Genomic DNA, 48,750 nt, shown 5'->3' with positions numbered 1-48,750 from the left:
GTCTTATAGGGTATTAATCACCGTTTCCAGTGGCTATCCCTTTGTATGAGGCAGGTTACCCACGCGTTACTCACCCGTCCGCCGCTTTCCTTAAGCTTGCTTTGACCGAAGTCTCCACTCCCTTAATTCTCGCTCGACTTGCATGTGTTAGGCACGCCGCCAGCGTTCATCCTGAGCCAGGATCAAACTCTTAATTATAATCCTTTTTGTTTAACTTCGTTAAACAAATCCAATCTAACGTTTGTTAGCAAACGTAAACCGGACTCATAAATGAGCTAACTTCCATTTTCGACCCAAAGGTCTATTTGGCTTTTGTTTTTCCGTTTGTCTCCACTTCCACCTAAGCTTCCATTTTGACTTTATCACTTTGTTTCTATTAAGCAATTTCTTCTGCCAAGATTGCTCTTAGTAGTTTCCATAAGCTCAAAGAATTGCGTGTTTTAATTCATTTGCGCTATTCAATTTTCAAGGTCCTGTGTGTTGTCGTTTCACACGACAGCTTATTCAGTATATCAGCTCGTCTGTGCTAAGTCAACACTTTTTTTATTCTTTTTTTTTGAAGCTCTTTTGTGTTTGTTGCTTCGCTGTGAGGCAACTTATTCATAATACTAAATATCCAGACTGATGTCAACACTTTTTTTAATCTTTATTTATCGTGACAGATTTCTTAATACCCCACTCTATAATTTATAAACACATTAACCGTATTTTCTTTTGATATCAATTTGAGTCATCAACCACCACTTCAAGTGGTGGTTTGAAATTAGCCCTATAAGGGCTGTTTACTTGCACGCCTTAAAGGCGGGTGTCGCAAGCTTTACTACCAACAGCCTCTAAAAGAGGCTATCTTCTTTTTGTTTCTTCAATTTTTGCTTCCTCTTGTTGTTCTTGAATATAACGTTTTATGGCTTCTTCTGTAATATTTCCTACTGTTGATACATAGTAGCCTCTTGTCCAAAATTTCCCATCCCATTTGCTTCCATGCTCTGAATGTTTATCAAATATCATGAGCGCACTTTTACCTTTTAGGTATCCCACAAACTCTGATACAGATAGCTTAGGCGGGATACTAACACATAGATGCACATGGTCTGAACATACTGCTCCTTCTATTATTTCTACTTTTTTATATTCACATAACTTCTTCAATATTTCTCTTATATCTGCCTTTGTTTGTCCGAACATCACCTTTCTTCTATACTTAGGTATAAAAACTATGTGGTATTGGCATTTCCACTTACAGTGTGATAAACTTGAATTGTCCATTGGGACCGCCTCCTATGTTTTGATATGGCTTACGACACCATTATCATTGTAACATAGGAGGCTTTATTATAATCGACGTAACACTTCTGTTTACTCTATTCTCCCCAGCATAGCTGGGGGATTAATATTGTCATTTATGTATCTATCTATAGACTTTTATTCTCCCCCACCATTTATATTTCAAATTTGGTTTTGCTTTTGCTTAAAAAAATGTATAATATATAAGTACCTTTAAGCGCAAAAATAATCATAGCAGTATTCAATAGGGGGGACACAATGGAACGATTAAGACACGGTCTCAAAAAAGGATTGAAACCTGCTCAAATCTTGGTATTGGGATTTGCTGGAACGATTCTTTTGGGAACGTTTTTACTTATGTTACCGATATCATCAGTAAATGGGCAATCTACATCTTTTATCAATTCTATATTTACATCTACTTCTGCTGTTTGTGTGACAGGACTTGTAGTTGTGGACACAGGAACGTATTGGAGCGTATTCGGCAAAACAGTTATATTGCTCTTAATTCAAATAGGTGGCCTTGGCTTTATGACAATGGCAACATCAATAGCGATTATATTAGGAAAGAAAATAAGTTTAAGAAATAGACTGATTATGCAAGAGGCACTTAATCAATTCTCCATATCTGGGGTTATTAGGCTCACTCTATATATCGTCTTGACAACGCTTGGCATAGAATTCATTGGCGCTTTATTTCTTTCAATAAGATTTATACCGCAATTTGGTCCTAAAAATGGTTTTTATTATGCTGTATTTCACTCTGTATCTGCTTTTTGTAACGCAGGATTTGACATTATGGGCAATGGTGTGAGTTTGACACAATACGTTAGTGATCCGCTGGTTTCTATTGTCATTATACTTTTAATCGTATTGGGTGGTCTCGGTTTTTCAGTTATTGTTGACATCGGAGGCGTAAAAAATGCAAAAAAACTTTCGTTGCACTCAAAGCTCGCTTTGACAATGACGGGGAGTCTCATTTTTTCAGGCTTTGTAATTGTCATGCTCTTCGAAATGAATAATCCTAATACAATTGGAAATTTGAGTTTTGGAGGGAAGATTCTAGGTGCGCTTTTTCACTCGATCACACCGAGAACAGCAGGTTTCAATACGCTTGATATGGCTCAATTGAAATTGCCAACATTGATCTTTACAATTCTATTCATGTTCGTTGGTGGGTCTCCAGGATCAACTGCTGGTGGGGTTAAGACCACAACTATAGGTGTGATATTTCTTAAAGTTAAATCGGTTATAAAAGGTGTTGACGATGTTGAATTTGCGCATAGAAGAATTTCTAAAGAGATCATCAACCGTGCGTTAGCAGTATTTTTCATTGCGAGTTTTGTATTTATATCGGTAACGATTCTACTGACGATAACAGAACGAGATGTTTCGCTTGAATATGTTTTGTTTGAAGCCATGAGTGCACTTGGAACTGTAGGTCTATCGCTAGGGTTGACACCTCATCTTTCATTTGCAGGCAAAATCATCATCGCAGCGACGATGTTTTTTGGAAGACTTGGACCGCTGACGATTGTTCTTGCACTTAGTAATAGAAATCTTTCAAAACGAAAAGCGATTCGTTATCCTGAAGGTAAAATAATTGTGGGATAATTGATAAATGAAATAAAAAAGTAAAAGCTAATGGAGGCAAAAGCATGAAAAAGCAATTTGTAGTAATCGGATGTGGTCGCTTTGGACAAAGCGTGGCGATAAAATTAGCCGAACTCGGCTGTGAGGTCATGGTGGTAGATGATAATGAAGAGATCATACAAAATATCTCTGATAAAGTCACTTATGCGGTTCAGGCAGATGCAACGGATGAAAATTCCATTAAGGCGTTGGGGATTCGAAATTTTGATGTTGCCATTGTGACGATTGGATCCGATATTCAATCCTCTATCCTCGTGACACTTATGATAAAAGAATTGGGTGTGAAGCACATTGTCGCTAAAGCTCAAAATTCTTCTCATGCGAAAGTGCTTTATAAAATTGGAGCGAACAGAGTTGTATTTCCGGAAAAAGAAATGGGCATCAAGATTGCCAAAAATTTAGTTTCTGGGAATGTGCTTGATTTTATTGATCTAGCACCAGATTACAGCATTCTTGAAATTAGCATGAATGATGAGTGGATTGGGAAAAACTTAGTCCAAATTGATATGAGAAGAAAATATCAGATTTCTGTAATTGCCGTTAGAAGAGGCGATGAATTCGACATCAACGCTGGACCAGACAAAACACTTTTAAAAGATGATGTTCTTATTGTAATCGGTAACAATGAAGATTTGAAAAAGATCGAAAAAAATTAAAAGAGGTTAATGGTGCAAGAAATTAATATGGTGCAAGAAATTAATTCTAATCAAAATAAGGTGTTTAAGCAAATAAGGTCCTTACTCAATAAAAAGTATAGGCAGAAGTGGGATCAGTTTATTATAGAAGGGGAAAGATTTGTAGACTATGCAGTGACACATCATTATGCGATTGCATATATCTGTATCAGACAGGATCTGATGGATCACTTTGTAAGCGTTGAAAAATTGCATCTCTATCAAGAAGTCGCAAAGGTAATTGTATTGCCTCAAAATTTATTCAGTGAATTAACGGATACTGAACATTCTCAAGGGGTAATAGGTGTACTCGCGTTGCCAAAACCAGTAGCACTTGAAACCCTTTTTAGTGAAGAGGTGTTGCCACAAGTCGTTTTTTTAGACCGTCTTCAAGATCCAGGTAATGTTGGGACGATTATCAGAACGGCAGATGCATGCGGTATAGAATATATTGTTTTGAGTAAGGGCACAGTGGATCCTTATAACAATAAAGTCGTTAGAAGTACTGCGGGGTCGATATTAAATGTTAAACTGATAGAAATTGAAGATGCACAAATGTGTTTGAACTTGTTAAAGGATCATGGGTATACATTACTGGTAACAGCGCTTGAAGCGGCGTTTGTCTATAACGATCAGAAGGCATATGGTGCTTTCAATTGCCTTGTAATTGGGAATGAAGCCAATGGTGTTTCAGACCAAATTATGAGTCTTGATAGCCACAAGATCACGATTCCTATATACGGGAAGGCGGAATCTTTAAACGCTTCTGTGGCTGCAGGCATTATGATGTATAAGATCAATGAATATTGTATACAAAACAAATAAAAAGGTTGTTAGATATCTTGAATTATGTTATGATAACCATATCAAAAATCTGAAAAAATCTATGATGGAGAGAGTAGATGTTTGCGGAAATTAGAGAGGAAAACGGCTGGTGAAAGTTTTCATTCCAATACATTGAAGTTCACTCTGGAGATGCACTTTTGAATTAAGTAGAAAGTGACGTTTGCTGCGTTAAGGCCATAAGTGAATTACTTATGTAATTAATTTGGGTGGTACCGCGGAATAACCTTCGTCCCATGATTGGGAGAGGGTTTTTTTTATTGTCATTTTTACGGAAATAGCAGATGGCAGTATGCAGAATAATAGGAGGTAGAAAAGTGAAAAAATTACTTGAGCAATTATTAGAACATGCAAAATCAGAAATTAAACAAGCGCCAAACCTTAAAGCATTGGAAGATATTAGAATTAAATTTTTAGGGAAAAAGGGCGAAGTTACCACTATTCTCAAAGATATGAAAAATCTTTCAGCAGAGGAGAGGCCGTTAGTGGGCAAAATAGCAAATGAGGTTAGAGCCTCTATCGAAGAATTTCTAGAGGATGTCAAAGAAGATAAAAAGAGACTTGAAATAGAAGCAAAACTTAAAAGCGAAACGATTGATGTAACGATGCCTTCTAAAAAGACTTTAAGAGGCCATAAACATCCGTTAAATACAGCGCTTGATGAGGTTAAAGAAATCTTTTTAGGGATGGGATTTAAGATTGCAGAAGGTCCAGAAGTAGAGTCTGTCTACCACAACTTTGATGCTTTAAATGCGCCAATTGATCATCCCTCAAGAAGTTTGTCAGATACGTTTTACATTACTGAAGACTTGCTTTTAAGAACGCAGACATCGCCGATTCAGGTTAGAACAATGAAAAATTCATCACCACCCATTAAAATTATCGCACCGGGGAGATGTTTTAGAAACGATGAAATCGATGCGACGCATTCACCCATGTTTCACCAATTAGAGGGCCTTGTGATTGATAAAGATATCACTATGGCCGATTTGAAAGGGACACTGGATATATTTGCCAAAAGGCTCTTTGGAAGCCAAACTCGAACTAAATTCAGACCACATTATTTCCCGTTTACTGAACCTAGTGGCGAAGTGGATGTCTCATGCTTTAAATGTGGTGGAGAAGGCTGTAGATTCTGTGGCGGCAGTGGTTGGATTGAAATTTTAGGTTGTGGCATGGTCCATCCCAATGTCTTAAAAGAATGTGGTATTGATCCAGAAGTTTATAATGGTTTTGCATTTGGTATGGGACTTGATCGCATTACGATGATGAAGTATGAAATTGACGATATCCGTACACTTTTTGAAAATGATGTGAGATTTATTAAACAGTTTTAAGATGACTTGAGGAGGGCATTATGAGAGTACCTGTAAAATGGTTAAAAGAATACGTTAATATAGAGGGCATTTTAGAAAAAGAACTCGTTGAGAAATTGGTTTTAACAGGTTCCAATAATGAAGGCAGTTATGAGATTGGAGAAGGCGTTGACAAGGTTGTGGTTGGTAAAATCACAAAGATTATTCAACACCCTAATGCGGATAAGTTATTTGTCTGTACAATTGATGTGGGTGAAGAAATCTTGCAAATTGTCACTGGTGCGACGAATATCCGTGAACAGGATTATATTCCCGTGGCTGTACATGGTGCCACAATTGCGGGTGGCATTAAGATTAAGAAGGGGAAATTACGGGGTGAAGTTTCAAATGGCATGCTTTGCTCGCTTGAAGAGATGGGTTTTGATAAAGCCTGTATCCCTAAAGAATTTGACGATGGAATCTTTATCTTAGATAAGGCATATCCGCTTGGAATGGACATTTTAGAAGCTTTGGATATCAAAGACACTGTTATTGAATTTGAAATCACACCGAATCGTTCTGATTGTCTCAGTATGATTGGAATGGCACGTGAAACTGCTGCTAGCTTTGAAAGAGCATTAACTTTGCCTATGGGAAAAATAAACACTCAAGTAGATGATATAAATGATTATGCAAGCGTAACCATAGAAGCACCTGATTTATGTCCACGTTATGTGGCAAAAGTGGTCAAAGAAATAAAAATCGAAAAGTCTCCAGTATGGTTACAAATGAGATTGATGAATGCTGGCATGAGACCTATAAATAACATTGTAGATATAACAAATTATGTGATGCTAGAGTACGGTCAGCCCATACATGCGTTTGATCTTGATACTGTAACGGACCATAAAATCATTGTAAGACGTGCTGAAAATGGTGAAAAATTCACAACACTTGATGATAAAGTAAGAGCACTTACGGGTGAAATGCTTGTGATTGCAGATGCTAAACGGACGGTTGGCATTGCAGGTGTCATGGGTGGTGAAAACACAGAAATTTCAAAAACAACTCAGAACATACTCATAGAGGTTGCAAGTTTTGATAAGTCGAGTATTCGTAAAACTTCTAAAGATTTAGGCCTTAGGACAGAGGCCTCATCTCGATTCGAAAAGGGCGTGAGTACAGGCTTGCCTATGATTGTAGTGAATCGAGTGTGTGAGCTGATTGAAACATTGGGTGCTGGAACTGTTATTGACGGCGTAATTGATGTGCATCCCGATCCAGCAGAACCTGTTTTAATACCATATCGAGTTGAGAAAATTTCAAAAGTGATTGGCGAAACATTAACTTTAGATGAAATTAAAAATTACCTTGAACTTTTGGACATTCAAACGATAGAAAAAGAAGGCCAGTACTTTGCGGTGGCGCCTTACTATAGACTAGATCTTCAGAAGGAAATTGATTTGGTTGAAGAAGTCGCAAGAATTTTTGGCTACGATAAGATTGGCATGACATTACCTAAAACAGACACTTGGGGCGCTAGAACCAATGCGCAATTGATAGAAGAACAAGCAAAACTCGAGCTTTTATCAAGTGGTATTGATGAAATTTTAACCTATTCATTTGTGTCAAAAAAGGATCTTGATAAAATTAATTTATCTGCAAATAGTATGTTAAGACAGCAAGTTGAACTTATTAATCCCTTAGGCGAAGAGTACAGTGTTATGAGAACTTCTTTAATACCAAATGTTTTAGATGTTCTAGCGCGCAATAATAATCGCAAAGTAAAACAAGCTCGAATCTTTGAAATGGGCAGTGTATTTTTACCTAAAGAAGTCCCTGTGGTGAATTTGCCAATTGAAAAGAAAATGCTCACCATAGGCATGTACGGTGAATCAGAAGATTTCTTTACACTGAAAGGTGCTTGTGAAAATATTCTTAACGGCTTGGGTATTTGTGATTACTATTTTGAAAAGGAAGAAAATCATCCAACATTCCATACAGGAAGATGTGCCAATATCATTTGGGGCACTCATATTGTAGGGACGCTAGGGGAATTACATCCTCATGTTCAAGAAAACTATGACCTACAGGTTCGGGGTTATGTGGCGGACCTCGATTTCAATTTGATGATTCAATTGGCAAAAGCAGATCAAAAGTTTACGCCAATTCCAAAGTATCCTGCAATTGAAAGAGATATCGCCATTTTAGTGAAGGATGAAATTACTGCGTTACAAATTGAGCAAATTGTACTTTCAAATGGTGGAGATTTATTGGAATCGGCAAAAATGTTTGATATGTACAAAGGCAAACAAATTCCGCCAGGGTATAAATCTGTAGCTTATGAGCTTGTTTTTAGGGCTGAAGATAGAACTCTAGTGGATGAAGATGTAAATTCTATTTTTGCTCATATTTTAAAAGCATTAGAAAATGAATTAGAAGCACAATTGAGATAGTACAGTTTTAAATGAGCATTTAAAATTGACAATAGAAGAGGCACCAAACTAAAATTCCCAGCTGAGTACTCAATTGGGAATTTTGTGTTGTAAGTTGGAAAGTATTTTTATCCACTAAGACTGAATCCTTAGACTGAATAGGAATTGAGTTTATTCTTTTATAGAATAATATGCATTTAATGGGTATAATGATAGGGTGAGCATGGTGGCTCCGTATAAAAAAGATTTTTTAACTGCAAGAAGAAGGTGAAATTGTGATTTATGAAGGTAATATTTCTGAGTATTATATAGATGCAAGGAATAAAGGCAAGAAAGAGTACAATCGATTAAAAGCCAGAGGCGCTTCTGGTCATTTAACCAGTTTAGATGGTCTTTTAAAAGATGTAGAAATTGTGGCAACTGTTGATCTTGGAATAAGAGAAATTCCGCTAAAAAAAGTGGTCGGTACTTATTTTAACTCAAGACGTATGATTTTTTCTAAAAATTTTATGCCACTGGAATCACTGAGTACCGAATTTGGGAGCAAGTGGACAAATTTATGTCAATCTCACCTTGAAGAAGGGATAAGAGATCCTATTAAGGTTTACGAGTATTTAAATTATTACTATGTCATGGAGGGCAATAAAAGAGTCAGTGTTCTCAAATATTTTGATGCGGTGAAGGTATCCGCTCATATCTACAGAATGATTCCGAGATACGATGAACACGATGAAGATATTAAACTCTATTATGCATTTTTAGAATTTTTTAAAGAGACTGGGTTAGTTGAAATATGGCTCTCCAAAACAACGCGATACAAAAGAATGCTTGGCTATCTAAAGGCATATGATCCAGGGGATTCTATTTACGATTCAAAGTATCAGCATTTTCTAAGCTATGTCTATGAACCTTTTAGAAGGCTTTATAAGCAATTTGGAGGAGACCAACTTAATATAACCACCTCTGATGCCTTTTTACTCTATGCGAAACTTTACGAAATTCCAAAAGCATTAGATGAAGTTTCTGCAGAGAAGGTCATGCCACTTCTTATTCGAGAACTTCAAAATTATGGTGACGATGAAGAAATTGATATTTTTACGAATACAGAAGATATTGGGAAAAGCACTCTACTGAATACAATTACCAATCTGATCAGTCATAAAAAAATCAAGGTTGGCTTTGTCTATGCGAGAGATATTGAAAAATCGGGTTGGACCTATTCTCACGAATTGGGTAGGCAATATGTTGAAACGCATTTTAGTGATCAGATTGAAACAGACTTCATTGATAATGTCCCAGAGGATAAATCGGCATTTGCCGTCATTGAAGCGTTTGCAACCAGAGGTTATGACATTGTCTTTACGACAAGTGAAATTTACAGAAGAGCAACTTTAAGGTGTGCACTTGAACATCCAGAAATTAAGTTCTTTAATTGCTCAGGCAATAGACCTTATGTCCATATGACCAATTATTTTGGACGGACCTATGAACCGAGGTTTTTAACAGGCATTATAGCAGGTGCGTTGACAAAGACTAATATTATAGGCTATACAGCTACAGAACCCAATCCAGAGGTCATTTCTTGTATCAATGCTTTTGCGATGGGCATAAAAATGGTTAACCCAAATGCAAAGTTATTGGTTGTGTGGACCGGCGAATGGAATAATCCCAAAGTGAGCACTGATCTCAGCGAAAAACTCATAGAGCGTGGCGCTGATATTGTCAGTAATAAAAATCTAATTGTTCCGAGAGGGGTCACATGGGATTATGGTGTATACTCAATGCTCTGCGATATCAATGCTGAAACAAAGCTCCCCGAACATTATCTTGCTTCGCCAATTTGGAACTGGGGTATATTTTATGAAAAGATCATCAGCAGTGTTTTAAATGGCACTTATCAAAGAGTGACCTCACAGTATTTTGAAGAAAGCAGATTGATCAACTTTTGGTGGGGAATTGCATCGGGTGTTATCGATATATATTATTCAAAGGTGCATGTGCCCAGTGATACGTCGAAACTTTTAGAGATTATGAAAAAGATGATTGTATCAGATCAGTATCATCCTTTTAGTGGTCCCATATATGATCAGAACCGAATGTTGAGAGTACAAAACAACAAAATTTTAACACCTGAAGAGATACTAGAAATGGATTGGTATGTAGATAATGTTCAAATCATTTTGTAGTGTATTGAATCGATTAAGGGCCTTTTACAGTTATTGTAGAGGGCTTTTTTGTATAGATCATTCGTTTTAGTCCAGATTAGAGATGCGATATTCAACTGGCTCTGATCGTTTAGGCGAGAACGGGTCAGGCAAAACGAAAAATAATCATAAATAAACGATTGTTTACTATTGCAAAAAAAATAAAAATCTCGTATACTATTAAAAGTAAACAAGAGTTTATTATTATAGACAACAAGATTTGAACCGAAAGGTTTTCTCCGAGGCTTCCACTGAGAAAATATCGGTTTGAGGCATCAAGAGATGGCTTGGTGTTGCTAAAGGAGTGTACTATGGCACAAGTGCAAAAACAAGAAGTGAGAGATCGCATCATTCAATCGGCTAAAATAGAATTTTATAGAGCGGGCTATGAAGGCGCTAATATGCGCAATATTGCCAGCGGTGCAGATATTACAGTGGGTAATCTGTATCGTTATTTTGAAAATAAAGATGAGCTATATAACGAAGTCATTAGTACGGTTTATACATTGGTAAACGGTGCAATTGAGCGGATCACAGAGATGAATCTTTCTATGAGTCGAGAAATTGATCCATCCTATGTTCAAAATTTGAAAGAGGATAAAGAACACAACTATATTCGAATGATTGTAGATGAGATCGTCAGCCTTTTTTCAGAGGATCGGATTAGGCTGTTAATTCTTTTAAAAGATGAACGCGGCAACCAGACCACTGATATTAAATACAGTTTTATTGAGTGGGTACATTTGGCACTTAAAAAGAATGAATCTACACACAAAATATCGATCTATTTAACGTATGCTTTTGTAGAAGGGCTCATTAGAATTGCTGAGGATTTTGATGATGACAACGAGATTAACGATCGAATAGAAGACTATATTAAATTTTACTTTATGAGAGCATGTTAATGAATAAGGAGATGTCGAAGAGATGAAAATCAAAATTAGAAAATCAAAAATAGCTTATAGCGTGGTATTCGCATTGTTTTTTTTATGGATAATGACAGGCTGTAAAAGTCAAGTCTCCGATATGGTGGAGAAGGAAAAAATTGTGAAAGTAAGAACGATTGAAGCTGTTAAGTATCCTATAATAATAAAGTATTATGGTCAATTGGAACCTGAGGAAATTAAGAACTACGCTTTCAAATCAGGTGGTAAACTTGAACAAGTTAATGTCGAAGTTGGCGATGTTGTTTCTAAAGGCGCATTGTTGGCAACATTGGATTCCTTTGAAGTTGATCTTGGATTAGACGCGTCAATAGAACAATTAAAGATGGCCAAGCTTGATGCTGAAAAGGCGCAAGAGACCTTTAATTTTTATAGCGATACTTATGAAGATATGCTTTCACTTTATAGCGCAGGTGCTGTTGCTTTAAATCAATTGAATGAAGCTGAACTTCAGAAAGAGATTAAGTCTAAGGATCTTGAACAAGCTCAAAAGAAAAAACAACAGGCTGAAATAGATTTAGGCTATAAATCAAAAACAGTTGAAGATACGGGATTGATATCTGAAATAGAGGGCTATGTGGCTGAAATTCACTATAAAGTGGGAGAGCTTGTGCCACAAGGATACCCAACGATAACGGTTAGGAGTTTAAGTCAAATTGCTAAGATCAGTGTTACGCTTGAAGATATTAAAAAAATAGAACTTGGAGATAAGACTCAAGTCAAAATTGATGCCAATAGCTATGAAGGTCAAATAGCACATATTGATCTTATACCCAATCAAGCCACAAGAACCTATGGGGTAGAAGTTAAAATGGATACAAGTGAATCTTTTATATTGGGACAAGATTGTCATGTGGAAATTGAGGACGAAAGTCAGGAAGGCCTTTGGCTTAATATCAATGAAATTATGAATGATGGTGCAGATTATGTCTATGTGGTTAAGGACAGTCGTGCCTTTAGAAAAACGATAGAAACGCATGAAATATACAAAGATAAAGTGAGAGTCACAGGTCTTGAGTCTGGAGATCAAGTTATTGTGGAAGGTAAAAATGCGTTAATAGAAGGCTATAAGGTCATTGTAGAAGGTGAATCGAATGAATAAAATTATTCAAATTGCTATAAAAGAGAGGAAAGTGACGATTCTTTTATCCTTTTTTATTTTAATATTCGGGTTATATGCCTATCATTTTATTCCCAAGCAAGAAAATCCAGATACCACGGGACCAGCAGCACAAGTTATTTATACTTTTCTAGGGGCATCGGCAAAGGACGTCGAAGAACTTGTAACAAAGCCAGTGGAGGATGCAATTGCGAAATTGGAGGGCATTGATTTTATAGAATCATATTCATATGATAATGTTTCAATTGTGACTGTTATGCTGGATTACCATGTGGATTACAAAGAGCAATGGTCAAAACTGAGTACGGAACTGGATCGTATTAAAACGGATTTGCCTGATGGGATAAATGAGCCTACTATAAACACCGAACTTACAAAGACGGCTGGGATTATATTGGCTTTAACGGGTAGTGAGTATAATTATGAGCAGCTTGCTGGATTTGCAAAACTTTATAAGGAATCACTCCTTAAAGTGGCGGGTATAAAAGAAGTCAATATTGATGGAGAACTCGATAAAAAGATCATCATAGAAATTGATAATGAGAAACTGGGTGCAATCGCACTTTCAAACAGTGATTTATTCGACCTAATCAGAGCCCAAAATGTGATCATACCGTCTGGTGCAATTCAAACGGAACAAGGTAAGATTAATGTGAAAGTGCCAAAATCATTTGAATCCTTAGAGGATTTAAATAAAATGATTATCTATAGATCTGAAAAAGAGGGGAGCATTGTCAGATTAGGAGATGTAGCACATATTTATTTTGAATATGATGAAGATAGCATTAAATATAGATTTAATCAAGAAAATGCGGTGTTGATTACAGCTTATTTTCAAGAAAATCAAAATATCATTTTAGTAGGAGATGAAGTTAGACAAGTCATTGATCGAGAAAACAAAATGCTCCCTGATGGACTAAACATAAATGAAGTCTTATATTTACCCAAAGATGTGGCAGTTTCAGTGGGTAATTTTATTAACAATTTAATTCAAGGGATTATCTTAGTTGTTATTGTCGTTCTATTTGGAATGGGTGCTCGGAATGCAGTCATTGTATCTATGACAATACCACTTTGTATAGCGACCACCTTTATCAGTATGAGTCTATTAGGAATAGACATCCAACAGGTATCGATCGCGGCTCTGATCATTGCCCTTGGTATTTTAGTGGATAATTCGATTGTCATAAGTGATGCGATACAAGTCAAAATTAACGCAGGGATTGATCCGATAAAGGCTTCTTATCTTGGTGCTAAAGAACAATCCATTCCAGTGCTTTCATCGACGCTTACGACGATCGCTGCTTTTGCGCCATTGATGGTCTTGCCAGGTGAAGCTGGCGAGTTTGCAAAATCATTACCTGAAGTTGTTATTATTGCACTTTCAGCATCTTTTATTGTAGCGATGACCGTAACGCCTGCACTTGCAAGTCGATTTTTCAAGCCAAAGCAGACCCAAAAAGACTATTTAGAGGGCATCACAAATGTATATAGAAAACTTGTGAGAAGAAATATTGAGTATCCAATAAGATCAATGCTGATTATCTTTTCAATTCTTATCGTTTCATTGGGACTATTTAAAGTTATAGATGTGAAGATGTTCCCGTTTGTAGATAAAAATGTGATCTACTTCAACATTCAATCTGAAGTCTCTGGAGATTCTGAATATACACAAAAATTGGTCGAGCAGGCTGAAGCCATACTTTTGAAGGAACCTGAAATCATCAATACGACGAGTTCAGTTGCTGGCGGAATTCCAAGATTCTACATGACGGCAGGTCTTGTGCCACCTTCTAGTGATAAGGGGCAATTGTTTTGTGAGTTTGATCTAACGCAAGGAGAGCGCTTTAGGAGTAGAGAGGAATTGGGACAATATTTACAAGAAAAAATGGATCGAATATTTATAGGTGGAGATTGCACTGTAAATCTTCTTGAAATCAATATTCCAGGGCCAACAATAGACATCAAAATTTCAGGTGCAAATTTAGAGGACATTAATGCAGTTGCCAATCAGATTTATAATGAACTTGCAAAATATCCCGGAACTATGAATGTTAAGAACAATCAATCCAATTACAAATATCAATATATTGTTGAAGTTGATGACGAAAAGGCGAGTAGCTTTGGTCTTTCTAAATTTGATATTCAGTATCAAATCAATTTAGCGCTAAATGGTTCAAAGGCAAGTGTTCTAAAATCTGAGGGCAAAGAATATGACTTGATGTTAAAATCCAATATTGATCAAATCGACGATATTGAAAACTTAACCATTAAATCGAGTTACACAAATGCGAAGATCTTAGTGAAACAATTTGCAAAAGTGAAAATTAAGGAAGAACTGACTTCGATCAAGCGTTATGATAGAGAATCGCTTGTAAGTGTTACAGCGAAGGTGAAAGCAGGGTTCGGTTCCGGCTCCATACAAAATGAGATACAAGCTTTTATTGAAAATGAGGTGGACACCTCTTCCGTAAACATCAGCTATGGCGGGGATAAAGAAACCATTTCAAAATACCTTTCGGGTCTTGCTGTAGCCTCTGCTTTTGCGCTTGTGATCGTTTATATCATTTTGCTTATTCAGTTTAATTCACTTAAACAGCCCTTTATTATTCTGGCAACGATCCCTCTATCTGCAATTGGTATTTTACTCAGTTTAGTACTCACAGGAACGCATTTTACCTTCACAGTTGGTCTTGGAGGGGCAAGTTTGATCGGTATAGTGGTCAACAATGCGATACTGCTTATTGAATATATCAATCGTGCTCGATCAGAGGGGATGGCAGTAAAAGAGGCTTGCTTTGATTCGGTCGAAAAGCGCATGAGACCCATTTTGTTGAGTTCTGTAACCACTATTTTTGGATTGCTACCCCTTGTTTTTGCAAACAGCTCCTTTTTCACACCAATGGCGATTGCATTAGTGGGTGGCTTGTTGATCTCCACGGTTTTGACATTGACGGTTATACCGACCATTTATTATTTGTTAGAGCGATAATCACTGGTTTTTGACACTCAAACGATCACCGTGGAAAGTAAAAGTGATTTACTGAGAAAAAAGGACCCAATCTACAATGATTTATCAATCAAATTGAGAGGGTCCTTTTAAATTTAGATTTCAAAAACCGTATAGCCATAAGCATTAATGATTTTAACATCATTATGCTGATGATATCTTTGACCTTTTCCGTAGTTCAAATGCTGATGTCCATGAACCATAATCTTTGGACGATACTGGTCGAGTAATTTCAGAAAGCATTTAAAGCCAATATGAGCTTGATCGCCACCATCGCCTAATCCATATGCAGGAGAATGAGTCAATAAGATATCAAAGCCCTTTCTGAATTTAAAGCGATGTTTAAAAAGGCGCCAAGCCATCTCCTTTTCGGAGTACTGAAAAGGACCACCCGTATAGGTCATACAGCCACCTATCCCAGCAATTCGAATACCTTTATAGGTATAAATGCTATCGTCTATGCAGATGCAACCTTCAGGGGGCTCTTTGATGAGACGTTTATCATGATTGCCATGGATATAGAGCACTGGACAAGTAAAGACCGTTGCTACGAAGGATAGATAATTTGCATTTAAGTCACCTGCTGCGAGAACGAGTGCAATATCTGTAAAATTTTTAGGATCAAAATAGTCGTATATATATTTACTTTCAGTATCGGAAATTGCTAAAATCTTCATATATCTCTTAACCTCTAGATAGTTTATCATATTATGAATTGTTTGAATATGTCTTATAGGATGTATTCATTAAAAAAACATAGAAATTTACTTGCTTTTCTGTTTATTATGACAGTTTAGTCGTATAATATAATTATAAATAAGTTTATGAAGATGGAAAAGAAAAATTACTTAAATTTTGGAGGGCTTATGAGTGAAAAATACAGATTAATAACAAGAAGCGATTTCGATGGTCTTGTATGTGCAGTCTTATTAAAGGAAATGGATTTGATTGATGATATTAAATTTGTGCACCCAAAAGATATGCAAGATGGTTTGATTGAAGTTACAGATAAAGATATTACGACGAATCTACCTTATGTAGAAGGTGTGCATTTGGCCTTTGATCATCATCTTAGTGAAACGATTAGAAATAAAGGTCTTAAACCAAACCATATTATTGATAAAGATGCGCCATCAGCGGCTAGAGTTGTGTATGAATATTATGGCGGGAGCGATTTTTTTAAAAACGTGCCTTATGAGATGATTTTAGCAGTGGATAAAGCGGATTCAGCTCAATTCACAAAAGAGGACGTTCTGAATCCTAAAGGCTGGGAGCTTCTAAGCTTTATGATGGATGCGAGAACAGGACTTGGCCGTTTCAAAGATTTTACAGTGTCAAACTATCAACTTATGATGGATTTAATCGATTATTGTAAAACACATTCTATTGAAGAAATTCTTGAATTACCGGATGTAAAGGAACGTGTGGATTTATACAATAAATATCAAATTGAATTCAAAGCACAAATTCAAAACAATACGAAAGTATATGATCATGTTATCGTTGTGGACTTAAGAAATGAAGCAATAATCTATCCAGGAAATCGTTTTTATAAATATGCTTTATATCCAGCCTGTAATATATCCATTCAAGTTATTTGGGGCCTCAAGCAACAAAATACAGTTTTCACAGTGGGAAAATCTATTTTTAACAGAACAAACCAAACAAACATTGGAGATGTGATGTTATCCTATGGTGGTGGAGGCCATTTGAATGCTGGAACCTGTCAGATTCCAAATGAAGACGCAGAGAGACTTTTACTGGAAGTGATTGAAAAAGTAAAATAAGCCAAAAATAAAGGCAGGACTCTTATCCCTCTATCGAGAAAAGGATAGATAATTAGAGAAATGTCTTTAAAATTGTTAAATTTGAGCTGTTTTCTGATTAAATCTTATAAATGGGATTGTACTTCACTGAAAAAATGATATAATTTATATTTGGATAAAGGAACGGCATATTATGAATTTTGAAAGGTGGCAAAACTTTGATACAGGTAACGAACGTTGGTTTAAGATTTAGTGATAAAAAATTATTTGACGAAGTTAATGTAAAATTTACACCAGGGAACTGTTATGGCGTGATCGGAGCAAACGGCGCTGGGAAATCAACTTTTCTTAGGATTCTCTCGGGTGAAATAGAACCAAACGAGGGTGATGTTTTTATTACACCTGGGGAAAGATTGGCTGTGTTAAGACAGGATCATTATCAGTTTGATGATTTTAGCGTACTAGATACAGTAATCATGGGTCACAAAAGACTCTATGAGATCATGAAAGAAAAAGATGAACTCTATATGAAACCAGAGTTTACAGAAGCAGATGGAATGAAGGCTGCAGAGCTTGAAGGCGAGTTCGCAGAGTTAAATGGATGGGATGCGGAATCTAACGCAGAAAAACTATTAAATGGCTTGGGGGTTAGATCTGAAAACTTTGCTAAAACCATGGCGGACATTCCAGCAGATGATAAAGTCAAAGTACTTTTGGCGCAATCTCTATTTGGCACGCCAGATATTTTACTCATGGATGAGCCAACAAACCACCTTGACTTCAAAGCAATCAATTGGCTAGAAGAATTTTTAATCAACTATGATAAAATTGTCATTGTTGTATCGCATGATAGACATTTTTTAAACAAAGTATGTACACATATGTTGGATATCGATTTTAGTAAGGCAAGACTTTACGTTGGAAACTATGATTTTTGGTACGAATCAAGTCAATTGATGCTTAGACTTATGCGTGAACAAAACAAGAAAAAAGAAGAAAAAGTTAAAGAACTTCAAGATTTTATCGCTAGATTTAGTTCGAATGCTTCTAAAGCAAAGCAAGCGACTTCAAGAAAGAAAATGCTTGATAAAATCAATATTGAAGATATTCAACCTTCCTCTAGAAAATATCCTTTTGTTGGGTTTACACCAGAAAGAGAAGCGGGTAAGGATATCTTGCAAGTCGAAGGTTTGACGAAGATCATCGATGGTGTAAAGGTGCTTGACAACGTTTCGTTTACGGTGAATAAGGGCGATAAAATTGTTGTATTGAGTAGAAACGATATGACAAGAACAGTCCTCTTTAAGATTCTTATGGGAGATATGGAACCCGATTCAGGTACTTTTAAATGGGGTGTTACAACATCACAATCTTATCTGCCAAAAGATAATTCAGAATATTTTGAGGGCGTTGAAATGAATCTGATCGATTGGTTAAGACAGTATTCAGAAGAAAAAACAGAAACTTTTATCAGAGGATTTCTAGGTAAAATGTTGTTTTCAGGAGATGAGTCACTTAAAAAGTCAAGTGTTCTATCTGGTGGAGAAAAAGTCAGATGTATGTTCTCAAAATTAATGCTTTCAAAAGCGAATGTTATTCTTTTGGATGAACCTACAAATCACCTTGACTTAGAGTCCATAGAGGCCGTTAATAATGGTCTTATCGCCTTTAAGGGCACACTTTTATTCACGTCGCATGACCACAAATTCATCGAGACAATTGCCAATCGTGTGATAGAGATCACGCCAAATGGTACTTTTGATAAAGAAGTTGATTTTGATGATTTCCTTGATGATGATGTATTGCAAAAACAAATTGATTCAATGTATGCGTAATTTAGCGATGCATGCATAATTAAAAGGCTTGCATTTTTTTCTAAATCAGTGTATCATAAAGTTGTACCTTGATATGCCAGTAAAAAAAATTAATCAAAAAGATCGGATGCAGTGAAGATATCTGTCTTAGGCTTCCAAAATTTTGTATGTTTTTTTTGCATTAGGTTTTAAGGAAAAAAATTTTGGAGGAACAAAACATGATTAACGGAACTGTAAAATGGTTTAACTCAGAAAAAGGATTTGGCTTTATCACTGCTGAAGATGGAAAAGATGTATTTGTACACTTTTCACAAATTAACAAAGATGGTTTTAAATCTTTAGAAGAAGGCGAAGCAGTAAGCTTTGAAATCGCTCAAGGCCCTAAAGGACCTCAAGCTGAAAACGTAACACCAATCAGATAGTTACTTAAAACCTCGGTTGATCCGAGGTTTTTTTTAGTTGTAGATCATTAGTTTTCGTCCCGCTTAGAGGCAGGAATGTTTAACCTGCTCTAAGCGGTTAGACGAGGACGGGTCAGGCAAAACAAGGTTTTGGCGGACAATGATCTTAACGCAGTGAAGACAGTGTTTTCCTCCAATTTCTAAGCCCTATATAAAATCGTTGTAATATGCTATAATGTTAAAAAAGTGGACGAAAAGATTTGCCCTGAATAATTTGGGTATTAAAATATAAAAAGTTATTATGAAAGAGGTAAAAATGTTTAATGTAGGTAAAGTTCAAAAGGCTTATGTCAACAGATTGTCAGAATATGGCGCTTATATGAGCGATGAAATCAATGGCGAATCCGAAATTTTATTGCCTAATAAATTTAAACCTGAAGGCATTGCAATTAATGATGAAATGACTGTTTTCATCTACCATGATTCTGAGCAAAGATTGACAGCAACGAATCAAAAGCCTATATTGCAAGTTGGTGAAATTGGATTTTTAAAGTGTGTGGGCAAGATCAAATCAGGATTTTTTTTAAATAATGGCATAGACAAAGATGTGTTTTTGCCATATGGCGAGGCAAAAGAAGATCTGATTGAAGGTAGAAAATACCTAGTGATGTTAATGCTCGATGATAACGGTCATATAGCTTCATCTATGAAAATATACAATCATTTAGAAGAACAAGGCCAATATGAGCTGAATCAACAGGTAAAAGGGATTGTTTATGAAATCAAAGCAGAGATGGGTGCTTTTGTAGCGGTTGAAAATAAACATCACGGGTTTATACCTAAACATGAACTGTACAATGAAATACGAGTTGGTGCTATGATTGATGCTAGAATCACAAAAGTACGTGAAGATGGTAAACTTAATCTCAGTATTAAGCAGAAATCAAGTGTTCAAATATTTGATGATGTTGAAATTGTAGAAAAGGCTTTAAATGAAAACAATGGTACATTGTTGCTCAATGATGCAAGTGATCCAGAATTGATTAAGCTGAAATTGAATTTGAGTAAACGTGCCTTTAAACGTGCTGTGGGAAAATTGCTTAAAGATAAAAAGATAGAACTATTTGAAGAGGGGATTAAAATTGTTCAGAAATGATAGGGTGATGTTATGGTAAAAGTAGTATTGATGTTGTGTACAGGGGGACTTTCAAGCCAAAGATTTTTAAAGAGTGTTTCAGATGCAGCAGAAGAAGAGGGGTTTAAGGTACAAATTGATTATGGTGCAGTGCTTTACAATCCAGATTCAATTCAACAATATGAAACTCTAGATTACTTGTTTTTGTACGCACCTGCAACTGAAATAACGAAAGACGCCTTAGAGAGTACTTTTTTAAAAATTAACACGATCATGATTTCGCCTCAAGTACGCTATATTTTTGCTAGTATCAAACAAATTTCTTTAGATGCAAAGATTAATTGCTTCGTTTTAGAACCTGAAACATTTGCAGAACTTGCGGGAAAAGCATGTTTTCAGATTATTAAATAAAAAGAGTGTATGAAAAAAAAGCAAATTTTAGTATAATGATAAAGTAGGTAACTTGCTTGGAGGTGTATTTGATGGATAAAAAGAATAAAGTCATTGTTAAGATTATGGATAGAGAATATACATTAGTAAGCGAAGATTCTAGAGAACATATGCAAAGTGTTGCGAATTATGTTGATGATAAAATGCGTGAAACTTTTGAAAGCAATAAAAAACTGAGTACATCAATGATTGGTGTATTAACAGCTTTAAATATTGCAGATGAATTTTATAAGGTAAACAGCGAGAAAATTGAACTCGAAAAACGCATTAATTCTCCGCAATATGAACTTAAAAATGCAAGAGATGAGCTCAATGCAGTGGTTGCTGAATTTGATAGAAGGAGTAAGGCTTACGAACAGATGGTCCAAGAATTTTTAAAATTGATTGATTCTTCTAGTATTTACGAAACAGGAATTTCCCAATTAAAGAAGAGAATGGATAAATTAGATCATCAGTTGAAAGATAAAGAAGTAGATTTAAACCGCTCTAAAGATGAAGTTGCTGAGCTTGAGAAAGAATTTTCTCATAGAGAAGGTCAATTAAGAGTGATTGATTTTGAAGATTAAACGAAGTGATCATTTAAGTACCTTACCTTGTGTTAGGGTGCTTTTTTTGTGGAGAATATGAAATGAAAAATATTGAATTATTGGCGTCAGCTGGATCAATTGAGAGCTTAAATGCTGCTATTAATGCAGGTGAATACTGTGTAGTGGGTGGCGTGTTAGAAGGCCACGATCACTGTGGTCATTGTTCAAATCAGACGTTTGCGCTTGAAGACGAAATGAAAGAAATCCAATAAGGAAGTGAATAGACATGTTAGAGAAGACATTGCGAGTACTTGAATACCCTAAAATAATTGAAATGTTATCAGAAAGTGCTTCCTCTGCTTTAGGGAAGGCAATTTGCCATGAACTCAAACCGCAAATCGATATTGAGACGATTAAACTTGGCTTAAGCGAAACCACAGAAGCTACTGGAATGTTGATTCAGTTTGGAAATATCCCCATGGGCCCCCTATTTGACTTAAAAGATCACATTAAATTGGCCCAAATCGGTGGATGCCTTTCACCAAAGCAATTGCTAGAAGTGTGTGATTCTTTGAGGACTTCTAGAGCTATGAAAAAATTTATATCAGGGTCGGATAGTTCTCGTGAGAAATATCCGATGCTAAACCATATTGCTGAATTAATTTCTGTCCACCAAGAAGTTGAAAAACATATTGAACTCTGTATAATTAGTGATCAAGAAATATCAGATCATGCATCACCAGAGCTGAAGAAGATCCGAAGGGGAATTGAAAGTAAGAACGCAGCCATTCGGAATAAATTAGAATCTATAATAACTTCTCCAAGTTATCAAAAGTACTTACAAGATCCAATTATTACCATTCGACAGGATCGCTTTGTTATCCCTGTAAAAAGTGAACATAAAAATCACATTAAGGGCATGGTACACGACCAGTCTTCAAAAGGGAGTACCTTCTATATTGAACCCATGGCGGTGGTGGAACTTAACAATGAGATGAGAATGCTCAAAGTAGAAGAACAGAAGGAAATTGAACGCATACTGAGGATGCTCACAGGTGAGGTTGCTGAAATAGGCGATGCCGTTATTGCCAATATAAGTGCGCTAACTCAAATTGATTTTATATTTGCAAAAGGCAAATTATCTTTAGCAATGCGTGGCGTAGAACCCGAACTCAATACACAAAATCGACTTAGGATAAAAAATGGCAGACATCCATTAATTCCTAAAGAGGTTGTTGTCCCGACGAATATATGGTTAGGTGAGACTTTTAGTACACTGCTCATAACAGGTCCTAATACGGGGGGAAAAACAGTAACGCTAAAAACAGTTGGATTGCTCACATTAATGACACAAGCAGGCCTTCATATACCAGCAGGTTATGGCACTGAAATTGGCATTTTTGAACATGTTTTTGCCGATATTGGAGATGAACAGAGCATTGAACAAAGCCTGAGCACATTTTCTTCTCATATGACCAATATTGTTCAGATTCTAAATGATGTCACCCCGAACTCACTCTGTTTATTTGATGAGCTAGGTGCTGGAACTGATCCCACGGAAGGCGCTGCACTGGCGATGTCTATTCTTGACAAGCTGAGAAGCTGGCATGTGAGAACGCTTGCAACCACACATTACTCAGAATTAAAAGAATATGCTATTGTAAATGATGGCATTGAAAATGCAAGTGTTGAATTTGATGTGGAGACTCTAAGCCCTACCTATAAACTCTTAATAGGCATTCCGGGTAAGTCAAATGCTTTTGAAATCTCTAAAAAATTGGGATTGAGTCAAGAATTGATTGATTATGCTAAAGAATATGTGCATAAAGATAACATTGAATTTGAAGAAATTATTGCCAATATTGAAAAGAGTAGAAAACAAGTAGAAGAAGAGCGCGATGCTGCAATTCGAATGAGACTTGAGATCGAAAAACTTAAGAAATCCGTGAAAGAAAAAGAAGAAAAAATCACGACTCAACGTGATAAATTGCTCAAAACATCAAAAGATGAAGCAAAAGAGATTTTAAAGCGTGCAAAAGATGAAGCGGATGAGATTGTAAAATCACTTCGTGAAATTAAAAAGAATTCAGACCAAGATAAAAATAAAGAAATTGAAGCAATGAGAAAGCGCCTTGCCGATTCTATAAATTTAGTGACGGATTCGGTGATCGATGCGGAGGCTATAAATGAATTTGCCCCAGAATCCCTACTGATTGGAGATCATGTTATCGTCCTTTCCATAAATCAAGAAGCCTCTGTTATTTCACTTCCAAATGATAAAGGGGATCTTATGGTACAAGTTGGATTGATGAAGATGAATGTCAATTTAAAAGGGGTGGCATTAATCAGCAAAAAAAAGCAAGATGATAGAGTGATCAAGAAAGTAAGCGCTTTTAATGCGGTAAGCGCAAGTATCAAGACGGAGATTGATGTGAGAGGGCAAAATATTGAAGATGCTGTGATGATCATCGACAAGTATTTAGATGATGCAGCAATAGCAAATTTAGAACGTGTGAGAATTATTCATGGAAAAGGCACTGGTGTTTTGAGGAAAGGTCTGCAAGAACATTTTAAACGGCATCCCCATGTGAAAAAATATGAAGATGCTGCCTATAATGAGGGTGGAAATGGTGCCACTGTAATAGATCTGAAATAAGGAGATGTTTTTATGATATCAACAGCACATTTAATGATGATGCCGATGTCTCTTGAGTTCTATGATGCCCTTGCTAGAAAAGACATGCATTATTTTAGTGAACATAATATTGATTTGCCTAAAAGTTTTATTGAGCCAGAATTCATCAAGATTATCAATAGTTATATCTCCATGCTTTCGCTAGGGTGTGATCCGCATTATTTAGGATGGCTTGTTAGTGAAAAGTCGTCTGGAAATGTCATTGCTGATTTTAGTTTTAGTGGTATGCCAGATGAAGGCGAAGTCGAAATTAGTTATGCCATTATTGAACCTTATCAAAACAAGGGTTACGGTACTGAACTGATCAAAAGTATTTTGCTCTGGTGCTATTTTCAGCCAGAAATTGATCTTGTGAAAGCACAGACTAAGAAATCTAATGTACGATCTCAATCGGTATTGCTTAGAAATGGATTCAAAATAGAGACTCAATACCGGTCTTTTGTAAATTTTAAAATGAACTTGGATGATATGCCATTTGCATTTCCCGAATACAGACTGGAAAACGGTATTGCGGTAAGCAGCTGCCTATTAGGGTTAAATGCTAAATATTCAGGCGGTCATAACATTTCGGATAAATTAGTATTACTCGCGAAACACATAAAAGTTTTGCCATTTTGTCCTGAACAAATGGGTGGCTTACCAACGCCCAGAGCTCCTGCTGAGATCGTAAACGGCAAAGTTATAACTCAAGAGGGTGTAGAGGTTACTTTGGCCTTTGAAAAAGGGGCAGAAGAGACCTTAAAAATACTTGAAATCAGCAATCAAAGAGCTGTTATATTAAAAGATGGAAGCCCTTCATGTGGCAGCAGACAAATTTATGATGGTACATTCAGCCTGAAAAAAATTATTGGGATTGGCAAAACTTGTGAAAAAATAATGACAGCATATGATCAACTGCTTATTTATAATGATCAAAGAGACCTTATTGTTTGGCAAAAAGGTTTTGAGTAAGCTTAAAATCATGGATTGAGTTCCATTTGAATTTGCTTGAGTTGCGGATCGTCTGGGAATTTTTTCAGCCCTTGCTCAACAGCCTCTTTTGCTTTATCAATTTTTTCTTGATAGTAGTAATAACTTGCAGAAGTTAGGTAAAAGTCAGGGGTTGAACGTATTGATGTAAAGGCGGTTACCGTTGGTACTATAAATAAAATAAGGGTAAATGCTTGAAGGAGTAGACGTTTTGGTGTAAAAGTTTTTTCATGATAAATGCCAACACCAAATGCTGCAATAAAACCTGCAACAAGCCCAGCAATATGACCAACCACATCAATATTAGGTCTTACAAAGCTGATGACCAAATTGATTCCGATTAAGATGAGGAAATCCGTTCCAAAAATGCGTTTATAGGCTTGTGGATTGACAAAATAGAGATAAAGATTTGCACCGAACAAACCAAAGATTGCTCCGGAAGCACCAACACTTGTATTCGGTACGAGTAAGAAGCTGAAAGCAGAACCTACAAGACCAGAAATAAAGTATATAAAAAGGTATTTTTTAGGGCCATAAAAACGTTCAATATCTCTCCCGAGGATATAAAGCGCCATCATATTAAAGACGAGATGCATAATGCCAGCATGTAGAAATGTTGCTGTTAAAAGCCTCCAAAATTGTCCCATTGCAATTAGGATATTCATTTTTGCGCCTAGAATTAAAAAGGCGTTGCCACCGGTGAAGTCTATAAGCGTGGTCAATAGAAACATGATGATGTTGATCCCAATTAAAATTTCAGTGAGTGTTGCAGTTTTGATTTTTTGGATATAATAGTTCAGATTAGCCATTTATTTACTCCTATTAAAATTTGATTATAATTCTATTATAATCACTGAAATGTTAAAATGAAACCATATAATTGTAAACAATAAAAAATCATATATAAGATTGCAAAACCAAGCTGAATGTGGTACAATAGCACGTAAAATAACTGAATTAATAAAGAGTTCAATGACTGGGAGAGTAAGTTATAAAAATCTTTTAGCGAGCCAATGATGATGGAAGATTGGTAGAGGATTATAACCTAAGCGCACCCATGAGATTTCAGTTGAATCCAGTAGGCTGAACGGTTGTCCCGTTAAAGACATCAAGTGAGAACGTTTTTATGTTCTAAGTAGAGTGGTACCGCGGATTTTTCGTCTCTTACATTATATGTAAGGGGCGTTTTTTAGTTTTAAAAGAAAGAAAATATCTTTGGAGGGTGTTATGGATTATAAAATAGCGATAGCGAAGTTGTTAAGTGAACATATTGAGGCATTAAGTTATGAGGAAATTTTAAATTTAGTAGAGCATCCTAAAAATAAGGATATGGGTGATTTTGCTTTTCCGTGTTTTAAATTAGCTCAGGCATATCGTAAGGCACCTGTGAAAATTGCAGAGGATTTAAAATTGGCACTGGCATCAAATGAGATTTTTGAAAATGTTACAGCAGTGTCGGGTTTTTTGAACTTCACTTTAAATCAGGAACATTTCATTAAGACGATTTTAACAGAAGTATTAACACAAGGTGCAGATTATGGTAAATCCACTATTGGGGAACAAAAAAAAGTAATTGTTGAATATTCATCTGTTAATATTGCAAAACCTTTTCACATGGGACATATTAGAAGCACAATGATAGGGGAATCCCTGAATAGAATTTATAAGTTTTTAGGCTATGATACCGTTGCGATTAATCATTTAGGGGATTATGGTACACAATTCGGGAAATTGATTGTGGCTTATAAATTATGGGGCAATAAAGAGGTTATTGAAGCAGATCCTATAAATGAACTTTTAAAGATTTATGTTAGATTTCACAATGAAGCTGAAGAGAAACCTGAACTTGATGATGAAGCGCGCGCTTGGTTCACAAAGTTAGAAAATAGTGATGAAGAGGCGGTTGAATTGTGGACGATGTTCAAAGAAATGTCGTTAAAAGTATTTGATCGCGTATATGGGCTTTTAGGGGTAACTTTTGATTCCTATGCTGGAGAAAGTTTTTATTCGGATAAGATGCCTGGGATTTTGACTGAACTTCGAACAAAGCATATTGTTCAAAAATCTGAGGGGGCAGAAATTGTAGATCTTGAACCCTATGGGATGCCACCCGCTTTAATCACTAAAAAAGACGGTTCTTCGCTCTATATGACGCGTGATTTAGCGGCTGCAAAATTCAGAAAAGACTATTACAATTTTGATAAAAATATCTATGTAGTTGGGAGTGCTCAGAAACTTCACTTCCAGCAATGGATTAAAATTATTGAACTCATGGGATACGCATGGCATAAAGATTGTATTCATGTTGAGTTTGGCATGGTTTCTCTTGAAGAGGGCTCATTGTCCACAAGAAAGGGACAAGTTGTTTTTCTTGAGGACGTGCTTCAAAAAGCGATTGAACAAACTCAATCCATTATCAATGAGAAAAATCCGAATCTTGTTGGCAAAGAAGAAGTTGCAAGACAAGTTGGTGTGGGTGCAGTTGTGTTTCAAGAACTGTATACCAGTAGAACAAAAGACTATTCATTTTCTTTGGAAAAAACATTATCTTTTGATGGCGAAACAGGTCCATATGTTCAATATACACATGCAAGAGCATGTAGTGTCTTAAGAAAAGCGGGTTCTACAGAAGCCATTGAGATTTCAAAAATTGATTTTTCAAAATTAGATGATGAAGCTTCTAAAGAGGTTGTTCGTCTATTGAGCAAATACAACGAAAGTATTGTAATTGCGCACAGAAACTATGAACCCCATACGATAGCGAGATTTGTTGTTGAACTCGCTCAGAATTTTAACAGATTTTATCATGATAATCCAATATTAGTGGATGATGAAAATGTTAAAACAGCAAGACTTGCAATTGTTAAAGCTGTAAAAATCGTAATTGAAAGTGCACTTCATCTTGTGTGCTTAGAAGCGCCAGAGCAAATGTAAAACAAAATTATAGTACAATAAAAGCGTGTGATACAATGATTACACGCTTTTATATATGGCCTTACTTTAGGATTCAATCATGTCTTCAATTCGATCCAATAAGGTATTAAGAGAATCCAAATTTAAATGTTCTTTTAAAATAAAATCATAAAAATCCAATCCCTTGAGACGCTTATTTAAATTTTCAACTTCAGATGATGTTAAAATGATAATGGGTATTGATTTGTATTTAGAGTTCTTAAGCTCTTTGATCAAATTTTCACCAGACATATCGGATAGTTCCATTCCTGTGAAAATCACATCAATTTCATCATGAGCTAATATTCTAAATAATTCACTGCCTTGTTTTGTTTCAAAATAAGCATGACCACTTCTCAAGACGAGATCGTGAACAACGCGTCTGAAAAAATCACTGTATTCAAAATGAAGTATTCTCATAGCCACTCCTTTTACCATTGTAGATGTATAAGTTGTTCTATCAATATAATACCCGAAAAAACAAAAAATAACAAACGATTCCTCTAAAAAACAAGCAAATCATAAAAATATTTCGCAAATTTAACAAAATGTATTGACACGCTTATGAAACCTTGTTATATTAGGTTTCAATATAAGAAAACAGACGATGACGGAGAATATTAAAAAAGGCTTTTAAAGAGACCTGATGGGTGGTGTGAATCAGGAAAGGCAATTTTAATTCTCACTCCTAAGTTTCATATCTGAATAAAGTAAGATATGACGTTACTCACGTTACGAGATCAAAGTGACATAAACGATGTTTATGTAATTTGGGTGGTACCGCGCAGACAAAGACTGCGTCCCATTTGGGGCGTAGTCTTTTTTTAATTCAAAAAATCAAAATATGGAGGAAATGGAAATGAAAAGAATCAAAATATTCGATACAACGTTGAGGGATGGTGAGCAAGCACCGGGATTTACAATGAATTTATCTGAAAAAGTTAAGATAGCAAAGCAATTAGAAAAACTAGGCGTAGATGTTATAGAAGCTGGTTTTGCTATTGCTTCACCAGGAGACTTTAATGCCATAAGAGAGATTTCTAGAAATGTTGGAAATATAAGTGTTGCATCACTTGCTAGAACCACAAAGCTTGACATTGACAGGGCTTGGGAAGCGTTACAGTTTGCCAAAAAACCAAGAATACATTTGTTTATTGCGACCTCAGATGTTCATTTAAAACATAAATTGAAAATGACCAAAGATGAAGCTTTGAAATCAGCTGTTGAAGGTGTTCGGTATGCCAAAAGATTCTTTGATGATATTGAATTTTCTGCTGAAGATGCTGTCAGAAGTGACATTGGATTTTTGACCGAAATTTTCACAGCGGTTATTGCAGAAGGTGCTAAAACAATTAATATTCCAGATACAGTGGGCTATACAACGCCAGATGAGTACTATACGTTCATCAAAACTTTGAAAAGTCAGATCACCAATATTGAGCATGTTGAAATATCCGTCCATTGTCATAATGATTTAGGTTTTGCAGTTGCGAACTCCTTGGCTGCAATCAAAGCGGGGGCAACTCAAATTGAATGTACCATAAATGGTATTGGAGAAAGAGCTGGGAATGCTGCACTTGAAGAAATTGTTATGGCCATTGATACGCGTAAAGATTATTTTAATTGCTATACAAATGTGGATACGAAACAGATCATGAAAACCAGTAAATTGCTTCAAAACATAACGGGCGTTAAAGTTCAGCCCAATAAGGCAATCGTTGGGGATAATGCATTTGCTCATGAAGCTGGGATTCATCAACATGGGATGTTGCAAGAACGCACGACTTATGAGATCATGACGCCAGAATCAATCGGTTTAGAAATGAGCAAAATCATACTTGGAAAACATTCGGGAAGACATGCCTTTGTAGATCGTGTTAAAGCATTGGGCTATGTACTGGATTCAACTGAACTGGAAACAGCGTATGCTGCATTTATTGACTTATGCGATAAGAAGAAAGAAGTCTATGATGCTGATATTGATGCCATTTTAAATAAAGAAACCACACATATACCAGAAGTCGTAAAATTAGAAACTTTCATGATTCATTCTGGAAAGCATATTCCAGCCACCGCAACGATTTCTTTGATCATTAATGGCGCTGAATTGACAGATGCTTCAGTGGGAGATGGTCCTGTGGATGCTTCGTTTAAAGTTATTGAGAAGTCTGTAAACAAAGCGATTAAGTTGATTGATTATAAAATCAATGCTGTTTCAGAGGGGAAGGATGCCCTTGGAGAAGCGGTTGTCGTCCTTAAGATTGATGATAAAAATTATAGAGGTAGAGGTCTGAGTACCGATGTCATCGAAGCGAGTATTAACGCTTATATAGAAGCTGTTAACAAATCATATATAGAAATAAACTAGGAGGAAAAACAAAGATGAGCATGACCATGACACAGAAAATTTTAGCAGCACATTGCCAAAAGGCGCATTTAACAGCAGGTGAGTTTGTACACGTTGATTTAGATATGGTGCTTGGCAACGATATTACTGCTCCCGTGGCGATTGACAGTTACGATCAAATGGCAGTTAAGAAAGTTTTTGATACTTCAAAAATTGCACTTGTTCCAGATCACTTTACACCGAATAAAGATATTGAAACTGCGAATTTAGCCATAAAGATGCGTCAATTTGCAAAGCAAAATCAAATCGAAAACTACTTTGAGATTGGTCAGATGGGGATTGAACATGCCTTGTTGCCAGAAAAAGGGTTGGTTGTGGCAGGTGATGTCGTTATTGGTGCGGATTCGCATACTTGTACTTACGGCGCATTAGGTGCTTTTTCAACAGGGATTGGAAGTACTGACATGGCAGTTGGAATGGCTACGGGTAAATGTTGGTTTAAAGTGCCCACGGCAATTAAAGTTGTACTTACAGGTCAACTTAAGGATTGGAGCAGTGGCAAAGATGTGATCTTACATTTGATTGGCCTCATTGGGGTAGATGGAGCAAGATATCAATCTTTAGAATTTACGGGAGAAGGCTTGAATAGTCTTACCATGGATGATCGGTTCACCATCGCCAATATGGCAATCGAAGCAGGTGCCAAAAATGGGATATTCGAAGTAGATGAAAAGACAAAAGCCTATATTGAAGCACATAGTAAGAAAGAAGCGATCGTTTATAGTGCAGATTCTGATGCAGAGTATACACGTGTGATTGAGATTAACCTAAGTGAAATTGAACCTACAGTTGCATTCCCACATCTTCCGGAGAATACAAAGACCTTTAAAGATATTCCTGAAATCAGCATTGATCAAGTTATTGTGGGTTCGTGTACAAATGGTAGATTTGACGATCTAAAAGTGACGGCAGAAATCTTAAAAGGTCAAAAAGTGCATCCCAATGTAAGAATGATCATAATTCCAGCTACACAAAAGATTTATCTCGACGCTTTAAAGGCGGGCTATATTGAGATCTTTATCAATGCAGGTGCAGTTGTGAGTACGCCAACTTGCGGGCCTTGCCTAGGCGGGCACATGGGGATTTTAGGTAAAAATGAAAGAGCTGTTGCAACGACAAATAGAAATTTTGTCGGTAGAATGGGTCATAAAAGTTCTGAAATATACCTTTCAAGTCCAGCAGTAGCCACCGTTTCGGCAATACAAGGCAAACTTTCATCACCAAGATTATTTTATAAAGGGGAGTAAACATGAAAATATTCAAATATGGAGACAACGTAGATACAGATGTCATTATACCAGCAAGATATTTAAATATAACAGATCCAGCACATTTAGCTGAGCATTGCATGGAGGATATAGATCAAACTTTCTGCGAGAACGCAGTAGAAGGTGATGTCATCGTTGCAGGAGAAAACTTCGGTTGTGGCTCCTCTAGAGAACATGCGGTTATCGCGATAAAGGCCTCTGGTATCAGATGCGTTATTGCAAAAAACTTTGCTCGGATTTTCTTTAGAAATGCATTAAATCTAGGGCTTACCATAATAGAATGTGAAGCAGCTGCTGAAGAATTGACAGCTGAGGATGAGCTTATAGTTGATGTTGAAAAAGGTGAGATTAAACGCGTTAGAGATCAAAAAATATACAGTTTTCAGCCTTATCCTGAGTTTTTACTCAATATGATTCAAAATGATGGCCTCATCAATACAACCAAAATAAAATTAAAACAGGAGGCCATCTGATTTATGAAATCGTATAAAATTGGCATTTTAAAAGGGGACGGAATTGGACCTGAAATTGTAGATGAAGGGATTAAGGTCATAAAAAAATTGGCCTTGCTTAATGGGTTTGAAATTGAATTTGTGGATGAAAAAATTGGCGGTGATGCAATAGACACTTATGGCGTGCCTATAACAGATGAAACTTTAGACGTATTAGGATCATGTGATGCTATTTTGATGGGCTCTGTTGGGGATCCGAAGTACGACCAAATGACACCAGAACTTCGTCCAGAAAAAGCGCTCTTGAAAATGAGAAAGACATTAGGCTTGTTTGCTAATATAAGACCTGCAAAGTTGTATGAAGCACTAAAAGCGCATTCACCCCTTAAACCGAGCATAATAAATGGTGAACTCGATATTTGTGTGGTAAGAGAGCTGAATGGCGGTATCTATTTTGGGAAGCAAGTTGAAAGTGAAGATGGTCAAAGCGCTTCTGATGAGATGGCCTACAGTGTCCCAGAAGTTAAGCGTATTGCTAAAATTGCATTTGAAATGGCCATGACTCGAAACAAAAAAGTCACAAGTGTTGATAAAGCAAATGTCCTCTCGAGTTCTAGACTTTGGAGAAGAACCGTTATTGAGATCTCAAAAGATTTTCCAGAAGTGACCCTAGAGCATCTTTATGTTGATAATGCAGCAATGCAACTGATCATCAATCCTATGCAATTTGATGTGATCTTGACAAGTAACCTTTTTGGTGATATTTTATCAGATGAAATGAGTGTTCTTACGGGTTCTATAGGACTTTTGCCAAGTGCTTCGATCAATGAAAGCAAGTTAGGCCTTTATGAGCCAATACACGGTTCGGCCCCAAGTATTGCAGGTCAGAATATTGCGAATCCAATAGCGACTGTTTTATCTGTGGCAATGATGTTTAGATATTCCCTTGACTTGCATGACTGCGCAGATCAAATCGAAAGTGCTGTATTGAAAGTATTAAATGCAGGCCATCGCACGGCGGATCTGGCAAGTAACGATCAAAAAGCTTTAAGCACATCTGAAATAGGAGATTTAATAACGGAGGCTCTATGAATCCTTTTACCCAAGCCGTCATCGAAAACATTTCGAGAATTCCAAAGGGGCGTATTTCCACTTATGGCAGAATAGCTGAATTGTCTGGGAATCCAAGAGCAGCTAGACAAGTCTCGAGAATCCTCAGTACGATGAGTGATAAATATAATTTGCCATGGTATAGGGTTATAAATGCACAGGGCAGAATTTCGTTAAAGCCTGGAATGGGTTATGAGGAACAAAGACGGTTACTGGAGGCTGAAGGCATAGAGTTTGACCTTCAAGGGAACATTGACCTGAAAAAATATATGGTTTAAAACAGAAGCAAAAGGCGCCTAAATAACTGTTTTCAAAACAGTTGTCTAGGCGCTTTTGTTGTAGGGTTAATGTTAGTAGACTCGATTGACTTGGTAGCCAATTTTATGGAGTTCATCCGAGATTTGCTGAATATGGTCATGGCCATTTGTTTCCACTGTGACTTGGAGCTGAACGTGCATAAAGCGGTCCAAATTCATAAATTGATTATGATCTAGTTTGATGACATTTGCTTTTAAATCGGATAACACTTGTGAAATTTTAAGAAGTTGTCCTGGCGTATCTGGTAATTCCACCGAGAAGCAAAAGATGCGACCACGGCTGGATAATCCCTTGTTGATCATAGCGGAAACGGTGACCACATCGATGTTCCCGCCAGATAGAATACAGACAATTTTTTTGCCTTTAACTTTAAAATTTTTGAGTGCAGCGATGGTTAAAGCACCCGCATTTTCAGCTACAATTTTGTGTTTTTCAATCAATAACAGAAAAGCTTCCATGATGTCATAATCATTTACGGCTATGATGCCATCCACATATTGATTACTGATGTCAAATGGCAAATTGCCTACGGCTTTAACAGCTACCCCATCAGCAATGGTGTGTATGTTTTCAAGTTTGACCACAGAGCCTTTATCAAGGGAAGCTTTCATAGACATAGCACCTTCTGGTTCGACCCCAAAGACTTTGCAATTTGGATTGATAGATTTAACAGCATAAGCCACTCCAGCAATTAAGCCCCCGCCGCCAACGGGGACGAGCACATAATCTGCATCTGGTAGTTCATTTAAAATTTCAATGCCTATGGTGCCTTGTCCAGCGATCACATCGTGATCGTTAAAGGGATGGATAAACGTATAACCCATTTCTCTTTGAATTTCACAAGCTTTATCATAGGCTTCATCGTAGCAGTCCCCGTGTAAAACGACCTCTGCGCCATACGCCTTTGTAGCATTTACTTTAATTAAAGGAGTCGCTGTAGGCATGACGATAGTCGCTTGACAGCCAGCAGTTTGAGCAGCTAGAGCAACACCTTGGGCATGATTGCCTGCAGACGATGCGACGACCCCTTTTTTAAGACTATCGTCATCGAGCTGTGCAATCATATTAAATGCACCTCGTATTTTAAAAGACCCCGTCTTTTGTAGATTTTCAGGTTTAATATAGATTTGATTTGAAAATTCTTGACTAAAAATATCACTGTAAATCAAACGCGTTTCATTTATAACGGGCTTTAAGCGCGCCATTGCTTCTGTGATCATTAATTTGGATAATCCTTTTTCTGTGCTCATTTTATTACCTCCACCTATAATTTTTACAAAAAAAAACCCGTCCTTATAATAAGGACGAGATTGACTCGCGGTACCACCTTAATTGCATACACCACTCTTCGGTTCTATTAAACCTAAGCCTTTAACGAGGCTAATCGTTATACCTTACTAAAATTCAGATATAAAGCTCAGGAGGGATATGCATTCTAAAGTTTTTATAACGGTTCTCAGCAATCCCGTTTCTCTGTAATAAAATCAAATAGATCAAGTCTCCATCAATGCTGTTTTAGATAAAATGCTATATTTCTGATTATATTACCAAAATGTAATGCCTCTGTCAACTAAAATAAATATAAAATTCGGAACCTTTCCCCAGTTGACTCTCTGCTTTGATGTTGAAATGATGTGCATCACAGATTGCTTTTGTAACAGCAAGGCCTATACCGAGCCCACCAGTCTTTCTATTTCTTGAGCTGTCTGAGCGATAGAATCTTTCAAAGATATAGGGGAGATCTTCCTTTGAAATACCGATGCCTTGATCTGACATAAAAAAAACCATTTGATTCTCAATAACTGTCAAACCTATTTTTATAAGGGTATCGTCGGGAGAGTACTTAACTGCATTGGATAATAAATTGACCAAAACTTGTATCATGCGGTCTTCATCGTATTCAATTTGAAAATGACTTGGCAATTCGCGGGTTAAGATGATATTGTGATCTTCAAGTAAAACTTCAAAGCTAGAGATCACTTTATTGATAGTACCTACAAGATCGTGAGGCTGTTTTTTGAGTTCAAGTGAATTTTCAACGACGGATAATTCATTGAGTTCATCGATAAGCCGTGTGAGTCTTAAAATTTCATCATTACACTTGAGCAGTTTCTCTTCACTAGGAAGCCAAACGCCATCTACAAAGGCTTCGATATGACTTCTGAGAATAGAAAGCGGGTTCCTCAGTTCGTGTGCGATATCTGTAGTAAGTCTTTTCCTGAGCGTGTCTTGAGCGCTTAATTTATCATTAAGCGCTGCTAACGAATGGTTTAAAGCATTGATTTCTAGAAAGTCAGTCTCAATTGCTTTGAAATTATTGTATTTTTCAAGTTCTATCTGTTTTGTGTTATCTATAAGTGCAGATATTGGCGTCGTAATTTTTTGGGATTGATAATTGGCATAATAAATGCTAAATAAAGCTGTTGCAAGTAATGTAATAAAGAAAACCATATTGAGTGCAAAGATAAATTGACCTTCAAGTGTAGAGGATACAATATCTGGATGGCGTCCTATTTCTAAAACATAGACCACTTGCCCCACGACTGTTTCTATGTCATAAGCGGTAAAGTCTAAAAGCGAGACATCGGTTTTGGAAAGGCTTGCCATACCATTGCCTTTGCCGTAGCCCATGCCATTGCCCTTTGCGGTTTCGGTATCCATAATGAGAACACTCTTATTAGGATCATAGAGTCTGAGATAAACATTATTTGAAGAGGCGAGTGCTCTGATATTTTGATTGTTGAGTGCCTCTTCAGAAATGAGTGTTTTGACAGAGTCTGAAATTTGTAAGTTGTTTTCAATAATTTGCTTGTTCAAATAATGGCCAAAAAAATACTTGACTGATAAATTGCCTACAATCGTTACAATGAGAAGTGTCGAAAAGGCAATGATGAGAAAATGATTTCTAAGATAGCTTTGGTAATGTTTTTTAGAATTTATTTTGGACATGGGTCACCTCGTGAGTCTTTCGAGATAAATTTGTAGCCGACACCATAAACTGTTTTAATATACCGTGGGTCCTTAAGATCGTCTTCAATTTTTTTGCGGATGTTTTTAATATGGGTATCAATGGTTCGATCGTATCCAATATAGTCATATCCCATTGTAATTTCAATGAGTTGTTCTCTTGTAAAAGTACGATTTGGGTTTTCTGCAAAGACCATTAAAATATCAAATTCAATTTTTGTCAGATAGACCTCTGCATTATTCTTTAGAACTACATGTGCGTTTCTGTCAATGATGATGCGATTATGATCGAAGGCGAGCGATTCGTTTGTAGCCTGCTTATAAACTCTTTTTGAAATAGATTTGATGCGCATAATAAGTTCTCTAAGGCTAAACGGCTTGGTGATATAGTCATCAGCGCCAAGTGCGAGGCCGTTGATTTTATCTTCCAAGCTCGATTTAGCAGTGAGCATAATGATTGGTACATCTGAAGTTTCTCTGAAGAGACGACATAATTCCTCGCCGTGCAGATCGGGTAACATAAGATCCATAACGACAAATTCAAAAGGTTCTGCTCTGAATTTGTTGAGTGCTTCAATACCTGTGGCTGCTGTGACAACCTCATAGCCTTCTTTTAATAAATAATCTCGCGTGACTTCTAATAAATCTTTTTCATCTTCAATTAAAAGTATTTTCATCAAACCACTCCTATGTTCTGTGATCACATTTGATAAGAAAATAGCATGAAACATAAGTACGTTACATGCTATCTGAGTCTTCTATGTAATCTGAGTCTTCTATGTAAAGATGAAACCTAAGGTTTCATCTTTAGTATGCTAATTTGTTGTCTGTGTTCTGCCAAAGCCCATACCATTAGCTCTTCCGTATCCGCCAGTTCCAGGAGTTGCACAGTTTGCGCCATTGCCAAGCCCTGCACCTTTACCGCCTCCGAATCTCAAACCTGTACCACTCATGATGCGATCTGGATTTGAAGGATCACAATTGGCTTGATTATCCGTTAATTGAGTAATGTAAGCATCTGCTTGTGCTCTGGTATAAGTGCCATCAGCAACACGTTCATTGATGAGTGCAATTTTTTCAGCAAGCGTTGCTTCTTGATAAGCGTCTAAAACGCCGTTGTCCTGAGCGATTTGACCGTAAGTGATGCCTGTAGAGTGTAATTCAATCACTTGGTCAGCCGTCATGCCTGTTAAATCGGTAATGATCTCTGATGGTGTTGCAGCAAAGATGATGCCTGCCGTTAGTAGGAACATTAAACCTGTTAGTAAAACTGTTTTTAATTTCATAAGATAACCTCCTTTAGATTTGTCACTATCATACTGCTCAAATATGGAGAACTTATGAAGATCATGTAGAGATTTAGAATTCAATTTCTTCACATAAGACATCGGGATCTTTTTTAGTATAGACGCGATCGGAATGTTTCATGATCTCTTTTATATTGTCCAAAATAACGTCCACAGATTGATCTAATTTACAAAGATCATCTTTGTTAATATTATAATAGAGATAAAGGTCTTCAAATAAGCGGACTAATTTACTGAGATGGTTATCAATTTCTATAAACTGTTCAAAGTTAGAAGAATGCATGGCATTTCTAAATTGATCAATATCTACTTTGATACAATCGACAATATCTTCTTCATCTTTATAGAAACCTATGCTCAAAAAGTAAGGTTTAACACGTTCGAGTAAATAAGTGTTATCTTCATTTAAATGGTAGGCATACGTTATTTTGTGTCCGCTGATATCGAATTTAACCAAAAACATAATCCCTTGTATATCTATAACGTGCCCGCCAAGATTTTTAATTTCATCTTTGCATATTTCGTGTCTTATTAGTCGGGATGACATTATTGCCATAGTCTACCTCCTCATTTCGCCAATACCCCTAGTTCTGATAACACAAGTATACCATAATTTAAAATAATGTTCATAATATTTGAAATGATTTTTATCATTTTGGGTTAAAATAAAAGTGAATATCGTATATAATTCATAGATACACACAAATTAGGTATTTTAAAAGGAAGAGGTCAAATGAAAACACTGTTTATGACATTAAATTCAAAATATATACATTCCAATCTCGCGATTCACTCCATATCCAAATATATAAAGCGATATTGTACGCATTATGATGCATTACATGATGATGTCCTTGTCAAGGAATATACCATTAACCAATCTCAAGATGACATACTCAGAGAACTCATAGAAATAGATGCGGATGTAATCGTATGTTCATCATATATATGGAATATAGAAGCCCTGATTATATTATTCTCTAATTATAGGAAGCTCAATCACAATTCCTATATCATTTTCGGCGGACCAGAAGTTTCTTATGATGCAAAAGACAAGTTAGAAAAACAGGCGTTCCTAGATATGATTGCAATGGGGGAAGGCGAACGGACCATTACCCAAGTATTAGACCTTATTTATGAGCAATTTAAAAATAGTAATCCTAGAAATGCCTTAACGGCAAATTTCTCACATGTTTCTGGCGTTGCCTATCGAGCGGGAGATCTGATTTCAGTTAATTCAAAGCGGATCCCGATTGAACCCCTTGATGAGATTCCCTTTGTTTATGATGACTTTACACCCTTTGAAAATAGAATTCTCTATTATGAAAGTTCGAGAGGTTGTCCCTACAGTTGTAGTTACTGCTTATCAGCAGCAGAAAAAGGCGTTCGTTTCTACTCCCTTGAACGTGTTTTTAACGATTTAAATGTTTTTCTTGAAAAAAAAGTATCACAAGTTAAATTTGTAGATCGAACTTTTAATGTGGATAAAGAACATGCGCTTTCCATATTGCGATACTTGATAGAACATGATAATGGGATCACAAATTTTCATTTTGAAATGACCGCTACGTTATTTGATGAAGACTACTTTAAGTTGCTTTTGAATGCAAGAGAAGGCTTGTTTCAATTTGAAATTGGTGTACAGAGTACCTATAAAGAAACCATGATTGCCATCAATAGACCCATTGCGTTTGATAAACTCAAAATAAATTGTATGAGATTGCTTAAAATGGGTAATATCCATATACACTTAGATCTCATTGCGGGTTTGCCGCATGAAGGTTATGAAAGGTTTTTAAGGTCTTTTGATGATGTGTTTGAGATGAATCCACATGCACTTCAGCTTGGCTTTCTAAAAATATTAAAGGGGACGCCAATCATGGCAACCCAAGAAAAGCACGGTTATGAATTTAGAAAACAAACCCCCTATGAGGTGTTATACAATCGATACATTCGGTTTGAAGACCTTACCAAACTTAAAAATCTTGAAACGGTACTTGAATACTACTATAATTCAGGAAAGTTCAAGCACTCAATTCAATATCTTCTTAAGACTGAAAAAGGGACACCGTCAGATTTTTTCCTTAAATTATGTGATTACTTTAAAGCGCATGATTTGATGTATATAGCGCATTCAACCGCTAATCTATACGATATATTATATGAATTCTATCAGGAAAATTATGAAAATCATGCATTGTTTAATGATTTGCTTAAATTTGATTATTACTATGCTCATATGAAAGGTCTGAGGCCCTTTTTTGTGATGTCAGAAATACCGCAGTTCAATACGAGGCGTTTGCATTATTTAAAAGCATTAGAGCATCAAGAACTTATAAATCCATTTTATGTAGGCATGCAATCCAAGCAAATTCTTAAAACGGTAGAATTTATTACGCTTAATTATGATATAATAGCTTTAATTCAAAGCCAATATGAATTTATAGAGGCTAAACTCAATGTCGTTTTATTCGATTATCAGAGGGCCAATCATGCCATCGAACCCTCAAAATATTTTAAAGTTGAGCTTCCGGTAATCTGAAATAGTGGGTTAGAGTGTAAAATCCAAAAGTTGAGCAACCCTCTAACATATGATGTCGTTTACGGGAAGTATGCGATACAGCATAGGGCAGAAGGTTCATAAGAAACTGGATCTTGGCACTCTAACGATAGTTTGATAATAAAAAAAGAAGGTGACACATGAAGCGTATTATGATACACCACAATATCAAGAAGGATTCAATGGATGTTAAAGAACATTTGATTAAGCTTCTTGAATCACAGGGACGCGCAATCGTAACAGAAAATCCAGATGTTATTTTAGTCATTGGTGGCGATGGGACTATGCTCAGTGCCATTAGAAAATACCGAGATCTCAAAGCACCCTTTGTCGGGATTGATACAGGTACTTTGGGATTCTTAACGACGATTATGCCAAATCATCTTGAAAAGATATTTGACGTATTAGATCGAAAAAACTATAGGATTATAACTTATCCCCTCTTAATGGTTAACACCAAGACGCTCAGTGGAGAAGTTTATACGGATTATGCTTTTAATGAAATTTTGATTAAGCATGTGGAACCCAAGCTTATGGAAGCTAAGGTTTATCTCAACAGCAGACCCTTTAATTATTTTACAGGGGATGGTCTCATTATATCTACGCCAATTGGGGCTACTGGGTATGCCATATGGGCGGGTGGTGCCGTGGTGCACAGTGATATTCCCGTGTTTCAGATAACGCCCATGACGCCAAATGACAATAGCGTCAACAGACCGATGAAGTCGACGATGATCGTTCCCAACGATACTTATGTTGATATTAAGATCATTAAAGCACATAAGCGCAAAGTCATTGTAGCCTGTGATGGCAATAAATTATCCAATGAATATATAGAAGACATTCATGTAAAAGTTGCAGATGAGTTTGATATTAAGGTCATTCGATCAGATGAATTTGATTACTTTGATTTGTTTAAGAGAAAAATCATCGATAAAAATATAAGACGCGTACTAGAATAATTTTGTGAGGTAAAAATGCATATAATAGAAACACATTTAAAAAGATTTTTAGAGGAAGTAGTCTTTATTGAAATAAAACAGGATAAGAAGATTGCGCTCAGAACCATTGAACTGGATCCTTCAATTCCAATTCCAGTCTATATTGAAAACTTAGTTGAAACCATTAAGGCAAATGATATCGAAGTTATTCCGCCGCTTGCAATCATAAAAGGTTTAGTTTATGTGCTGGGTGCAGAGCCTGATTTTGAACATGGAAGCTATTATGTTGAGCTCATAAGCGACATTGACATAGAGTTGCCGCTTAAAATATTGAACGATGCCTTAAATTTTGCATCTATAAAAGACTATTATAGAGCGATTTTGTATTTGAACGCTTGTTTGAAAATGGACCCCAATAGCATAGATGCACTTTATAATTTAGGACGCTGCTATCACGATTTACATCAAGAAACATCTGAAACGGCCTATGATGAACAATCCGCGGTATACTTTAAGAAAACTATTGAAGTTGAACCCGCTTTTGGTTTGGGTTATTACCAATTGGGCATTTTTTTCTACAATAGAGAAAATTTTAAGCAAGCAGAAAAATTATGGATCAAAGCATTATCCTTTGAGCTCGACTATGATGTCAAAGAAGAAATTGTTACATTCCTTGGAAAATGTCGTGATCGTTCAATTTATGAAGAAGGGTATGAACTCGTTTTGAATGGACGAATCGACGAAGGTTTAGAACTGTTAAAAAGTATCGAGGAAGACCATAGTGAATGGTGGAATCTGAATTTCTTTATCGGTTTGGCTTATCGGTTTAAAGAAGAACATGAGACTGCATTGCAATATTTTCTTAAAGTTTTAACTTTGAATACAGGACATATTCAAACTATGAATGAAATTGGAATCTGTCTTTTAAGCTTAGGGGATTATAATGAAGCTCTTAAATATTATAAAGAGGCATTGCGCCTTGATCCTTTAAATGCAGAGATCATTTGTAATAAAGGAATTGTTTTACTGAACAAAGGAGACCTGACCGAGGCAAGAGTTCAATTCGAAAAAGCTTTTGAACAAAATCCAGAAGATGAAGTGATTCAAATGTGGCATGCTCATATAAACTCAATAAATGGTTTTTGACACTCTAACGATAATTAAAAAACTCTGTTGTGTAGACTAAGATACATGTCTGCTCAGCAGAGTTTTTTCGTATTGTGCCTGTCAGATAAAGAATGATTTGAGTATATAGGATCATTTAGCGTATACTCAGACCGCTTCGCTACATTCGTAACCCGTGAATTTGCAAAAACTATTGAAGGCTTCAAAAAAATATAGTAGAATGAAGTTGAGGTTATTAAAAAAGTTGAAGCGTTAAAAAAAATATATAAAGGTGAGATGCATATGATTAAAAGTGTAAAAGATCTATTGGCGGTTGCAAAGCAAGGTAAGACCATGAGGCTAGTAGTTGCAGCAGCTCAAGATGAAGATGTCTTAAGCGCGGTCTGTAAAGCTGCCGAAGAATCCATCATTACCCCTATTTTAGTAGGTAATGAAGAAGAAATAAGAAAAATTGCCAAGGCACATCAATTGGATGTATCAAGTTATGAAATCATTCAAGTAGAAGATTTAAAAGAAGCTGCTCAAGTTGCTGTGAAACTGGTATCCGATGGAAAAGGCGACTTTTTGATGAAGGGCTTAATTGATACTGCAATTTTATTAAAAGCAGTCCTTGACAAAGAGATCGGACTTAGAACAGATAGTCTATTGAGTCATGTGATGATTTATGAAGTGCCACATTATCATAAATTATTATTTTTAACCGATGGTGGCATGAATATTGAACCTTCTTATGAAGAGAAGGTTCAAATTACAGAAAATGCAGTGACTGTTTGTAAAGCAATGGGTATAGAAACGGTTAAAGTAGCAGGTATTGCAGCAAAGGAAAAGGTAAACGAAAAGATGCTTGCCACAGTTGATGCTCGAAAGCTACAAGAACTTTCTCAAACAGGACATTTTGGAAGTAATGTTATCGTAGAAGGTCCACTTGCACTTGATCTAGCGGTTTCTAAAGAGGCAGCTGTAACAAAAAACTTTAAAAGTGAAATTGCTGGCGATGTTGATGTGTTGCTTGTCCCAACAATTGAAGTTGGAAATGGCATTGGCAAAACTCTAACCTACCTAGCGGGAGCAGATTCTGCGGGGATTATCATGGGCGCTAGAGTGCCAGTGGTTTTGGTATCAAGAGCAGATAGCTATGAAGCGAAGTTAAATTCAATTGCACTTGGCAGTGTAATTGCGTCATATAAAGGTTAAACGAGCAATTGTTGAGATAAGGAGCGTATTTATGAAGCATTTAATGACAGGGAATGAAGCTGTAGCGCGCGGTGCATATGAAGCCGGCGTCACTTTTGCAAGTGCATATCCTGGTACACCGAGTACTGAAATATTAGAGAACATGGCTCAGTATAAAGATGATTTGATAGCGGAGTGGGCGACGAATGAAAAAGTAGCACTTGAAACGGTCATTGGAGCATCTATGGCTGGTGCAAGAACTTTGGCTGCAATGAAACATGTAGGCGTTAATGTAGCTGCAGATCCGTTATTTACAATTGGTTATACGGGTATTACTGGCGGTCTTGTATTGGTTTCAGCAGATGATCCTGGCTGTCATTCCTCACAAAATGAGCAAGATAATCGATACTATGCAAAGTTTGCAAAAATTGCATGTGTTGAACCTAGTGATTCACAGGAATCAAAAGATTATATTAAAGTTGCATTTGATATTTCTGAAAAATTTGATGTGCCAGTTCTATATAGAATGACAACAAGAATTTGTCACTCTAAGGGCTTAGTAACCTTTGAAGAGCGAAAAGATGTTCCGATTATTCCTTATGTGAAAAAACCGACCAAGTTTATTTCAGCGCCAGCAAATGCAAAAATGTTGCATCCTATTGTGGAAGCTAAACTTGTTGAATTAGAAAAATACTCTAACGAGACACCACTTAATAGAATTGAATGGGGCGATAAGAAAATTGGGATCATTACTTCTGGGGTGGCATATACGTATGCCAAAGAAGTGTTTGGTGAAAGTGCTTCTTATTTAAAATTAGGTTTTACCTTCCCATTGCCAATGGCTAAAATTCGTGAATTTGCTAATGAAGTTGAAATCCTATATGTTATTGAAGAATTAGAACCTTTTATTGAAGAACAAATGAAAGTAGCGGGCATAGCGTGTATTGGAAAAGATTTAATTCCGCGTGTTGGCGAGTTAAACCCAGATATCGTTGCTAAAGCATTGCTTGGAAAAGAACGTGAGACCATTCATGCAAACCCAGATTTGATCGTAGGTAGACCGCCGACGCTTTGCGCAGGTTGTCCTCATAGAGGTTTTTTCTACACGTTAAGCAAGAAGAAAAATGTCGTTATCACAGGGGACATTGGCTGTTATACACTTGGCTCAGCAGAACCGTTAAATGCAACAGATTCTGTAATTTGTATGGGTGCGTCTATTTCTATGGGGCATGGCGCTGCTCAAGCTTTTAAGAAAAACAATGTCGATAAAAAAGTAGTTGCTGTTATTGGCGATTCAACATTTTTTCATACAGGTGTAAATTCTTTGATTACGGTGGCCTATAATCAAGGGAATACAGTCAGTGTCATCTTAGACAATAGAATTACGGGGATGACAGGACATCAAGAAAATCCAGGTAGTGGTTATACCTTGCAGGGCGATTCAACAAATGTAATCAATATCCCAGATTTGGTTAAAGCAATTGGCATTAAACACGTCGTTACAGTAAACCCTCTTAAACTGGATGAAATGGATAAAGCGATTGAAGATGCATTTGCTTTTGAGGGACCTTCTGTGATTATAACAAGATGGCCGTGTGTTCTTAAGCATTTTTCTCCAGAAGATAAAAAAGAATTTGATCTTAAAAAGAAATTATGTCATGTGGTTGAAGACAAGTGTAAAGGCTGTAGAATTTGTACCAAAACAGGCTGTCCTGCGATTAGCTTTGATGCCACGACTAAGAAAGCTAAAATTGACAAGTTTATGTGTGTAGGCTGTGAAGTTTGTTTACAAGCCTGTCCGTTTGATGCAATTGAAAGGGTTGGTGAATAATCATGACAGAAGTTAAAAATATATTATTATGTGGTGTAGGGGGGCAAGGGATCATTCTAGCATCCAAGATTTTGGCAATCGGGTTAATTAAGGCTGGTTATGACGTGAAAATGAGTGAAGTACATGGTATGGCTCAAAGAGGCGGAAGTGTAACCACCCAAGTTAGATTTGGCGAAAAAGTATACTCTCCGATTATTGGCAAAGGTCAAGCCGATATTCTCGTATCGTTTGAAACGATGGAAACGTCTAAATGGCTTGATTATATTAAACCAGAAGGTCAAGTTGTGATAAATGATTACGAAATACCTTCAGCACCAATTTTATCGGGAGCAGCAACATATCCAGTGGGTGTTATTGAAGATATTAGTCAAAAAATTCATACAACTGTATTTAAGGCATCTGAGCTAGCAAATCAAATGGGAAACATTAAAACTATGAATGTTATAATCGTTGGTGCGTTGGTAAAAGCATTGGGCCTTGATAACAGTATTAATTGGGAAGAGGTTATTAAAGAAAATGTAAAAGAAAAATTTGTGGATATTAATCTAAAAGCCTTTAAATTAGGTATGGATCAAGTGAAGTAAAAGTAAATAAACTCATAATTTAGGCAATCCCCCGTAAGTTTTGAACAATTACGGGGGATTTATTACTTAAAGCAAAAGACGTGCATGCGGATGTTTAACCTCTGGAAAGTTTCAGTGAAGTCATGAATGAAGCAAAAAAAATTCAAATTAATAGGACTATTTTACTAACTCGTATACAGTTAATATATTTACCTCCTCAAATAATTAAAGATGGTATAAAATAATGTGTAACAAAAGATTAAATATTCAAAAAATGCAAATTCGAATATTTGAACAAGGGGGGATACATATGAATCAAAAAGTAACTGACCTTAAAAAGAAAATACATTATGAGCAAAATCAAAAGATTAAAGTAGACCTTTTGATTCAACTTGCAGATGAACTTTTTTATATAGATGTCAAAGAGGCAGAAGATATTGCAAAACAGGCGATGAGACTTGCAGAACTCATGGGATATTACGAAGGCCTATACAATAGTAAAATAGCTTTAGGTCATATCGAAATCGGTGCCAATAGATTTAATGAGGCTATGACTTTGTTGAAAAGTGCACTTAACTATTATAATAAGTTAAACAATGATCTTTTTGAGATTAAAAAGGCAGACATATTTAATGGACTGGGCAAGGTTTATAGTGAAATGAATTGCTTTTCAAGGGCCACAGATTATCTAGAAAGATCATATCAAATTTATAAAGCGTACAATCTTTTGGGCAAACAAGCTGACCTTTTAAACAATCTTGGACTTGTGATGAAGAGACGGTCAAGACTCCTTGAAGCATATGAGTTTTTCTATAAAGCTACTCGTTTAACAATAGAGCATTTTGATTATCAGGGATGCCCGATTATCCTACTGAATCTTGGCGCAACACTTAACCTGCTTGATAGATATGATGAAGCAGAACCCGTTTTAAGGCAAAGTTACGATCTATCTAGCCAGCAAAGATATGTCATCAATAAATCACTTTGTCTATCAGAGATTGGCATTGTTCATAAATCGCGTCGAAAATATGAAGATGCGATTGAATGCTTTAAAATGTCGAATGCTCAATTAATGAAAACAACACATAGGAAAACAATTGTTAAAAATTATCAAAATATGGGGATTGTGTATTTCGAGACGTTTGAAAATGCAAAGGCGGTTGAATGTTTCGATGAATCCATCCGATTAGCTTCTGCTTTTAACTGTACTGATCTTGTTGAGGTAAGTTACAAATACTTAAGTGATCTTTACAAGAGACAGAAGGATTCATACACTTTTTATGAGATGTATTATGATATTAACCAGTAAGAACCGTATTGACAACAGGTAATCTTAGCATTTGAATAAATGTTTATTCTAAATGTAAATTGGTATAATCCATTATACAGGACTATTTGCATTTGAATTTTCAGAATAATATTTCTTTTTAAAAAAGGGTTGACGGTGAAAATGAATGATGTTATTATAACTAAGCAGTCAGCGATGACCGCACGAAACATCAAATTTCATGAAGACATGAGTGCTGCATAATGTAAAATTCTTGTTTAAAAGAAGTTTGATAAAAGTTAAAAATGATGTTGACAATGCAAAGCATTGATGATATTATAAATGAGTCGCCGCAATACTTAACAGTAAAGCGACAACGCAAACAGGACCTTGAAAATTGAATAGCGCAAATGAATTAAAACAAAACATAATTCAAGTGCCCGCGCAAGCGGAAACTTTTTTAGCAGTCGTAAAGCGGACGATAAGAACGCAGGTTCGCCTAGCGAACTAGACGCTTAAAAAGATGCAATTGAATTAAGTTAAACACGCAATTCTTTGAGCTTATGGAAACTACTAAGAGCAATCTTGGCAGAGGAAATTGCTTAATAGAAACAAAGTGATAAAGTCAAAATGGAAGCTTAGGTGGAAGTGGAGACAAACGGAAAAACAAAAGCCAAATAGACCTTTGGGTCGAAAATGGAAGTTAGCTCATTTATGAGCGCTAAGGATTATAATTAAGAGTTTGATCCTGGCTCAGGATGAACGCTGGCGGCGTGCCTAACACATGCAAGTCGAGCGAGAATTAGGGGAGTGGAGACTTCGGTCAAAGCAAGCTTAAGGAAAGCGGCGGACGGGTGAGTAACGCGTGGGTAACCTGCCTCATACAAAGGGATAGCCACTGGAAACGGTGATTAATACCCTATAAGACTACGAGATCGCATGATCTAGTAGCCAAAGATTTATCGGTATGAGATGGACCCGCGTCTGATTAGCTAGTTGGTGAGGTAATGGCTCACCAAGGCGACGATCAGTAGCCGACCTGAGAGGGTGATCGGCCACACTGGAACTGAGACACGGTCCAGACTCCTACGGGAGGCAGCAGTGGGGAATATTGCACAATGGGCGCAAGCCTGATGCAGCAACGCCGTGTGAGTGATGAAGGTCTTCGGATTGTAAAACTCTGTCCTAGGGGAAGAAAAAAATGACGGTACCCTAGGAGGAAGCCCCGGCTAACTACGTGCCAGCAGCCGCGGAAATACGTCTGTCTCTACTATACATATGACGCTGCCG

At 36.5% G+C, this 48,750-nt stretch carries 40 protein-coding genes, 2 rRNA genes and 4 other annotated features; of the genes, 32 read left to right on the top strand and 10 right to left on the bottom strand.

The genetic code is table 11. The features are described 5' to 3' along the window. Positions 1–198 (bottom strand): 16S ribosomal RNA (locus tag F3D3_RS21535); the annotation flags it as partial. Between the two features lie 645 nt (positions 199–843). After that, positions 844–1,266, bottom strand: a complete 423-nt coding sequence (gene tnpA, locus F3D3_RS21530) for an IS200/IS605 family transposase (RefSeq protein ID WP_069876502.1) — start codon at positions 1,264–1,266, stop codon at positions 844–846. A gap of 276 nt (positions 1,267–1,542) precedes the next feature. Here tnpA and F3D3_RS21525 point away from each other — a divergent pair, with 276 nt between their 5' ends. From F3D3_RS21525 to F3D3_RS21485, 9 genes are all read left to right on the top strand, one after another. Continuing rightward, entirely contained in the window at positions 1,543–2,898 is a 1,356-nt protein-coding gene (locus F3D3_RS21525) for a TrkH family potassium uptake protein (RefSeq protein WP_069876501.1), read from the top strand. A 44-nt stretch (positions 2,899–2,942) separates the two neighbouring features. After that, positions 2,943–3,593, top strand: a complete 651-nt coding sequence (locus F3D3_RS21520; RefSeq protein ID WP_069876500.1) for a TrkA family potassium uptake protein — start codon at positions 2,943–2,945, stop codon at positions 3,591–3,593. A gap of 12 nt (positions 3,594–3,605) precedes the next feature. Further along, positions 3,606–4,436, top strand: a complete 831-nt coding sequence (locus tag F3D3_RS21515; RefSeq protein WP_175438446.1) for an RNA methyltransferase — start codon at positions 3,606–3,608, stop codon at positions 4,434–4,436. A gap of 52 nt (positions 4,437–4,488) precedes the next feature. Beyond that, positions 4,489–4,694: a binding site (T-box leader), on the top strand. A 77-nt stretch (positions 4,695–4,771) separates the two neighbouring features. Further along, positions 4,772–5,791, top strand: a complete 1,020-nt coding sequence (pheS, locus tag F3D3_RS21510; RefSeq protein ID WP_069876499.1) for a phenylalanine--tRNA ligase subunit alpha — start codon at positions 4,772–4,774, stop codon at positions 5,789–5,791. Between the two features lie 20 nt (positions 5,792–5,811). Beyond that, on the top strand, positions 5,812–8,205 hold the full coding sequence (gene pheT / locus F3D3_RS21505) for a phenylalanine--tRNA ligase subunit beta (RefSeq protein ID WP_069876498.1): 2,394 nt from the start codon (positions 5,812–5,814) through the stop codon (positions 8,203–8,205). Positions 8,206–8,459: 254 nt separating this feature from the next. Then, a complete protein-coding gene (locus F3D3_RS21500; RefSeq protein ID WP_242877183.1) occupies positions 8,460–10,370 on the top strand; it encodes a BMP family ABC transporter substrate-binding protein in 1,911 nt (636 codons plus the stop codon). A gap of 329 nt (positions 10,371–10,699) precedes the next feature. Continuing rightward, positions 10,700–11,293 (top strand): TetR/AcrR family transcriptional regulator, encoded by a 594-nt coding sequence (locus F3D3_RS21495; protein WP_069876497.1) that lies wholly within the window; start codon positions 10,700–10,702, stop codon positions 11,291–11,293. Between the two features lie 22 nt (positions 11,294–11,315). Continuing rightward, positions 11,316–12,434, top strand: a complete 1,119-nt coding sequence (locus F3D3_RS21490; RefSeq protein ID WP_069876496.1) for an efflux RND transporter periplasmic adaptor subunit — start codon at positions 11,316–11,318, stop codon at positions 12,432–12,434. Continuing rightward, a complete protein-coding gene (locus tag F3D3_RS21485) occupies positions 12,427–15,444 on the top strand; it encodes an efflux RND transporter permease subunit (RefSeq protein ID WP_069876495.1) in 3,018 nt (1,005 codons plus the stop codon). The genes F3D3_RS21490 and F3D3_RS21485 overlap by 8 nt, the downstream gene beginning before the upstream one ends. A gap of 113 nt (positions 15,445–15,557) precedes the next feature. Here the strand turns inward: F3D3_RS21485 and F3D3_RS21480 are convergent, their stop codons facing one another. Next, entirely contained in the window at positions 15,558–16,139 is a 582-nt protein-coding gene (locus F3D3_RS21480) for a metallophosphoesterase (protein WP_069876494.1), read from the bottom strand. Between the two features lie 189 nt (positions 16,140–16,328). Between F3D3_RS21480 and F3D3_RS21475 the strand changes: the two genes are divergently transcribed. The 9 genes from F3D3_RS21475 (at position 16,329) to F3D3_RS23565 (ending at position 25,201) form a co-directional block, all read left to right on the top strand. Further along, complete coding sequence (locus tag F3D3_RS21475; protein ID WP_069876493.1) at positions 16,329–17,249, top strand: exopolyphosphatase; 921 nt, start codon at positions 16,329–16,331, stop codon at positions 17,247–17,249. Between the two features lie 197 nt (positions 17,250–17,446). Further along, on the top strand, positions 17,447–19,063 hold the full coding sequence (locus tag F3D3_RS21470) for an ABC-F family ATP-binding cassette domain-containing protein (protein WP_069876492.1): 1,617 nt from the start codon (positions 17,447–17,449) through the stop codon (positions 19,061–19,063). 200 nt (positions 19,064–19,263) lie between these two features. Next, the gene (locus F3D3_RS21465) at positions 19,264–19,464 is read left to right on the top strand and encodes a cold shock domain-containing protein (RefSeq protein ID WP_069876505.1); all 201 of its coding nucleotides are present in this window, start codon (positions 19,264–19,266) and stop codon (positions 19,462–19,464) included. A 295-nt stretch (positions 19,465–19,759) separates the two neighbouring features. Beyond that, positions 19,760–20,599 carry a S1 RNA-binding domain-containing protein gene (locus F3D3_RS21460; RefSeq protein ID WP_069876491.1) on the top strand — a complete coding sequence of 280 codons (840 nt, stop codon included), beginning with the start codon at positions 19,760–19,762 and terminating at the stop codon, positions 20,597–20,599. A 12-nt stretch (positions 20,600–20,611) separates the two neighbouring features. Then, complete coding sequence (locus tag F3D3_RS21455; RefSeq protein ID WP_069876490.1) at positions 20,612–20,989, top strand: hypothetical protein; 378 nt, start codon at positions 20,612–20,614, stop codon at positions 20,987–20,989. A gap of 71 nt (positions 20,990–21,060) precedes the next feature. Beyond that, a complete protein-coding gene (zapA, locus tag F3D3_RS21450) occupies positions 21,061–21,594 on the top strand; it encodes a cell division protein ZapA (protein WP_069876489.1) in 534 nt (177 codons plus the stop codon). A gap of 62 nt (positions 21,595–21,656) precedes the next feature. Further along, positions 21,657–21,827, top strand: coding sequence for a hypothetical protein (locus F3D3_RS24320; RefSeq protein WP_175438444.1), 171 nt, complete (start codon positions 21,657–21,659; stop codon positions 21,825–21,827). Positions 21,828–21,841: 14 nt separating this feature from the next. After that, positions 21,842–24,211, top strand: a complete 2,370-nt coding sequence (locus F3D3_RS21445; RefSeq protein ID WP_069876488.1) for an endonuclease MutS2 — start codon at positions 21,842–21,844, stop codon at positions 24,209–24,211. A 12-nt stretch (positions 24,212–24,223) separates the two neighbouring features. Then, positions 24,224–25,201, top strand: a complete 978-nt coding sequence (locus F3D3_RS23565; RefSeq protein ID WP_084389225.1) for a GNAT family N-acetyltransferase — start codon at positions 24,224–24,226, stop codon at positions 25,199–25,201. Positions 25,202–25,209: 8 nt separating this feature from the next. On the opposite strand, the gene F3D3_RS21435 is transcribed toward F3D3_RS23565, so the two are convergent. After that, positions 25,210–26,028: a rhomboid family intramembrane serine protease gene (locus tag F3D3_RS21435; RefSeq protein ID WP_069876487.1), complete on the bottom strand. Its 819-nt coding sequence runs from the start codon at positions 26,026–26,028 to the stop codon at positions 25,210–25,212. Between the two features lie 154 nt (positions 26,029–26,182). Beyond that, positions 26,183–26,387: a binding site (T-box leader), on the top strand. A 59-nt stretch (positions 26,388–26,446) separates the two neighbouring features. Here F3D3_RS21435 and argS point away from each other — a divergent pair. Next, a complete protein-coding gene (argS, locus tag F3D3_RS21430) occupies positions 26,447–28,153 on the top strand; it encodes an arginine--tRNA ligase (protein WP_069876486.1) in 1,707 nt (568 codons plus the stop codon). Positions 28,154–28,219: 66 nt separating this feature from the next. On the opposite strand, the gene F3D3_RS21425 is transcribed toward argS, so the two are convergent. After that, positions 28,220–28,591 (bottom strand): response regulator, encoded by a 372-nt coding sequence (locus F3D3_RS21425; protein WP_069876485.1) that lies wholly within the window; start codon positions 28,589–28,591, stop codon positions 28,220–28,222. Between the two features lie 178 nt (positions 28,592–28,769). Beyond that, positions 28,770–28,979, top strand: a binding site (T-box leader). 36 nt (positions 28,980–29,015) lie between these two features. On the opposite strand from F3D3_RS21425, the gene F3D3_RS21420 reads away from it, so the two are divergent. The 5 genes from F3D3_RS21420 to F3D3_RS21400 are packed head-to-tail and all read left to right on the top strand — an operon-like array spanning position 29,016 to position 33,686. Beyond that, the gene (locus F3D3_RS21420; protein ID WP_139132172.1) at positions 29,016–30,539 is read left to right on the top strand and encodes a 2-isopropylmalate synthase; all 1,524 of its coding nucleotides are present in this window, start codon (positions 29,016–29,018) and stop codon (positions 30,537–30,539) included. A 14-nt stretch (positions 30,540–30,553) separates the two neighbouring features. Then, positions 30,554–31,825 (top strand): 3-isopropylmalate dehydratase large subunit, encoded by a 1,272-nt coding sequence (gene leuC / locus F3D3_RS21415; protein ID WP_069876483.1) that lies wholly within the window; start codon positions 30,554–30,556, stop codon positions 31,823–31,825. Between the two features lie 2 nt (positions 31,826–31,827). Next, positions 31,828–32,319 carry a 3-isopropylmalate dehydratase small subunit gene (leuD, locus tag F3D3_RS21410; RefSeq protein ID WP_069876482.1) on the top strand — a complete coding sequence of 164 codons (492 nt, stop codon included), beginning with the start codon at positions 31,828–31,830 and terminating at the stop codon, positions 32,317–32,319. A gap of 3 nt (positions 32,320–32,322) precedes the next feature. Further along, positions 32,323–33,390: a 3-isopropylmalate dehydrogenase gene (gene leuB / locus F3D3_RS21405; RefSeq protein ID WP_069876481.1), complete on the top strand. Its 1,068-nt coding sequence runs from the start codon at positions 32,323–32,325 to the stop codon at positions 33,388–33,390. Continuing rightward, complete coding sequence (locus F3D3_RS21400; RefSeq protein ID WP_069876480.1) at positions 33,387–33,686, top strand: MGMT family protein; 300 nt, start codon at positions 33,387–33,389, stop codon at positions 33,684–33,686. Before leuB ends, F3D3_RS21400 begins: the two co-directional genes overlap by 4 nt. A gap of 72 nt (positions 33,687–33,758) precedes the next feature. On the opposite strand, the gene ilvA is transcribed toward F3D3_RS21400, so the two are convergent. The 5 genes from ilvA to F3D3_RS21375 form a co-directional block, all read right to left on the bottom strand. Continuing rightward, positions 33,759–34,976, bottom strand: a complete 1,218-nt coding sequence (ilvA, locus tag F3D3_RS21395) for a threonine ammonia-lyase (RefSeq protein WP_207645406.1) — start codon at positions 34,974–34,976, stop codon at positions 33,759–33,761. A 47-nt stretch (positions 34,977–35,023) separates the two neighbouring features. Further along, positions 35,024–35,243 (bottom strand) — a binding site (T-box leader). A gap of 49 nt (positions 35,244–35,292) precedes the next feature. Next, positions 35,293–36,675, bottom strand: a complete 1,383-nt coding sequence (locus tag F3D3_RS21390; RefSeq protein WP_069876479.1) for a cell wall metabolism sensor histidine kinase WalK — start codon at positions 36,673–36,675, stop codon at positions 35,293–35,295. Next, entirely contained in the window at positions 36,663–37,370 is a 708-nt protein-coding gene (locus F3D3_RS21385) for a response regulator transcription factor (protein WP_069876478.1), read from the bottom strand. The genes F3D3_RS21390 and F3D3_RS21385 overlap by 13 nt, the downstream gene beginning before the upstream one ends. 138 nt (positions 37,371–37,508) lie before the next feature. Continuing rightward, positions 37,509–37,979: a hypothetical protein gene (locus F3D3_RS21380; protein ID WP_069876477.1), complete on the bottom strand. Its 471-nt coding sequence runs from the start codon at positions 37,977–37,979 to the stop codon at positions 37,509–37,511. Between the two features lie 73 nt (positions 37,980–38,052). Then, the gene (locus F3D3_RS21375; RefSeq protein ID WP_069876476.1) at positions 38,053–38,556 is read right to left on the bottom strand and encodes a hypothetical protein; all 504 of its coding nucleotides are present in this window, start codon (positions 38,554–38,556) and stop codon (positions 38,053–38,055) included. Between the two features lie 177 nt (positions 38,557–38,733). Here F3D3_RS21375 and F3D3_RS21370 point away from each other — a divergent pair, with 177 nt between their 5' ends. The 8 genes from F3D3_RS21370 to F3D3_RS24480 form a co-directional block, all read left to right on the top strand. Then, positions 38,734–40,542, top strand: a complete 1,809-nt coding sequence (locus F3D3_RS21370; RefSeq protein ID WP_069876475.1) for a B12-binding domain-containing radical SAM protein — start codon at positions 38,734–38,736, stop codon at positions 40,540–40,542. 158 nt (positions 40,543–40,700) lie between these two features. Beyond that, on the top strand, positions 40,701–41,522 hold the full coding sequence (locus tag F3D3_RS21365; RefSeq protein WP_084389223.1) for an NAD(+)/NADH kinase: 822 nt from the start codon (positions 40,701–40,703) through the stop codon (positions 41,520–41,522). Positions 41,523–41,537: 15 nt separating this feature from the next. Beyond that, on the top strand, positions 41,538–42,647 hold the full coding sequence (locus F3D3_RS21360) for a lipopolysaccharide assembly protein LapB (protein ID WP_069876473.1): 1,110 nt from the start codon (positions 41,538–41,540) through the stop codon (positions 42,645–42,647). A gap of 261 nt (positions 42,648–42,908) precedes the next feature. Next, positions 42,909–43,820 (top strand): bifunctional enoyl-CoA hydratase/phosphate acetyltransferase, encoded by a 912-nt coding sequence (locus F3D3_RS21355; protein WP_069876472.1) that lies wholly within the window; start codon positions 42,909–42,911, stop codon positions 43,818–43,820. 31 nt (positions 43,821–43,851) lie between these two features. Next, the gene (iorA, locus tag F3D3_RS21350; RefSeq protein WP_069876471.1) at positions 43,852–45,630 is read left to right on the top strand and encodes an indolepyruvate ferredoxin oxidoreductase subunit alpha; all 1,779 of its coding nucleotides are present in this window, start codon (positions 43,852–43,854) and stop codon (positions 45,628–45,630) included. A 2-nt stretch (positions 45,631–45,632) separates the two neighbouring features. Beyond that, positions 45,633–46,214: an indolepyruvate oxidoreductase subunit beta gene (locus tag F3D3_RS21345; RefSeq protein WP_069876470.1), complete on the top strand. Its 582-nt coding sequence runs from the start codon at positions 45,633–45,635 to the stop codon at positions 46,212–46,214. Between the two features lie 289 nt (positions 46,215–46,503). Beyond that, positions 46,504–47,502: a tetratricopeptide repeat protein gene (locus F3D3_RS21340; protein ID WP_069876469.1), complete on the top strand. Its 999-nt coding sequence runs from the start codon at positions 46,504–46,506 to the stop codon at positions 47,500–47,502. Between the two features lie 688 nt (positions 47,503–48,190). Then, positions 48,191–48,750 (top strand): 16S ribosomal RNA (locus F3D3_RS24480); the annotation flags it as partial.

The organism is Fusibacter sp. 3D3 (genome assembly GCF_001748365.1).
GTDB lineage: Bacteria > Bacillota > Clostridia > Peptostreptococcales > Acidaminobacteraceae > Fusibacter_A.
The sequence above is the reverse complement of the archived record's forward strand: the minus strand, read 5'-3'. Positions and strand labels throughout refer to the sequence as shown.

Bases quoted from the DNA above. Each gene is read 5' to 3' on its own strand.
- F3D3_RS21480 (WP_069876494.1), bottom strand. From the start codon at position 16,139: ATGAAGATTTTAGCAATTTCCGATACTGAAAGTAAATATATATACGAC.
- F3D3_RS21490 (WP_069876496.1), top strand. From the start codon at position 11,316: ATGAAAATCAAAATTAGAAAATCAAAAATAGCTTATAGCGTGGTATTC.
- F3D3_RS21435 (WP_069876487.1), bottom strand. From the start codon at position 26,028: ATGGCTAATCTGAACTATTATATCCAAAAAATCAAAACTGCAACACTC.
- F3D3_RS21385 (WP_069876478.1), bottom strand. From the start codon at position 37,370: ATGAAAATACTTTTAATTGAAGATGAAAAAGATTTATTAGAAGTCACG.
- iorA (WP_069876471.1), top strand. From the start codon at position 43,852: ATGAAGCATTTAATGACAGGGAATGAAGCTGTAGCGCGCGGTGCATAT.
- F3D3_RS21360 (WP_069876473.1), top strand. From the start codon at position 41,538: ATGCATATAATAGAAACACATTTAAAAAGATTTTTAGAGGAAGTAGTC.
- F3D3_RS21425 (WP_069876485.1), bottom strand. From the start codon at position 28,591: ATGAGAATACTTCATTTTGAATACAGTGATTTTTTCAGACGCGTTGTT.
- F3D3_RS21400 (WP_069876480.1), top strand. From the start codon at position 33,387: ATGAATCCTTTTACCCAAGCCGTCATCGAAAACATTTCGAGAATTCCA.
- leuB (WP_069876481.1), top strand. From the start codon at position 32,323: ATGAAATCGTATAAAATTGGCATTTTAAAAGGGGACGGAATTGGACCT.
- F3D3_RS21475 (WP_069876493.1), top strand. From the start codon at position 16,329: ATGAGTGAAAAATACAGATTAATAACAAGAAGCGATTTCGATGGTCTT.
- argS (WP_069876486.1), top strand. From the start codon at position 26,447: ATGGATTATAAAATAGCGATAGCGAAGTTGTTAAGTGAACATATTGAG.
- F3D3_RS23565 (WP_084389225.1), top strand. From the start codon at position 24,224: ATGATATCAACAGCACATTTAATGATGATGCCGATGTCTCTTGAGTTC.
- F3D3_RS21485 (WP_069876495.1), top strand. From the start codon at position 12,427: ATGAATAAAATTATTCAAATTGCTATAAAAGAGAGGAAAGTGACGATT.
- F3D3_RS21355 (WP_069876472.1), top strand. From the start codon at position 42,909: ATGATTAAAAGTGTAAAAGATCTATTGGCGGTTGCAAAGCAAGGTAAG.
- F3D3_RS21495 (WP_069876497.1), top strand. From the start codon at position 10,700: ATGGCACAAGTGCAAAAACAAGAAGTGAGAGATCGCATCATTCAATCG.
- tnpA (WP_069876502.1), bottom strand. From the start codon at position 1,266: ATGGACAATTCAAGTTTATCACACTGTAAGTGGAAATGCCAATACCAC.
- leuC (WP_069876483.1), top strand. From the start codon at position 30,554: ATGAGCATGACCATGACACAGAAAATTTTAGCAGCACATTGCCAAAAG.
- ilvA (WP_207645406.1), bottom strand. From the start codon at position 34,976: ATGAGCACAGAAAAAGGATTATCCAAATTAATGATCACAGAAGCAATG.
- pheT (WP_069876498.1), top strand. From the start codon at position 5,812: ATGAGAGTACCTGTAAAATGGTTAAAAGAATACGTTAATATAGAGGGC.
- F3D3_RS21520 (WP_069876500.1), top strand. From the start codon at position 2,943: ATGAAAAAGCAATTTGTAGTAATCGGATGTGGTCGCTTTGGACAAAGC.
- F3D3_RS21380 (WP_069876477.1), bottom strand. From the start codon at position 37,979: ATGAAATTAAAAACAGTTTTACTAACAGGTTTAATGTTCCTACTAACG.
- zapA (WP_069876489.1), top strand. From the start codon at position 21,061: ATGGATAAAAAGAATAAAGTCATTGTTAAGATTATGGATAGAGAATAT.
- leuD (WP_069876482.1), top strand. From the start codon at position 31,828: ATGAAAATATTCAAATATGGAGACAACGTAGATACAGATGTCATTATA.
- F3D3_RS21460 (WP_069876491.1), top strand. From the start codon at position 19,760: ATGTTTAATGTAGGTAAAGTTCAAAAGGCTTATGTCAACAGATTGTCA.
- F3D3_RS21365 (WP_084389223.1), top strand. From the start codon at position 40,701: ATGAAGCGTATTATGATACACCACAATATCAAGAAGGATTCAATGGAT.
- F3D3_RS21420 (WP_139132172.1), top strand. From the start codon at position 29,016: ATGGAGGAAATGGAAATGAAAAGAATCAAAATATTCGATACAACGTTG.
- F3D3_RS24320 (WP_175438444.1), top strand. From the start codon at position 21,657: ATGAAAAATATTGAATTATTGGCGTCAGCTGGATCAATTGAGAGCTTA.
- F3D3_RS21455 (WP_069876490.1), top strand. From the start codon at position 20,612: ATGGTAAAAGTAGTATTGATGTTGTGTACAGGGGGACTTTCAAGCCAA.
- F3D3_RS21345 (WP_069876470.1), top strand. From the start codon at position 45,633: ATGACAGAAGTTAAAAATATATTATTATGTGGTGTAGGGGGGCAAGGG.
- F3D3_RS21390 (WP_069876479.1), bottom strand. From the start codon at position 36,675: ATGTCCAAAATAAATTCTAAAAAACATTACCAAAGCTATCTTAGAAAT.
- F3D3_RS21375 (WP_069876476.1), bottom strand. From the start codon at position 38,556: ATGGCAATAATGTCATCCCGACTAATAAGACACGAAATATGCAAAGAT.
- F3D3_RS21370 (WP_069876475.1), top strand. From the start codon at position 38,734: ATGAAAACACTGTTTATGACATTAAATTCAAAATATATACATTCCAAT.
- F3D3_RS21525 (WP_069876501.1), top strand. From the start codon at position 1,543: ATGGAACGATTAAGACACGGTCTCAAAAAAGGATTGAAACCTGCTCAA.
- F3D3_RS21445 (WP_069876488.1), top strand. From the start codon at position 21,842: ATGTTAGAGAAGACATTGCGAGTACTTGAATACCCTAAAATAATTGAA.
- F3D3_RS21340 (WP_069876469.1), top strand. From the start codon at position 46,504: ATGAATCAAAAAGTAACTGACCTTAAAAAGAAAATACATTATGAGCAA.